The 56,495-nt window shown below is 70.1% G+C and carries 53 protein-coding genes and 1 pseudogene (2 of these 54 only partly in view); 30 read left to right on the plus strand and 24 right to left on the minus strand.

Going from position 1 to position 56,495, the window contains the following annotated elements; all coding sequences use genetic code 11:
- The 3 genes in view from M3Q35_RS22800 to M3Q35_RS22810 are tightly spaced (at most 14 nt apart) and all read right to left on the minus strand, a layout consistent with a single transcriptional unit that may run on beyond the window.
- Positions 1-352 carry the 5' end (the start) of a bactofilin family protein gene (locus M3Q35_RS22800; protein WP_273944033.1) on the minus strand. It extends 1,067 nt beyond the left edge of the window, so 352 of the gene's 1,419 nt are visible here — the first part of the coding sequence; it begins with the start codon at positions 350-352; its stop codon lies off the left edge, out of view.
- A complete protein-coding gene (locus M3Q35_RS22805) occupies positions 349-1,386 on the minus strand; it encodes a WXG100 family type VII secretion target (protein WP_273944034.1) in 1,038 nt (345 codons plus the stop codon). The genes M3Q35_RS22800 and M3Q35_RS22805 overlap by 4 nt, the downstream gene beginning before the upstream one ends.
- A gap of 14 nt (positions 1,387-1,400) precedes the next feature.
- The gene (locus M3Q35_RS22810) at positions 1,401-2,141 is read right to left on the minus strand and encodes a WXG100 family type VII secretion target (protein WP_273944035.1); all 741 of its coding nucleotides are present in this window, start codon (positions 2,139-2,141) and stop codon (positions 1,401-1,403) included.
- Between the two features lie 144 nt (positions 2,142-2,285).
- On the opposite strand from M3Q35_RS22810, the pseudogene eccCa reads away from it, so the two are divergent.
- From eccCa to M3Q35_RS22845, 7 genes and pseudogenes are all read left to right on the plus strand, one after another.
- Positions 2,286-6,208 (plus strand): annotated as a pseudogene (gene eccCa, locus M3Q35_RS22815) (type VII secretion protein EccCa).
- Positions 6,209-6,367: 159 nt separating this feature from the next.
- Positions 6,368-6,862, plus strand: a complete 495-nt coding sequence (locus tag M3Q35_RS22820) for a hypothetical protein (protein WP_273944036.1) — start codon at positions 6,368-6,370, stop codon at positions 6,860-6,862.
- Positions 6,863-6,981: 119 nt separating this feature from the next.
- On the plus strand, positions 6,982-7,341 hold the full coding sequence (locus M3Q35_RS22825) for a WXG100 family type VII secretion target (RefSeq protein ID WP_273944038.1): 360 nt from the start codon (positions 6,982-6,984) through the stop codon (positions 7,339-7,341).
- A 16-nt stretch (positions 7,342-7,357) separates the two neighbouring features.
- The gene (locus M3Q35_RS22830) at positions 7,358-7,660 is read left to right on the plus strand and encodes a hypothetical protein (RefSeq protein ID WP_273944046.1); all 303 of its coding nucleotides are present in this window, start codon (positions 7,358-7,360) and stop codon (positions 7,658-7,660) included.
- Between the two features lie 75 nt (positions 7,661-7,735).
- Positions 7,736-8,086, plus strand: a complete 351-nt coding sequence (locus M3Q35_RS22835) for a hypothetical protein (protein ID WP_273944049.1) — start codon at positions 7,736-7,738, stop codon at positions 8,084-8,086.
- Complete coding sequence (locus M3Q35_RS22840) at positions 8,077-9,303, plus strand: WXG100 family type VII secretion target (RefSeq protein WP_273944050.1); 1,227 nt, start codon at positions 8,077-8,079, stop codon at positions 9,301-9,303. Before M3Q35_RS22835 ends, M3Q35_RS22840 begins: the two co-directional genes overlap by 10 nt.
- Before the next feature lie 3 nt (positions 9,304-9,306).
- Positions 9,307-10,026, plus strand: coding sequence for a transglycosylase SLT domain-containing protein (locus M3Q35_RS22845; RefSeq protein WP_273944051.1), 720 nt, complete (start codon positions 9,307-9,309; stop codon positions 10,024-10,026).
- Positions 10,027-10,109: 83 nt separating this feature from the next.
- Here M3Q35_RS22845 and M3Q35_RS22850 read toward each other — a convergent pair whose 3' ends face one another.
- On the minus strand, positions 10,110-10,553 hold the full coding sequence (locus M3Q35_RS22850) for a VOC family protein (protein ID WP_273944053.1): 444 nt from the start codon (positions 10,551-10,553) through the stop codon (positions 10,110-10,112).
- A 56-nt stretch (positions 10,554-10,609) separates the two neighbouring features.
- Here M3Q35_RS22850 and M3Q35_RS22855 point away from each other — a divergent pair, with 56 nt between their 5' ends.
- The gene (locus tag M3Q35_RS22855; RefSeq protein ID WP_273944054.1) at positions 10,610-11,248 is read left to right on the plus strand and encodes a TetR/AcrR family transcriptional regulator; all 639 of its coding nucleotides are present in this window, start codon (positions 10,610-10,612) and stop codon (positions 11,246-11,248) included.
- On the opposite strand, the gene M3Q35_RS22860 is transcribed toward M3Q35_RS22855, so the two are convergent.
- From M3Q35_RS22860 to pnuC, 5 genes are all read right to left on the minus strand, one after another.
- On the minus strand, positions 11,238-12,392 hold the full coding sequence (locus M3Q35_RS22860; protein ID WP_273944055.1) for a S8 family serine peptidase: 1,155 nt from the start codon (positions 12,390-12,392) through the stop codon (positions 11,238-11,240). The two genes, M3Q35_RS22855 and M3Q35_RS22860, sit on opposite strands and share 11 nt — an antisense overlap.
- Positions 12,389-13,669, minus strand: coding sequence for a sensor histidine kinase (locus tag M3Q35_RS22865; RefSeq protein ID WP_273944056.1), 1,281 nt, complete (start codon positions 13,667-13,669; stop codon positions 12,389-12,391). Before M3Q35_RS22865 ends, M3Q35_RS22860 begins: the two co-directional genes overlap by 4 nt.
- 127 nt (positions 13,670-13,796) lie before the next feature.
- Positions 13,797-16,334, minus strand: coding sequence for a hypothetical protein (locus M3Q35_RS22870; RefSeq protein ID WP_273944057.1), 2,538 nt, complete (start codon positions 16,332-16,334; stop codon positions 13,797-13,799).
- 67 nt (positions 16,335-16,401) lie between these two features.
- Positions 16,402-17,442 carry an AAA family ATPase gene (locus M3Q35_RS22875; protein WP_273944058.1) on the minus strand — a complete coding sequence of 347 codons (1,041 nt, stop codon included), beginning with the start codon at positions 17,440-17,442 and terminating at the stop codon, positions 16,402-16,404.
- Positions 17,439-18,044 (minus strand): nicotinamide riboside transporter PnuC, encoded by a 606-nt coding sequence (gene pnuC, locus M3Q35_RS22880; protein WP_273944059.1) that lies wholly within the window; start codon positions 18,042-18,044, stop codon positions 17,439-17,441. The genes M3Q35_RS22875 and pnuC overlap by 4 nt, the downstream gene beginning before the upstream one ends.
- 45 nt (positions 18,045-18,089) lie before the next feature.
- On the opposite strand from pnuC, the gene M3Q35_RS22885 reads away from it, so the two are divergent.
- The 3 genes from M3Q35_RS22885 to M3Q35_RS22895 are packed head-to-tail and all read left to right on the plus strand — an operon-like array spanning position 18,090 to position 20,697.
- The gene (locus M3Q35_RS22885) at positions 18,090-18,806 is read left to right on the plus strand and encodes an ImmA/IrrE family metallo-endopeptidase (protein ID WP_273944060.1); all 717 of its coding nucleotides are present in this window, start codon (positions 18,090-18,092) and stop codon (positions 18,804-18,806) included.
- A gap of 35 nt (positions 18,807-18,841) precedes the next feature.
- Positions 18,842-20,287, plus strand: coding sequence for an MFS transporter (locus M3Q35_RS22890; RefSeq protein ID WP_273944061.1), 1,446 nt, complete (start codon positions 18,842-18,844; stop codon positions 20,285-20,287).
- Positions 20,284-20,697, plus strand: a complete 414-nt coding sequence (locus M3Q35_RS22895) for a MarR family transcriptional regulator (protein ID WP_273944062.1) — start codon at positions 20,284-20,286, stop codon at positions 20,695-20,697. Before M3Q35_RS22890 ends, M3Q35_RS22895 begins: the two co-directional genes overlap by 4 nt.
- 111 nt (positions 20,698-20,808) lie before the next feature.
- Here M3Q35_RS22895 and M3Q35_RS22900 read toward each other — a convergent pair whose 3' ends face one another.
- Entirely contained in the window at positions 20,809-21,156 is a 348-nt protein-coding gene (locus M3Q35_RS22900) for a hypothetical protein (protein ID WP_273944063.1), read from the minus strand.
- Positions 21,157-21,172: 16 nt separating this feature from the next.
- Here M3Q35_RS22900 and M3Q35_RS22905 point away from each other — a divergent pair, with 16 nt between their 5' ends.
- Complete coding sequence (locus M3Q35_RS22905) at positions 21,173-23,506, plus strand: DEAD/DEAH box helicase (protein WP_273944064.1); 2,334 nt, start codon at positions 21,173-21,175, stop codon at positions 23,504-23,506.
- Complete coding sequence (locus tag M3Q35_RS22910) at positions 23,499-24,200, plus strand: SWIM zinc finger family protein (RefSeq protein WP_273944065.1); 702 nt, start codon at positions 23,499-23,501, stop codon at positions 24,198-24,200. Before M3Q35_RS22905 ends, M3Q35_RS22910 begins: the two co-directional genes overlap by 8 nt.
- Here M3Q35_RS22910 and M3Q35_RS48540 read toward each other — a convergent pair.
- Both M3Q35_RS48540 and M3Q35_RS48545 read right to left on the minus strand, forming a co-directional pair.
- On the minus strand, positions 24,169-24,777 hold the full coding sequence (locus tag M3Q35_RS48540; RefSeq protein ID WP_337960620.1) for a nuclease-related domain-containing protein: 609 nt from the start codon (positions 24,775-24,777) through the stop codon (positions 24,169-24,171). The genes M3Q35_RS22910 and M3Q35_RS48540 overlap by 32 nt on opposite strands.
- A 56-nt stretch (positions 24,778-24,833) precedes the next feature.
- Positions 24,834-25,244 (minus strand): J domain-containing protein, encoded by a 411-nt coding sequence (locus tag M3Q35_RS48545; protein ID WP_337960621.1) that lies wholly within the window; start codon positions 25,242-25,244, stop codon positions 24,834-24,836.
- Between the two features lie 82 nt (positions 25,245-25,326).
- On the opposite strand from M3Q35_RS48545, the gene M3Q35_RS22920 reads away from it, so the two are divergent.
- Positions 25,327-25,764 (plus strand): hypothetical protein, encoded by a 438-nt coding sequence (locus M3Q35_RS22920; protein ID WP_273944067.1) that lies wholly within the window; start codon positions 25,327-25,329, stop codon positions 25,762-25,764.
- Between the two features lie 25 nt (positions 25,765-25,789).
- Here M3Q35_RS22920 and M3Q35_RS22925 read toward each other — a convergent pair whose 3' ends face one another.
- The gene (locus M3Q35_RS22925; RefSeq protein WP_273944068.1) at positions 25,790-26,275 is read right to left on the minus strand and encodes a ClpX C4-type zinc finger protein; all 486 of its coding nucleotides are present in this window, start codon (positions 26,273-26,275) and stop codon (positions 25,790-25,792) included.
- Between the two features lie 47 nt (positions 26,276-26,322).
- Here M3Q35_RS22925 and M3Q35_RS22930 point away from each other — a divergent pair, with 47 nt between their 5' ends.
- On the plus strand, positions 26,323-26,787 hold the full coding sequence (locus M3Q35_RS22930) for a DUF3995 domain-containing protein (protein ID WP_273944070.1): 465 nt from the start codon (positions 26,323-26,325) through the stop codon (positions 26,785-26,787).
- Here the strand turns inward: M3Q35_RS22930 and M3Q35_RS22935 are convergent.
- From M3Q35_RS22935 to M3Q35_RS22945, 3 genes are read right to left on the minus strand one after another with little or no spacing between them, the layout of a single operon-like run.
- Entirely contained in the window at positions 26,696-27,565 is an 870-nt protein-coding gene (locus M3Q35_RS22935; RefSeq protein ID WP_273944071.1) for an HpcH/HpaI aldolase/citrate lyase family protein, read from the minus strand. The genes M3Q35_RS22930 and M3Q35_RS22935 overlap by 92 nt on opposite strands.
- On the minus strand, positions 27,558-28,619 hold the full coding sequence (locus tag M3Q35_RS22940) for an HpcH/HpaI aldolase/citrate lyase family protein (RefSeq protein WP_273944072.1): 1,062 nt from the start codon (positions 28,617-28,619) through the stop codon (positions 27,558-27,560). Before M3Q35_RS22940 ends, M3Q35_RS22935 begins: the two co-directional genes overlap by 8 nt.
- A 6-nt stretch (positions 28,620-28,625) precedes the next feature.
- Positions 28,626-29,810 (minus strand): citrate synthase, encoded by a 1,185-nt coding sequence (locus tag M3Q35_RS22945; protein ID WP_273944073.1) that lies wholly within the window; start codon positions 29,808-29,810, stop codon positions 28,626-28,628.
- Positions 29,811-29,903: 93 nt separating this feature from the next.
- On the opposite strand from M3Q35_RS22945, the gene M3Q35_RS22950 reads away from it, so the two are divergent.
- Entirely contained in the window at positions 29,904-31,052 is a 1,149-nt protein-coding gene (locus M3Q35_RS22950; protein ID WP_273944074.1) for a citrate/2-methylcitrate synthase, read from the plus strand.
- Between the two features lie 15 nt (positions 31,053-31,067).
- On the opposite strand, the gene M3Q35_RS22955 is transcribed toward M3Q35_RS22950, so the two are convergent.
- Positions 31,068-32,066 (minus strand): DMT family transporter, encoded by a 999-nt coding sequence (locus tag M3Q35_RS22955; protein ID WP_273944075.1) that lies wholly within the window; start codon positions 32,064-32,066, stop codon positions 31,068-31,070.
- Here M3Q35_RS22955 and M3Q35_RS22960 point away from each other — a divergent pair.
- The 4 genes from M3Q35_RS22960 to M3Q35_RS22975 all read left to right on the plus strand — a co-directional run bounded on the left by M3Q35_RS22960 (position 32,065) and on the right by M3Q35_RS22975 (position 39,602).
- Positions 32,065-33,474 (plus strand): aminotransferase-like domain-containing protein, encoded by a 1,410-nt coding sequence (locus M3Q35_RS22960; protein WP_273944076.1) that lies wholly within the window; start codon positions 32,065-32,067, stop codon positions 33,472-33,474. The genes M3Q35_RS22955 and M3Q35_RS22960 overlap by 2 nt on opposite strands.
- Positions 33,475-33,834: 360 nt before the next feature.
- A complete protein-coding gene (locus M3Q35_RS22965; protein WP_273944079.1) occupies positions 33,835-34,317 on the plus strand; it encodes an SET domain-containing protein-lysine N-methyltransferase in 483 nt (160 codons plus the stop codon).
- Complete coding sequence (locus M3Q35_RS22970) at positions 34,301-38,362, plus strand: non-ribosomal peptide synthetase (RefSeq protein ID WP_273944080.1); 4,062 nt, start codon at positions 34,301-34,303, stop codon at positions 38,360-38,362. Before M3Q35_RS22965 ends, M3Q35_RS22970 begins: the two co-directional genes overlap by 17 nt.
- Before the next feature lie 40 nt (positions 38,363-38,402).
- Positions 38,403-39,602 (plus strand): MFS transporter, encoded by a 1,200-nt coding sequence (locus M3Q35_RS22975; RefSeq protein WP_273944082.1) that lies wholly within the window; start codon positions 38,403-38,405, stop codon positions 39,600-39,602.
- Here M3Q35_RS22975 and M3Q35_RS22980 read toward each other — a convergent pair.
- Complete coding sequence (locus M3Q35_RS22980) at positions 39,572-40,063, minus strand: NlpC/P60 family protein (protein WP_273944083.1); 492 nt, start codon at positions 40,061-40,063, stop codon at positions 39,572-39,574. The genes M3Q35_RS22975 and M3Q35_RS22980 overlap by 31 nt on opposite strands.
- A 3-nt stretch (positions 40,064-40,066) precedes the next feature.
- A complete protein-coding gene (locus M3Q35_RS22985; protein ID WP_273944084.1) occupies positions 40,067-40,732 on the minus strand; it encodes a peptidoglycan recognition protein family protein in 666 nt (221 codons plus the stop codon).
- A gap of 223 nt (positions 40,733-40,955) precedes the next feature.
- Between M3Q35_RS22985 and M3Q35_RS22990 the strand changes: the two genes are divergently transcribed.
- Both M3Q35_RS22990 and M3Q35_RS22995 read left to right on the plus strand, forming a co-directional pair.
- The gene (locus M3Q35_RS22990) at positions 40,956-42,224 is read left to right on the plus strand and encodes an MFS transporter (RefSeq protein WP_273944085.1); all 1,269 of its coding nucleotides are present in this window, start codon (positions 40,956-40,958) and stop codon (positions 42,222-42,224) included.
- A 398-nt stretch (positions 42,225-42,622) separates the two neighbouring features.
- Positions 42,623-43,123, plus strand: coding sequence for a Uma2 family endonuclease (locus tag M3Q35_RS22995; RefSeq protein WP_273944086.1), 501 nt, complete (start codon positions 42,623-42,625; stop codon positions 43,121-43,123).
- On the opposite strand, the gene M3Q35_RS23000 is transcribed toward M3Q35_RS22995, so the two are convergent.
- The gene (locus M3Q35_RS23000) at positions 43,086-43,331 is read right to left on the minus strand and encodes a hypothetical protein (protein ID WP_273944087.1); all 246 of its coding nucleotides are present in this window, start codon (positions 43,329-43,331) and stop codon (positions 43,086-43,088) included. The two genes, M3Q35_RS22995 and M3Q35_RS23000, sit on opposite strands and share 38 nt — an antisense overlap.
- Before the next feature lie 210 nt (positions 43,332-43,541).
- Between M3Q35_RS23000 and M3Q35_RS23005 the strand changes: the two genes are divergently transcribed.
- Positions 43,542-46,484 carry a S53 family peptidase gene (locus M3Q35_RS23005; protein ID WP_273944088.1) on the plus strand — a complete coding sequence of 981 codons (2,943 nt, stop codon included), beginning with the start codon at positions 43,542-43,544 and terminating at the stop codon, positions 46,482-46,484.
- Positions 46,485-46,531: 47 nt separating this feature from the next.
- Here the strand turns inward: M3Q35_RS23005 and M3Q35_RS23010 are convergent, their stop codons facing one another.
- Complete coding sequence (locus tag M3Q35_RS23010; RefSeq protein ID WP_273944090.1) at positions 46,532-46,972, minus strand: L,D-transpeptidase; 441 nt, start codon at positions 46,970-46,972, stop codon at positions 46,532-46,534.
- A gap of 341 nt (positions 46,973-47,313) precedes the next feature.
- Here M3Q35_RS23010 and M3Q35_RS23015 point away from each other — a divergent pair, with 341 nt between their 5' ends.
- A complete protein-coding gene (locus M3Q35_RS23015) occupies positions 47,314-47,607 on the plus strand; it encodes a hypothetical protein (protein WP_273944091.1) in 294 nt (97 codons plus the stop codon).
- A 73-nt stretch (positions 47,608-47,680) separates the two neighbouring features.
- Here M3Q35_RS23015 and M3Q35_RS23020 read toward each other — a convergent pair whose 3' ends face one another.
- Positions 47,681-48,103 carry a DUF4383 domain-containing protein gene (locus M3Q35_RS23020; protein ID WP_273944092.1) on the minus strand — a complete coding sequence of 141 codons (423 nt, stop codon included), beginning with the start codon at positions 48,101-48,103 and terminating at the stop codon, positions 47,681-47,683.
- A 134-nt stretch (positions 48,104-48,237) separates the two neighbouring features.
- Here M3Q35_RS23020 and M3Q35_RS23025 point away from each other — a divergent pair, with 134 nt between their 5' ends.
- The 6 genes from M3Q35_RS23025 (at position 48,238) to M3Q35_RS23050 (ending at position 52,490) form a co-directional block, all read left to right on the plus strand.
- Positions 48,238-49,140, plus strand: coding sequence for an ABC transporter ATP-binding protein (locus tag M3Q35_RS23025; protein WP_273944093.1), 903 nt, complete (start codon positions 48,238-48,240; stop codon positions 49,138-49,140).
- A complete protein-coding gene (locus M3Q35_RS23030; RefSeq protein ID WP_273944095.1) occupies positions 49,140-49,856 on the plus strand; it encodes an ABC transporter permease in 717 nt (238 codons plus the stop codon). Before M3Q35_RS23025 ends, M3Q35_RS23030 begins: the two co-directional genes overlap by 1 nt.
- A gap of 6 nt (positions 49,857-49,862) precedes the next feature.
- A complete protein-coding gene (locus M3Q35_RS23035) occupies positions 49,863-50,978 on the plus strand; it encodes a sensor histidine kinase (RefSeq protein ID WP_273944097.1) in 1,116 nt (371 codons plus the stop codon).
- Positions 50,975-51,604, plus strand: a complete 630-nt coding sequence (locus tag M3Q35_RS23040) for a response regulator (protein ID WP_273944098.1) — start codon at positions 50,975-50,977, stop codon at positions 51,602-51,604. The genes M3Q35_RS23035 and M3Q35_RS23040 overlap by 4 nt, the downstream gene beginning before the upstream one ends.
- A 64-nt stretch (positions 51,605-51,668) precedes the next feature.
- Positions 51,669-52,070 carry a hypothetical protein gene (locus M3Q35_RS23045; protein ID WP_273944100.1) on the plus strand — a complete coding sequence of 134 codons (402 nt, stop codon included), beginning with the start codon at positions 51,669-51,671 and terminating at the stop codon, positions 52,068-52,070.
- A gap of 45 nt (positions 52,071-52,115) precedes the next feature.
- Entirely contained in the window at positions 52,116-52,490 is a 375-nt protein-coding gene (locus M3Q35_RS23050) for an FKBP-type peptidyl-prolyl cis-trans isomerase (RefSeq protein ID WP_273944101.1), read from the plus strand.
- Between the two features lie 66 nt (positions 52,491-52,556).
- On the opposite strand, the gene M3Q35_RS23055 is transcribed toward M3Q35_RS23050, so the two are convergent.
- Complete coding sequence (locus tag M3Q35_RS23055) at positions 52,557-53,087, minus strand: hypothetical protein (RefSeq protein ID WP_273944102.1); 531 nt, start codon at positions 53,085-53,087, stop codon at positions 52,557-52,559.
- A gap of 31 nt (positions 53,088-53,118) precedes the next feature.
- A protein-coding gene (locus M3Q35_RS23060) for a HAMP domain-containing protein (RefSeq protein ID WP_476408946.1) crosses the window boundary here: on the minus strand, positions 53,119-56,495 show its 3' portion. 133 nt of this gene lie beyond the right edge of the window; only the last 3,377 of its 3,510 coding nucleotides appear in the window; its start codon lies off the right edge, out of view; the stop codon is at positions 53,119-53,121.

Consider the following 56,495-nt stretch of genomic DNA (forward strand, 5'->3'; position numbering starts at 1 on the left):
CGGCCCGGACAGTGTCCATTGCGGACATGGTCGTCTGAATCGCGTTGGCAGTCATGGACAACCGCTGCGACTCGATCTTGAGCTGCTGGACGACGTCGTCGATGTCCTTGGTCAGCACGCCGGCGGCCGACTTGAACGCCAGCTGCGCGGCCCCCTGCCAGCCGGCGTCGGACTTTCCGGCGCAGCTGGTCATGTCCGACGACACCGCAGCGAGCTTCGTCGCGTCGTCCGCCTGCCGCTGCGCTTGCTGTTGCAGCGCAACGGGATCGCCGGTCACCTGCTTGGCGCACTCGTCGAGCACGCTCAGGTAGCGGGTGAGGACCGAGGCGACCACCCCGGAGATGTCGGTCACGACACCGAGACCTTGCCGGTGCCGGTCACCGAGATGTGCTCGGTCACGTGCTCGCCGTTGACCGGGATGTCCACGTCGACCTGGGCGTCATGGCCGGTCGGGATCTCCACGGTCGTCGACTCGCTGCCGATCGTCGTGGTCACCTTGATCACGCCCGGGTCGGCCGGCGTCGCGGGCGTGCTGACCGGCGGCGGGGTGGGAGTGGTCCCGGCCGGCGGGTCGACCGGGATCCACGAATCGGACGTGCTCGGAGTCGTCCCCGTCCCACCGAGCGCGGGCGGCGTGTAGCTGTACGGATTCGGTTGTGCCCCATTGGGATTCGACACGGTCGACGTCGTCGGCGTCGAGCCCACCTGCTGGCCGGAAGCCGAAGCCACCGCGGGCGGCGTCACCGGCGCGGTGACCGGGTTGCTCGTCACCGTCGTGGTCGACGGCGTGGTCCCGCCCGGGGTCGAGGCCGAGGCGGACTTGTTGCCGCTGAACAGCTTCTCCAGCTCCTGGATGATCTGGACCAGCGTCGTCAGCTCGGTGGCCAGCTTGGTCAGCCCCAACGTCTTGAGCAGGCCGCCGATCGCCTCGATGAAACCACGCAGCGAAGCCGAAGTCGCGGTGGACAGCGCGACCGCGGCCGCATGCGTCCACGGATTGGACATCAGCGCCGCGACCGTCGGGTTCACCGCCGAGACCACCGAGGTGTAGGCGGTCTGCGCGGTCTTGACCAGCGTGCCGGCCACGCCGAGCAGCTGCGCGCCGTCCTGCACCACCTTGATGATCTTCTCGAAGGACTGCAGCGAGTCGGTGATCTTCTTCAGCGCCGTCTCCGACGCCGCGCCCGACCACACCTGGGCCAGCTGCTTCTCCGCCTTGGCGAAGTCGTCCATCAGCGTGACGAACTGCTTGGCCTTGTCCAGCACATGGGCCACGTGCGCGGCGATCTGCTCGGGCTGGCCGGTGACGATGCGCGGCAGGAACGTGATCGGCCCGCCGGAGCCCGCCGTCGCGTCCATCGCGCTGGAGTTCGGGAACGTGAACACGGTGGTCTCTCCTGTCAGGCCGGCATCGGACGGTAGACGCGGACCATCGCGAGGCCGCCGAAGTCCGGGGTGAGCAGGCCGTGGTTGTAGAGCTGGCCGCCGGCCCCGGCCACGCCGATGGCCGAGTTGACCACCACCACGTCGCCCGCGTGCACACCGCCGGGGATGTCGCCGAGGTTGCGGGCCACGCCCGAGTACACGCCGATCACGCCCACCTGGGCCTGGTGATCGGGACTCGCGTCCAGCCAGTTGGCGAAACCCGTGCTGTCGTGGGCGAACTGCCCGGCCGACGAGTCGTGACCCAGGCCCGCATGGCCCAGGTAGTCCAGCACGTTGGCCACCGAATGCGGATCGCCCGCGCCGCCGACGCTGTCGTTGAACGCCTGCGCCGCCACCAGGCCGGCCGCCGGGCTCGACCACAGGCTGGCCGTGTTCGCCGTGCCGGCCGACGGGTTGCCGCCGAAGCCCTTGGCCACCGCGCGGTCGGCGTCGTCGTAGGCGTCCGCGCTCTTGCGGATCAGGTCGTTGACGGCTTGCAGGCCCTTCAGCAGCGACTGCAACGCGGCCACCTGCTGCGCCTGCATCGCGACGTTGCCCGAGGCCACCGCGTCGCCGATCATCGCGAACGAGGTCGGCGCCAACACCAGTGCCTCCAGGTCGAGCACGGCGTTGACGGTCTGCATGATGATGCCGCCGATGTTGCCGACCGCGGACCGCATGGCCTCCGGACGCACCTCGTACTGACCGGTGTCCATCCCACTCCCTCCCTGGTCGGCGACCTTGTGAGACGGAGAGTAGAGCGGACACCAGAGCAATCCAGACGGCAGAATTACCCACTAGCCACCATGACGGCAGAAATACCCACAAGCCCGACTCGGTTCTCTGGGCAGAATGCCGTGGTGAGCGCGGTACAGACCAGGCGGGCGCCGCTGGAGCCGCCGACCGGCGAGATCATGCTGCAGTCGCCGCCGATGCTGCCCAAGGGCTCCAACCAGGGCGCGGTGCAGCTGCTGTTCTTCCTGCCGATGATGCTCGGCATGGGGGCGATGTCGTTCGTCTACATCGGACGCAGCGGCGGCGTGATGACCTACGTCTTCGGCGCGCTGTTCGCGGTGTCCATGGCCGGCATGGTGATCATGTCGCTGGCCCGGGGCGGGGCGGCCAAGAAGGCGCAGATCAACGAGGAGCGGCGGGACTACCAGCGCTACCTGACCGGGCTGCGCGGCCAGGTGCGGGAAGTCGCCGAACGGCAGCGGATCGCGCTGACCGCCGCCCAGCCGGAACCGGCCGATCTGTGGGCGTTCGTGGAACGCGGCCGGCTGTGGGAGCGGCGGCGGACGGACCCGGCGTTCGGCCGGGTGCGGGTCGGCGCCGGCCCACAGCGGCTGGCCACACCCTGCGCGCGCCGCAGACCGTGCCGCTGGAGGACCTCGATCCGGTGTCCTCCACGGCATTGCGGCACTTCATCCGGGCCTACGCCACCGTGCAGGATCTGCCGGTGGCGATCTCGCTGCGGTCGTTCGCGCGGATCACGGTGACCGGCGACCGGCGTCAGGTGCTGGACCTGGTCCGGTCGATGCTGGCGCAGCTGGCGGCCTTCCACTCGCCGACCGACCTGCGGATCGCGTTCTGCCTGCCCGGCGAACGGATCCGCGACTGGGAGTGGGCGAAGTGGTTGCCGCACAACCAGGGCACCACCGGTGATCCCACCGGGCCGACCCGGCTGGTGGCCGAACGGGTCGGCGTGCTGGCCGACCTGCTCGGCGCGGAACTCGGCGAACGACTGCCGTTCAGCAAGGCGACTTCGCCCGAGTACCAACACATTGTCGTCGTCCTGGACGGCGGCCGGACGACCGACGACAGCCGGCTGACCGCGGCCGGCGGCCGCCAGGCCGTCACGGTGATCGACGTCAGCGGCGGCATCCCGGACGAGTCCGACGACACCGATCTGTTCCTGCACGTGGCCGGCGAGCGGCTGGGCATGGTCGTAGGCGAGGACAGCGACCGGCGGATCGCGCTGCTGGGCCGTCCGGACCGATTCGATCACGCGTCGGCCGAGGCTCTCGCCCGCCAGCTCACCCCGCTCTACCAGGGAAAACCGGTGGTCGCGGAGTCGCCGATGGCGGCCAGCTTCGGACTGCCGGGGCTGCTCGGCATCGGCGATCCCCGTGATCTCGACACGGCCGTCACGTGGCGTCGGCGGACGGCCCGGGAGCGGCTGCGGCTGCCGATCGGCGTCGACCCCGACGGCCGGCCGGTCGACCTCGACCTGAAGGAGTCGGCCGAGGGCGGCATGGGCCCGCACGGCCTGGTGATCGGCGCGACCGGCTCCGGCAAGTCGGAACTGCTGCGCACACTGGTGATCGGCCTGGCCGCGACGCACTCGTCCGAGCAGCTGAACCTGGCGCTGATCGACTTCAAGGGCGGCGCGACCTTCGCCGGCATGACCGGCCTGCCGCACACCTGCGCCGTGATCACCAACCTGGCCGAGGACCTGTCCATGGTCGACCGCATGGGCGACGCGATCAAGGGCGAGCTGGTCCGCCGCCAGGAGTTGTTGAAGGCAGCGGGAAACTACGCCTCCGTGCGGGACTACGAGCGGGCCCGGATGGACGGCGCGTCGCTCGAACCGCTGCCCTCGCTGCTGGTGATCATCGACGAGTTCTCCGAGCTGCTGTCCAGCCAGCCCGATTTCATCGATCTGTTCGTCATGATCGGCCGACTGGGCCGCAGCCTCGGCATCCATCTTCTCCTGGCCTCCCAACGACTTGAGGAAGGCCGCCTGCGCGGCCTCGACTCGCACCTGTCCTACCGGGTCGGTCTGCGCACGTTTTCCGCCTCGGAGAGCCGTTCCGTGCTGGGCGTGGCCGACGCGCACCAGCTGCCGCCGGTGCCGGGCTCGGGTTATCTGCGCGTAGACACGGAAACGCTGATCAGGTTCAAGGCCGCGTTCGTGTCCGGGGAACTGCCGGCGCGCGGAGTCGTCGAGGCCGGCCCGGCCCAGATGCGCGCCGTGGTGCCGTTCACGCTGGCCCCGACGCCGATCCCCGAGATCGTCGCGGAGCCCGTTGCCTCGGAGTTGCCGACGACCGGTGAGACGATCATGGGCACGATGGTGGATCGGTTGCAGGGCAAGGGACCTGACGCGCACCAGATCTGGCTGCCGCCGCTGGGCGAACCGCCGACGCTGGACCAGCTGATGCCGCCGCTCGGCGTGAACGACGAGCGCGGGCTGTGCCCGGTCGGCTGGGGTGGCAACGGCCGGCTGATCGTGCCGATCGCCATCGTGGACAAGCCGTTCGAGCAGCGGCGGGACCTGCTGTGGGCCGACCTGTCCGGCGCCGCCGGCAACGCGATGGTGGTCGGTGCACCGCAGAGCGGCAAGAGCACGTTGCTGCGTACGCTGATCGGCGCTCTCGCGCTCACCCACACGCCGGCCGAGGCGCAGTTCTTCGTGCTGGACATGAGTGGCGGCGCGCTGCGCCCGATCGCCGGCCTGCCCCACACCAGCGGTTACGCCACCCGACGCGAACCCGAGCGGCTGCGGCGGATCGTCGCCGAGGTGACGACGCTGCTGGCCGAGCGGGAATTGTTCTTCGCCGCCAACGGGATCGACTCGATCAACACGTTCCGGCAGCGCCGGTCCGAGTTCACCGAGAGCACCGACGGCCGCGAGTTCGGCGACGTGTTCCTGGTCGTGGACGGCTGGGCGACGCTGCGCGAGGAGCAGGAACCGTTGGAGCAGGCCGTGATCGGGCTCGCCGCCCGCGGGCTGGGCTTCGGCATCCACGTGATCGTCTCGGCCAACTGGTGGATGGGTGTGCGGCCGCAGTTGCGCGACGCCGCCGGTACTCGTTTCGAGTTGCGGCTCGGTGATCCCGCCGACTCGTCGATCGACCGCCGCGCCGCCCAGAACGTGCCGGCCGGCGCGCCCGGTCGCGGGCTCACCAAGGACAAGCTGCACTTCCTCACCGCACTGCCCAGAGTGGACAGTGACCAGCGGCCGGGTTCCCTTGCCGCCGGCACGACCGCGTTCGTCGAGGCCGTGGCCAAGGCGTGGACCCGCCCGCCCGCTCCGCCCGTTCGCCTGCTGCCACGGGAAGTCCCGCTGGCCGAGGTCTCGGGCGGCGACGGCAAGATCGTCCCGCTCGGTCTCGACGAGGCCGATCTCAAGCCCGTGCACCTCGATTTCGCCGCGGAGCCGCACTTCCTGGCCTTCGGCGACGTCGAGTCCGGCAAGTCGAACCTGCTGCGCGTGATCGCCCGGGGAATCACCTCGCGCTATTCCCCCGCTGAGGCCGCCATCATCGTCGTCGACTACCGACGCGGCCTGCTCGACGCCGTCACCGGCGCCCACCTACTCGGCTACGCCGGCGCGGAGAACGCCGTCACCGGACTCGTTTCCGAAGCCGCCGCCGCCATGCGGACCCGCCTGCCCGGGCCCGAGGTCACCGTCGAGCAGCTCAGGGAACGCAGCTGGTGGACCGGCCCCGAGCTGTTCGTGCTCGTCGACGACTACGAGCTCGTCGCCAACCCGGGCCGCAACCCCTTGTCCCCCTTGCTGGACTTCCTCCCCCAGGCTCGGGACGTAGGGTTGCACCTGATCATCGCAAGGGCCAGCGGCGGCGCGTCCCGTGCCCTGTTCGAGCCGTTGATCCAACGCGTGCGTGAACTCGGTTCCCCCGGCATCGTGCTGTCCGGCTCCAAGGAGGAGGGAATCCTGTTGGGCGACGCCAAACCCTCGGCCCAACCGCCCGGCCGTGGCCAGCTGGTCCGCCGCCGTGCCCGAACTTCCCTTGTGCAGGTGGCAATCGCGGAGTAGTTGCCGCGCGAACAACCGGCAAATCGGGTGTCCGAACTCGTTCGGCGGAACCGACCCGAGGGTGGCGCGGAGGACCGTGGTGGGGCACCAGTCGCGTGTCGGGGAGGGCGCGCAACTGTTCCGCAGTGTCCTCCGCGACCACATCAGGGGAGGACCTCCGTGTCTTTGATCAGTTGTGCCCGGCGAACGGGACTCATCGCGGCGGCCGCGTTGGCCGCCGCGGTGGCCCTGGCCGTGCCGGCGTCCGCCGCCGGAGCGGTCCCCGCCGAGCAGGCTCAACAACTTCAGGCCCGCGCCGACCACTACGTGGCGATGGGTGGCGTGCAGGTGGCGCCCGATCGCGTCACCATCCGCGGCACCGAGGTGCGGCTGCTGGCACCGAACAGCCCGGCCTATACCTGCCGCTACCTGCACTTCTGCGCGTACCGCTACCAGAACTACGTCGGCGAGGGATCCGACGTCGTCGACATGCTCCAGTGCCACGAGTACTTCATCCCGTGGGCCGACCGCGGTTCGTGGATCAACAACCAGACCCGGGGCACCAACGCGGTGTTCGAGGACAGCGAGCACGGCGAGTACGACGACTCCGGGCCCGCGCCCAACCAGACCGTCGACTACCCGTGGCGGCCGATCTACTGGGTCACGCCCTGCTGAACCGCACCTGTGGGTAATAGTGCCGTCACTGCACCTGGCAGTTGTGCCGTTTGCTCGAACCACTGCTTTTTCTAGCGTTAGCGGTGACCAGCAGGCAGTCGAGCGAGAGGAGGTGGCCCGTGAGCAGCCCCGGCTTCAAGGCCGACGCAGCGGCGATGACGCGAGCGGTCCAGGGTTTCGAGGAGTGCGCGGCGAACGCCAAGAAGACCATGTCGGACTTGGAGAACGACCTGGTCTCGGCGCTGAGCCACTACCAGGGCAGCCAGGCCACCGCGTTCTGGCAGCTGCACACGCAGCTTCAGGACAAGATGCGGGTTGCCAGTTCCGAGCTCGACACCATGTCCAACCTGGTGAACCAGAGCTTCCACAACTACGGCAGCGGTGACAGCACGGTCGCCCAGAGCCTGACCAGCCTGTCCAACAACGTGGACGCCGGTGGCGCGGTCTTCGGCCGCCTGACCGGCGGCACGCTGGCCTGAGCAGAGGGAGCACACGATGACCGCCGACCAGATCAGCGTCGACTTCGCGGCGCTCCAGGTCAGCTCGCAGACGCTGGCCGCCAAGGCGAAGGCGTTGCAGGAGTACCTGGACCAGCTGCACACCGCGCTCCAGCCGATCAAGGCCACGTGGTACGCCTCGGGCAGTGCCGCGGGCCAGGCGGCCGAGCAGGCCGAGACGCGGCTGCGCAATGCCACCAACGACATCGCCACCATCGTCGGCCAGTTCGGCGGCAAGGTGCTGGAGGCGCACGACCTCCAGCTGGCGTTGGAGAACAAGAACACGCAGTACTTCGCGTGACATCAGGCGGCGGTCCGGCGTGCTGCCGGCCCGCCGCCGTCGGCGTTGAACACGATTCTGGGGAGCTGACCAGGGATGTGGGACCAGTCGTTCTCCGTCCACCTCCAGTCGCTGACCGACTTCGCCCGCGAGCTGCAGACCCAGCTGGACGGCATGGGCGGTCCGATGGACCAGCTCACGCAGCTGGCCGGCGCGCCGGTGCTGCTGGGCGAGTTCGGCGAGGCGAATTCGCTCGAGGCGCGGACGAAGGCCGCGGTCGCGGAGATGCACGGCCTGCTCGATCAGGTGCGGCAGGCGATCGAGTTCGCCGAGAACGTGACGAAGACCGTCGCCACCGGCTACGAGCGGCTCGACGACGATCTCGCCAGCGGCATGCAGGTCACGACCGGTTACGCGGACAGCCAGGGTGACTCGACATGGACATGAGCCCACACACGAACTTCGCCCAGTACAGCCATGAACAGCTCTACACCATGCTGTTCGCCAGCGACCCTGACACCGTCGGCGAGGCCGCCGACATCTGGGACACGACCGGCAAGGGCTTGCACGACAAGGCGAACGACCTCCAGTCGCAGCTGTCCGGGTTCTCCGACAAGTGGCAGGGCGGCGCGGCGCAGCAGTACCAGTCGATGATCGGCGATCTGGCCGAGGGCATCCGCAAGGTCGCCGACACCGCGTTCGCGATGCGGGACCTGACCCACGATGCCGGTGAGGCGCTGACCACCGCGCGGGCCAAGATGCCCAAGCCGGTGAACGTGCCGCAGGTGTCGCCGTCGGTCGTTTCCCTTGCCACCACGCAGATCCAGGTGCAGGCCGACACGCCGCCCCAGGTCGTCGCGCAGATGCAGCAACAGCAGTCGGCCGCGATCGCACAGGTTCGGGACCAGCAGTCGGCCGTGGCCGCGTCCAACGCCGCGCATGCCGAGGCCGTAATGGTGATGCAGGCCCTGGCCGGCGACTACACGACTGCGCAGCAGTCGATTCCGCCGTCGCCCAACGCCGAGCAGGTGCCGTCGGGGACCACGCCGACCACCACCCAGTCCGACAGCGGCGTGAGCGCGCCGATCGTGTCGTCGTCGTGGGTGAACACCGCCACCGGCACCACGACCACCCTGCCGGCCGGCGGCGGCGTGCCGACCGGCCAGCCGCAGGGCGGTTCTCCCTTGTTCGGCGGCATGTTCACCGCCGGCCTCGCGGCCGCGTCGGCGGCGGCGTTCGGCCGGTTCGGCTCGATCATGCCCAAGATCCCCGGTTTCGCGAAGCCCAAGTCCGACGAGAAGTCCACCACGCCCGCGGGCGCCAAGCTTGGCGACGGCGCGTCGTTCACACTTCCCGTCGGTGGTGGTGGCGCAGGCGGCGGTATCGGCGGTGGCGGCGGTGTTTCCGGTTCCGTGCCGACCAGCATGGTCTCCAGCCCCGGCAGTCCCACCGCCGATCTCGCCGGCGGCGCGCTCGGCGCTGCCGTCGCCGATGCCGCTGGTAGCAAGGCAATGGGGCCGATGATGCCCATGATGCCGATGAACGGGGCCGGGGCCAACGACATGGGTGGTGGGCGGCGGATCCCGCCGTGGCTGGTCGAGACCGAGGACGTGTGGGGCGAGTCGTCCGCCGTCGCGCCGTCCGTGATCGGTGAGGACTTCTGACCCGTGCCGACCATCAGCGCCCAGCAGATCGCCCAGCACGCCTACAACGCCGGTTTCCGGGGCGACGCCCTGACCACCGCCGTCGCCGTCGCATTGGCCGAATCCCATGGCGACACCGGCATCCACGGCGACGTCAACCTTCAGACCGGCACGTGGGGGCCTTCCGTCGGCCTGTGGCAGATCCGCTCCCTCAACCCCGGTCACGGCACCGCCGCCGAGCAGGCCCTTCGCAACGCCGCCGCCAACGCCGATCCCGCGACCAACGCCCGGCATGCTTACGCGATTTCCCACCACGGCAGCAATTTCCGGCCGTGGTCCACGTACACCAACGGCGCCTACCGGAGTTACCTCTCCCAGGCGCGGACCGCCAGTCGCGGGGTGACCGGCGGTGCTCCCTCCGGCGGCGCCACCCCCACCTCGTTCCGGGCCGCTCCTCGCGCCTTGGACCTGGTGGCCGCCGAGCTCGCCGCCCAGGCCCAGCGGTTGCGGTCCCTTGAGGGCGAGGTCCGCTCCCCCGGGCCGACCCCGTCCGCCTTCGGCGGCCTGCCGCAGTCGCAGCAGGCCGCCGAAGTGCACGCCTCGCTCCTCGAGTCCCTCGCCGCTCGCATCGCCGCCCAGCAGTCCCGCGCTTCCGCGCTGTCCACCGGCGTTCGGTCCAGCTCCGCCAACTACCAGCAGGGCGACGACCAGGCCGCCCGCGCGTACCTGTCGCTCATGCCCTGACGCCCCACCCGTCACATTCGAATGTCACATGCGCGTCGTTGTTGCCTCTATTCGGCACATCCGGACCGCATGTGCCAGGGAAATCAGGCTGGGGTGGTGGTGCGGCCGTAGCCCTTGCGGCCGGTCTGGTCGGTGCCGTGGGCGGCGAAGCTGTAGAGGTGGATCTCGGTGCCGTCGGGGTCGTGGAAGACCAGGATCCAGCCGATGGTGGCGTCGATGACGGGCGAGTGGTCGATGCCGAGCGTGTCGAGGTGGGCGGCCCACTGCTCGGCGGCGGCCTTGTCCGCGATGCCGAAGCTGACCGGGTCGAAGCCCTGGATGCCGGCGGCTGCGGCGGGGTTCTCGCGCAGGGCGAGGCCGACGTCGCCGAGACCGGGGGCGAAGCCGGCGAGGCCGCGGACGACGCCCTGCTCGTCGGGGAACTCCATGGTGACCTCGAATCCGAACACCTGCTCGTACCAGGCGCGGCTGGCCGCCAGGTCGCTGACCGGGAACTTCACGTGGTGGATGCCGGTGAGCTGTGGCATGGCCCCCTCCATTTCAGTGCAGTGGTACTGCATTCACAGCTGATAGAGTGCGCTCGATGAGTGACGACGTCAAGCGCCCCTACCGGTCCCGCCGCCGCGCGGAGTCGGCCGAACAGACGAGGGGCCTGATCCGAGCGGCCGCGGCGCGCCTGTTCGTGGCGCGCGGCGTGAGTGCGACGACCATGCGCCAGGTCGCGGCGGAGGCGGGCGTCGCGGAACGGACGGTCTACACGGCCTTTCCGACCAAAACGGCGCTGTTCAACGAGGTGGTGAACATTGCGACGGTCGGCGACGACCTGCCGGTGCCGGTGGCCGAGCGCACGTCCTTCACCGACCTGTTCACGGAGACCGACCCCCGCCGCGCGGCCACGCTCTGCGTCACGTACGGCACGGCGCTGTTCGAACGGGCCGGTGACCTGATCATGGCGGCCATCGAGTCGGCCGGCGCGGACGCCGACATGCGTGAGTTCTGTGACCGCAGCGCCGCGGCCAACCGGGCCAACATGGGCGCGCTGGCCCAGGCCTGGTCGGAGAACGGCCTGCTACGGCAGGATGCCGACACCGCCGCCGACCTGCTGCACACCCTCTGTTCGCCGCATGTGCACCACCTGCTCTGCCGGCAACAGGGCTGGTCGGCCGAGCGTTACCGCGACTGGCTCATCGACACCTTGCTGACCACGGTGTTCAGGGACTGACCCGCCAGCCCCGCGCCCGGCCGCGCCGGATGGTCACGGTGATCAACCCGGCCAGAGCCGCCAATCCCACTCCGCCCAGGGCCAATCCACCGACGAGGACGTTGATCGGAGCCTCCGCCGGGGCGGCAGCCGGGACCAAGGCCGGTGGCGTGGCGGCGGTCGGCGAAGCGCCGGGACCGGCGGCGGTGAGAGGCAGCTGCGAGGTCACGGCGGTGTAGGCATCGACCACACCCCAGCCGAGACGGGGATCGCGGCCGCCGCCGGCGGCACGCGAAGCGGTGAGCGTCAACCGGTTCACGATCTGCGCGGGCGTGGCGGACGGCTGATGTGCGCGCAGCAGAGCGACCGTGGCGGCGACGTAGGCGGCGGCAGCGGAAGGATCCTTGATGGGCCAAGAATGTCCGTAGCCGCCGGCCGAGGTGCCGACAAGGTCGGCACCGGGTGCGGCGATGTCGATGTAGTCGCCGGATTCGGTAGTAACGGCATTGCCGTTACGGTCGACAGCACCCACTGAGAGCACGCCGGGCAGGGCCGTGGGATAGCTGATCGCGCCCTGTTGGCTGCCGACGGCCGGTGACACGATGACGGCACCGTCGGAGATCGCGGAGCGGACGGCGTCGTCGAGGGCCGGACTGTCCACAGTGGTCGGAACATCGACGAGAATGGTGCCGACACCGGCATGTGCGGCTGCGGTGATCGCGGCGGCGAGACGGCCGGGATCACCGGGATTGGTCTCGCCGGAGCCGGCGGTGTAGCGGATGGGCAGCAGCCGAACGCCAGGTGCCAGGCCGACGAACGTGGTCTGGTCACTGGCCTGAGCACCGATGATGCCGGCGGCGAAGGTGCCACGGCCGTCGCAGTCGGCGACACCGCCGGGCGCCGGCACGAGGTCGCTCGACGCCAACACCTGACCGCGACCGAACTGCGGATTGCCACCGTCGACCCCGGCACCGACGATGGCGACGGTCTGCCCAGTGCCCTTGCTGAGCAGCCAGATCCGCGCGGGATCGAGCAGCTTCTGGGCCCACGGCGGCGAATCCTGGTACACCTCGGTCGATTTGGCGCAGCCGGCGGCGTATCCATCAGGCACGTCGACGAGCAGGGCCAGCACGAGCGCCACGAACAGCGCGGCGGCAACCCTCACCGCGGCACCCACAGCGTCACCCGTGTTCCCCGGCCCGGCTGGGAATCGACGTGCGAGTGCCCGCCGACCTCGGCCAGCCGCGCGGCGATCGACTCGCTGATACCGAACCCGGCCGGCCGATCGGCGTCGCTGAAGCCGCTGCCGTGATCACGGGCGATCACGGCGATGCCGCCGTCCCGCTCCTCGACCCGCAGCACGGCTTCATTGGTGCCGGAATGCTTCATGGTGTTACGCAAGGCTTCCCGCGCCGCTTCACGCACGGCTCGCCGCCGTGCCTCCGGCATCGCGCTGTCGTCGATCTCCGCGAACACCAGCTGCGCCCGCAGCCCCTCCCGGGCCATTTCCGTGGCCAGCAGGGTGAGGTCCTCGCCGATGGTGGTCGGATGCGGCAGGTCGAGCTCCCCCGCGAGGCCGCGGCGGAGCTCCATGGCCTGGGCACGGGCGATGCCACGCAGCTCGGCCAGCCGCTCAGCGGCGTGCCGGTCGTCGCCGGGCGCAGGCAAGGCCATGACCTCCAACGCCTGCAACACGGTGTCGTGCAGCTCGCGCCGAACCTTGGCCGCCTCGGCCTCGCGTCCCCGCCGGATTCCCAGCCCCAGAGCCAACCTCGTGCCAAGGCCCACCATCAACAGCGCGCCGGTCGAGGTCACGATGGTGACGCCGAGCAGCAAGGTGTTGCCGGCCAAGGTGATCGCGTTCACCGACAGTGCCAGCTGCAACGGCACGCTCAGCGCGGCCAACAACAGTCCAAAGGGGATGCCCCATGCGACCGTCCACAATGCCACCGAGCCGGTCAGGTGGGTCCAGGTCAACGCCGAGGCGGACGGATCAAGGTAGCCAACGACGAGATTGGCCACGAAGGCGACGGACGCATCGGTGATCAGCAGGCCGCGCATGGAATCGCTCAGCACACCGGGAACCCGCAACGCCCACACGATCGTCGCCGCGTTCAGCACGAAAAGCAGCAGTCCCACCGCGACGCCGACGCCGACGTGACCGGCGGCGAGCACCGGCAGCAGCATCGCCGGCAGCACGACGAAGCGGTACACCATCGGCACCAGCACCACGTACTTGCAGGCCCGGACCATCAGCGAATCGGGCTCGGACTGGCTCTCGGCCGAGCACATCGCCGAGATCCGCTGCCAGCCCGGCACCGGCGCCGGATCCACCACCTGGTCGGGCACGTCCCGCGGGGTCAACGCGATCACCGGCGCACCCCGGCGCAGCAGCTGCCCCAGGAAACTCGGCACCCGCGCCGGGTATCCGGCCAACGACATCAGGACCCCTCCGATGCGCCTCGGCTACCCCAGCACCGTACCGGGGCCGGGCCGGGCCTTCGAGGGGCTCAAGGAAGTCGCCCTGGTGCGCGAAGGCACTTCCCTTGAGCCGATCAGAGCAGGATGATCAGGTCACGCGCACCGCGCCGGCCAGCTCTCGGATGTCGATGTCCTCGTGCGCCCGCAACTCGGCCAGCCGCTCCCGCCACGGCGGCGTCCACTCGCTTTGCCGGCCGCCGAATCCCACCAGCCACACCTCGAGGCGTGCGCCGACATAGCCGCCGATTCCGGCCAGCTCGGCCAGGATCTCGACGGCGGCCGTCTCGTTCCAGCCGCTGGATGACAGGAAAACCGGGCCGGGCAAGCGATCCGGTCGATCGCCGACGACCGTGACCAGTTCACGCCACCAGGACACGTCGAGGGTCTGGACCGCTTGGGAGAACAGGAGATCCGCCGCCGCCCTCGGCATGCCGACCCGCAGGTAGGCATCCACGAGCCTTCGGCACAACAACGCCGAGCCAACGGCGATCTGGTGGTGGTCGGCGAGCCACTGCCGCACGTCGACACCGACCCCGACAACCCGTTCCAGCAGGGACAATGCCACCCGTTCGCCGATCTCCGTGTCCGCGACACGCGCTATCGCGTTGGTGACGGCCGCCGAAATCGCGGCGTCGTAAGGGCCGCCGGCTCGCTCGACCACGCGATCGAAGCCCTCGGGGGCGAGCCGCCAGCACAGCGCATAGGTATCGATGACGTCCCGCTGCCCGCTTCGAATCGCTTCGACGATCAGCCGTGCCCTCGTCACGAGCTGGTCCCGGGTCAAGGTGGATGGCCTCTTCCACACCGCTTGTCGAACCGTCGAATCCTCATCGGACATGGCCTCGGCGACGGCGACGGCCGCCCGCGGATCCTCGCCGAGGAAAGTCAGCAGCGAGGCGGCGGCAACGGCTTTGATGTCACGGTGATGACTGCGCCACAGGCCCAGCAGCCTGTCCACGGCGTCCGGCGGTCGGATCTCGGCCAGCAGGCGGGCCTGTTCCTTCAACCCGCCAACGGATGCGGCGGTCCAGCGGCCGTCGTCAAGATCCGCGAGCACGCGACTGGCCGCCTGGGCAACGGGACCGGGCCGGGACTCGATGCAGCGCACCAGCACCGATTGCGTGCGCGTACCACGGATCGCCGCCACGGCAAGCGATTGCGGCGCGGTGTCGACCAGGGTGGCCAGCACCTGCTGATCACGGATCATGGTCACCGCCCTGGCCCGCACACCGATCTCGGCCATCTCGTCCATCGCCAGCCTGATCGCCTGGGCCTCGTATCGGGCCTGCTGGGCCGCGTTCCAACGGCCGGTCCGGCGAGTCGGCCCGGGCCAGCCGGCGTCCAGCACGGCGTCGACAAGATCGGTCCTGCTGCCGGCGATGTGTTCCCACACCTCGGGTTTGAGGCCGTTACGACGATCGCGCGTCACCAGTTCGACCGCCCGAGTGGCGGTCATCGGCCGGATGCGGTCCACCAGCCGGCGCAGCGCCCGCCGCGACGCCCGCGAGTTGTCGAGCTGGGCGGAAATCGTGTCGATCATTCGCTGCCACAACGCTTCCGGGACCGCATCGAGCAGCCGTCGCGGTGCCGACGCCAGCTGGTTGAGCACCACCGTCCGCACGTAGTGCGCGTCCCGCCACGCTCGATCCGTGTACGCCACTGCGCCGGCGAACACCGAGGCGTCACTGCTTCGCGCGGCGCAGGCTAGAAAGTCGTGCCAGGCCCGCGCGCGAAGGCGGAGCTGGGGACGCATCGTGGCCGGCAGCAGCTGCTCGGACACTTCCTCGAACGGCAACGCCGCGAGCAGGTATTTCCGTTCGGCGGCATGGATTCGACGGTCCTCGATCGGGAGTGTGGCGACCTCATCGACCGAGCTGTGCTGGTCGACAAGACGCCGCCGCTGCGGCAACGGAAGTGCCGCCAGCACCTGGACCCGCTCGGCGCCCCTCAGCCGCGCGATCAGTGGCTCGATGTCCGATGTGGACGGCAGCGCGGCCAGCGCCAGCCGCGCCGACCGACACAGTTCGGGGTGTCGCGCCACAAGTTGGCCGACGGCCTCGGGTTCTCGTGCCACCAACGCTTCCAACAGGATCGGGCGGGACTCGTCGGAGATCAACCCCAGCACGACCTTGGGTACCGTCTTGACCAGTTGCCGCTGCACCGACAGGTCAGCACCGGTTCGTGGCAGCCATTCCGCCACCACAGCCGGCGAGCACGCCGGCAGCAGCCGCGATGCCTCCACCCGTCCTCGAAGCGAGAACACCTTGGGCAGCAAGGAATCGGCCAGCTCGCGCCGCCGGGATCGTTTCAGCAGACCGTAGACCAGCAGCCGGTCCCGGCGTGGCACAACATCGATCAACGAGGCCAACGCCTCGTCCGGCACGGGCACCCGCATCGCCGCCGACAGCGCGCGGCGTCTCAACACGGGGTCGTGCAGCGCCCGGACGAGCTCGGGAATGTCCCGCCGAACCGTTGCATAGTGCAACGCGAGGTGGCGGTGATAGCTGGAGCCGGCGTCCAGTTCCCGGTGCACGGAACGGTACTCGGCTTCGGACAACAACAGTGCGTGCTCCGCCAGCGCGCGCATCCGCGCCGCAAAGGGGAGCCGGTCGACAGGCGCGCTCACCGGATGGCGGTGGCGTCGTCCTTCCTGGAGATCATGGATGCATGATGCCCCGCCGCCGGGACGAGCGTCAACCGAGCGGCTCGGCGAAGGTCGCCCGCTGCCGCAGGGTCTGCTCGGCGATCTTCAGCGCCAGCTCCACCCGCTGCTCCAAGCTGCCGGTCAACAACGCCCAGGCGTGCCCGGACTCCTGGAGGGCCGAGGTGAACCACGCGGTCATCGAGGCCCGGACGGCAAGATCGCCTTCACGGAGGCCGTCGTCCAGCCACGGCACGCCGACATGGTCGGTGAGCAGGTAGAAATCGCCGACGCCCGCTCGCGGCCGCCACGACCCGATGTACCGGCGCTCCCACACGGCCGTCGCGAACGCGTCGGTGTCGCACACCAGCAACGGCGAACCGGAGGCAGCCGCGGTGTCTTCGCGGCGACGCTGTTCGACGGCGATGCGGTCGAAGTCGTCCTGCACCCACACCAGATCGTCCAGTTCACCACCCTCGGCGCGCCACTTCACGTGCGTGTACTCGCGGCCGTATTCCTCGACCCACCGCGTGCGCCCCCACACGCCGCCCCGCGCCTGAAACGCCTCCGCGACCAGCCGGGACACGGTGGTCGTGCCGGTCGACTCTGCGCCGACGAACACCAGCCGGGTGGCCAGCCCGGCCCGGACCACCGGATCCAGGAAGTCCCACTGCCCAGCCAGATCCGCCCGGATCGCGGTGGCCGACACCGGCACGGCCAAGCGGGTCGGATCCACCAGCACGTGCTCGGCCCCGAAGCGACGGGCCAGCTCGTCGCCGTACTTCTCGGACGTGAACACCGCGTCGATCGAGGTGTCGCCGAGGGCCGCGCGCATCACCGCGACCTGGGCCGCCCAGATCGGCTCGTCGGCCATGTCCACCGGCACGTCGCAGCGGGTGCCGACCACCTGTACTCCGGGGTGCACTTGACGCAGCCACGAGACCCGATCGGCCAGCGGGATGGACTCCACGCTCGCCGCCTCGACCAGCACCGTCAGCCGGCGGCAACGGGCGGCCGCGGTCCGTACGAGATGGTGGTGCCCGAGATGCGGCGGATAGAACTTGCCCAGCACCAGGCCGTGGTCGTAGGTCATGCCGGCACCAGCGTTCGCCGCCACTGGCGCAGCCCCAGCACGCACAGCCCGAGGAACAGCACGTACACGATTGCCGTCAGATCGAGCCGTTTGACCAGGTAGAACGGCACATAGATGACGTCGGCGGCGATCCAGAACCACCAGCTCTCGATCTTCTTGGCGTTCAGCAGGAACTGCGCGGCGAGCGAGATCGCGGTGGTCAGGGCGTCCCAGAAGGGCGCGGCGTCGTCCACGGCGGTCAGCAGGACGGTCAGACCGGCGGTGCCGACCACCACGAAGGCGACGCAGCCCGCAAGCAACGTAGGAGTTGCTTGCGTCGGCTCAAGGGCCGTTCGCCGCGGCCCGCCGCGCACCCACTGCCACCAGCCGATGAAGCCCAGCACGATGTAGATCACCTGGAGCCCGGCGTCGGCGTAGAACTGGGCCGACACGAACAACACAAGAAAGAAGGCGCTGTTGGCGATGCCGACCGGGAAGTTGGCCACGTGGGCCAGCACGGTCAGCAGCACGCAGGCGCCGCCGGTGACGAAGCCGAGCAGCTCGGCCACCGACACCTGGTCGTCGCCGAGCACGAAGAGCACCTGGTTGAGCCAGTCGATCATGGTCGTTCCCCTCCCCCGCGAGCCGGCTCACGCTACCTTTTTCCGGTGCCGCTGTTCACCGCAACCTGCCCGGTGAATCCCCGGGAACAGCAGTGGATCGAGGAGTCGCTGGCCTGGCTCCGCACCGCCTTCGGCCCACCACGCGCCGTGATCACCGAGCTGGGCGACGAGGTCTTCGGTCGGCTCTGCCAGCTCATGGACATCGACCCGAAGACGATCACCGTGGAGCTGTACGGCGACTCGAACGAGGACGACCTGGCCCGCGCCGCCGGGCTCACCGTTCGGTCGAAGGGCGCCGCCGGGCACTACCGGCGCGAGAACGGCCGCCCGGTGATCGCCCTCGACCGCACGCTCACCTCGAACCGGCTGGTCGCCACGGTCGCGCACGAACTCGGCCACGTCCTCCTTGACGGCCGCTACGACCACGACGACCACGAGCCGCTCACCGACCTGCTGACGGTCCACTTCGGACTGGGCATCTTCGCCGCCAACGCCTGCTTCGACGTCAGCCAGGACCACCAGCGCCGCCAGGTCCGCCGCCTCGGCTACCTGACCGAGCCGATGTACGGCTACGCCCTCGCGTGCCACGCCCACAGCCGCGGCGAGCACCGCCCGGACTGGGCCGCCCACCTTGACGTGAACCCCCGGGTCTACCTGAAGCGGGGCTGCGCCACCTGCGCCGGACGCCATGAAAGCGACGTTGCTTGCGGACGTGAACGGCCTCACTGTTCCACTTCCGCCGGGATAGTTGTACGCTCATAACTATTACAGTCGTAGAACTACCCCGAGGGGGACGTGTGCCGGAGCTCAGCCGTCGCCGGCGGCAGCTCGTGTTGGCGATCTGCTGCATGAGCCTGTTCATCGTGGGCCTGGACAACACGATCGTGAACCTGGCCCTGCCGGCCATCCAGCGCGACCTACAGGCCTCGGTGTCCAGCCTGCAGTGGACCATCGACGCCTACGTGCTCGTGCTGGCCAGCCTGCTGATGCTGGCCGGCTCGACCGGCGACCGGATCGGCCGCCGCCGCACCTTCCAGACCGGTCTCACCCTGTTCGGCCTCGGCTCGCTGCTGTGCAGCGTGGCCCCGAACGCCGGCCTGCTGATCGCCTTCCGGATGGTCCAGGCGGTCGGCGGCTCGATGCTCAACCCGGTGGCGATGTCGATCATCACCAACACCTTCACCGAGCCCCGCGAGCGGGCCAGGGCCATCGGCGTCTGGGGCGGCGTGGTCGGCCTGAGCATGGCGCTGGGCCCGCTGGTCGGCGGCGCGCTGGTCGAGTCCGCCGGCTGGCAGTCCATCTTCTGGATCAACGTGCCGGTCTGCCTGCTGGCGATCGTCCTGGCCGCCAGGTTCGTGCCGGAGTCCCGCGCGGCGAAGGCCCGCAAACTGGACCCGGTAGGACAGTTGCTGGTGATCATCCTGTTCGCCGGACTGACCTACGGCATCATCGAGGGCCCGGGCCACGGCTGGGGCTCGCCCGAGATCATCTCCTGCTTCGCGCTGGCCGCACTGGCCGTGATCGGCCTGGCCGTGTACGAGCCGCGCCGCCAGGAACCCCTGCTCGACCTGCGGTTCTTCCGCAGCATCCCGTTCTCCGGCACCACCCTGATCGCGATCAGCGGCTTCGCCGCGCTGGCCGGCTACCTGTTCCTCAACGCGCTCTACCTCCAGCAGGTCCGCGGCCTGACGGCGATGGAAGCCGGCCTGTTCTCGCTGCCGTCCGCCGCCATCACCGCGGTGCTGGCCCCGATCACCGGCCGGGTGGTTGCCCAGCGCGGCGCCCGATTGCCGCTGGTCATCGCCGGTATCGGCTTCATCGTCAGCGGGCTGCTGCTCACCCAGCTCACGGCCGACTGGCCGCTGCCGCTGCTGTTCCTGCCGTACGTGGCGTTCGGCATCGCCTTCGGCACGCTGAACGCGCCGATCACCAACACGGCGGTGTCCGGCATGCCCCGCGCCCAGGCCGGCGTGGCCGCGGCGGTGGCGTCGACCAGCCGACAGCTCGGCGTGGCGCTGGGCGTGGCGATCATCGGCTCGGTGGTGACCTCGCACGTGACCGGCCCGTTTGCAACCGGTTTCACGCCGGCCAGCCACCTCGGCTGGTGGATCATGGTCGGCTGCGGCGTGATCGTTCTGGCCATGGGTATCCTGACCACGAGCCGATGGGCTCGGCGCACCGCCGACACCGCGGCGGCGACCTTCGAGACCGACGAGCCCAGGATTCCGGTGACCACCTCATGACCACAGAGACCGCCGGCCGGGCCTGGCAGGCGATGCGGTCGCTGGTGCTCGAGCAGCACGACCGCCGGGCCGAGGTCTGCCAGGTGCTGGACATGAGTTTCATCAAGATCAAGGCGCTGTACAAGGTGGCCCGCGGCCCGATGACCATGCGCGAGCTGACCGACGCGCTGGCCACCGACAAGCCGTACACCACACTGGTGGTCGACTTCCTCGAGGATCGCGGCCTGGTCGAGCGCACGCGGCACCCCGAGGACCGCCGCTGCAAGATCGTCACCGTGACCGAGAAGGGCGCGGCCGAGGCGGCCAAGGCCACCGCCATCCTCAACGCGCCGCCGGAGCCCTTCCTGGCGCTGCCGGCCGACGATCTCGCCGAGCTGGACCGGATCCTGGCCAAGCTGGCGGTCGACTGACTTGCTGCTGCACGGTTTGTGCGGCCCGGACGGCCGGATGGCGTTGTGGGCGGAGGATCCTGACCTGCCCCGCGCCGCCGACAGCGACACGCACCCGTTCGCCGTCGCGCCCTACGGCACGACCGAGGTTCGCACGATCACGTTGCCATCGACCGAATCCGGGCCGCTGGCCTCGACCGATCCGTCGGACGGGCAGCGACTCCGGCCGTGGCAGGTGCCGGTGAGCGTGGTGGATTCCACGGTGATCGCCACGTTGCCGGACGACAGCGACACCGTGCGGTTCCTGGCCGACGTCGCCGCGTTCGCCGAGGACCTCGTGTCGCGCGGGCGTGTCGTGCCGGACGAGGAATCCCGTTGGCGGGCCGTACTGTCCGGTGTGGACTCAGCGCGATTCGTGGCACTGGCGGGGGCGATGCCGCCGGCTTGCCGGGCGGAGTCGCTCGACACCGACACCGGCACGATCCTGCACTCTACAGTGGACACTGTCGTCGATGCCACGGTCCGGCAACGGCTTGACGGCATGCGGCTGAGCCGCGGGCGGTCGGAGCTGGACCGGTGGCTCGCGGCGCTGACCGGCGAGCCGAAGTCTTTCCCTGGCCTGGAAAAGCCCCTGGAGGCGTGGCGGGCGGGCGCGGCGTCGGACAGCCCGGTGCGCACGTGTTTCCGGCTCAGCTCGCCCGATCTGGAGGACGACGACTTCTGGCTGCTGGAAGTGCTGTTGCAGTCGGTCGACGACCCGAGCGTGCTGGTGCCGGCCAAGCAGATCTGGCACGGCAACGACGACGTGCTGTACCGGTGGATCGACGATCCGCAGGGGCAGCTGCTGGCCGATCTCGGTCGGGCCAGCCGGCTGCATCGCGGCCTGGAGAAGCTGCTGCGCGAGGCCCGTCCGGCCGAGTTGCGGACCGATGCCGATGGCGCGCATGCCTTTCTGCTCGACGCGGCGCTGCTCACGCAGGCCGGCTTCGCCGTGTTGCTGCCGGCCAAGTGGGGCTATCTCGGCCTGCGGCTGTCGGCCCGCAGTCCGCAGGCCATCGCGACGGTCGGCCGCGAGCGCGGCATGGGCCTCGACCTGCTCGTGGACTACAAGTGGCAGCTGGCCCTGGGCGGCGAGCCACTCACGGAGGCCGAGATGGCCACGCTGGCCGCGGCCAAGGTGCCCCTGGTTCGGCTGCGCGGCCGGTGGCTTCACCTGGACCGCAAACGTTTGGCAGCCGGTCTCGACTACCTGAGCCGGTCGGGTCACGGTCGCATGACCGCCGGCGAGGTGCTGTGGGCCGAGCAGGCCGACCTGCCGCTGCCCGTGACCGATGTGCACGCCGAGGGCTGGCTCGGGTCGCTACTGTCCGAACATGCCGACAAGCGGCTCGAACCCGTGGAGACGCCGGCCGAGTTCGCCGCGACGCTGCGGCCGTACCAGCAGCGTGGGTTGGCGTGGCTGAGCCTGATGGACCGGGTCGGGCTCGGTGCCTGCCTGGCCGACGACATGGGCCTGGGCAAGACAGTTCAGCTGCTGGCGCTGGCCGTGTCGACCGCCGGGCGCGGGCCGACGCTGGTCGTGTGCCCGATGTCGGTGGTCGGCAACTGGCAGCGGGAGGCTGAGCGCTTCGCGCCGACGCTGTCCGTGCACATCCATCACGGCGACGACCGGCTCGACGGCCGTGAGCTGGCCCGGCACGATCTCGTGATCACGACGTACGGCGTGGTCGCCAGGGACGTGGCCACTCTGTCCGAAGTGGACTGGGACCGGGTCGTGCTCGACGAGGCCCAGTACGTCAAGAACAGCTCTTCCGTGCAGGCCAAGGCAGTTCGGGCGCTGCCGGCCCGGCACCGGGTCGCGCTCACCGGCACGCCGGTGGAGAACCGGCTGGCCGAGTTGTGGTCGGTGATGGACTTCCTCAACCCGGGACTGCTGCGCACCGAGAACACGTTCCGCGCGCGGTTCGCCGTGCCGGTGGAGCGCTTCGGCGATCAGGACGCCGCCGCCAAACTGCGCCGGATCACCGGGCCGTTCCTGTTGCGGCGCTTGAAGACCGATCGCACGGTGATCGACGACCTGCCGGAGAAGTTCGAGGTGCGCCAGCTGTGCAACCTCACCGCCGAGCAGGCCACGCTGTACCAGGCCGTGGTGGACGACATGCTCGGCCGGATCCGCGAAAGCCGTGGCATCAAACGCAAGGGCCTCGTGCTGGCGGCGATGACCAAGCTCAAGCAGGTGTGCAACCATCCGGCCCAGCTGCTCGGCGACGGCTCGCCGGTGGCCGACCGCTCCGGCAAGGTGGCACGGCTGGAGGAGATCGTCGAGCAGGTGCTGGCCGACGGGGACAAGGTGCTGTGCTTCACCCAGTTCGTCGCGTTCGGACGGATGCTGGTCGGGCACCTGTCCGGCCGTTTCGGCATCGAGGTTCCGTTCCTCCACGGCGGCACCCCGCAGCGGGCCCGTGACGAGCTCGTCGCCCGTTTCCAGGAGCCCGACGGGCCTTCCGTGCTGCTGGTGTCGCTGAAGGCCGGCGGCACCGGGCTGAATCTCACTGCCGCCAACCATGTCGTGCACCTCGATCGCTGGTGGAATCCGGCGGTCGAGGACCAGGCCACCGACCGGGCGTTCCGGATCGGCCAGCGGCGGGATGTCCAGGTGCGCAAGTTCGTCTGCGTCGGCACGCTCGAGGAACGCATCGACAAGTTGATCGCCGAGAAGCGGGCGCTGGCGCACCTAGTCGTCGGGGCCGGCGAAAGCTGGCTGACCGAGATGTCCACCAGCGAGCTCCGCGAGCTCATCACCCTTGCCCCGGAGGCCGTCGGTGAGTAGCGGCCTCGGCGGCCAGTTCGTCGCCGTCCTCGAATCCCTGGGCATGGCTTCGCGCCTGCGCCAAGGACGTCTGGCCGCCCGCGCCGGGCAGGTGCTCAGCATGTCCTTGTCCACCAGCGTGGTGGTGGCCCAGGTCCAGGACGGGTCGAAGACGCACCGGTGCCGTATCGGCATCAAGGCGTTCACCAAGCCCGAGTGGAACTCCGTCGAGAAAGCCCTTGCCGCCCAAGCGCTCTACACCGCGCGGCTGCTGGCCGGCGAGGTGCCGTACGAGATGTTCGCCGACCTCGGTCTGCGGCTGTTCCCGGACGATCTGCGTGAGCTGGCCATGGACTGCACCTGCGACACGTGGGACATGCCGTGCACGCATCTCGCCGCGGTCTGCCACCTGCTGGCCGAGATGTTCGACCAGGATCCCTTCCAGGCGCTGGCCTGGCGTGGCCGCGGCCGGGACGAACTCCTGTCCCGGCTGGGCGAACTCCGCCGCACCACCCGGGAAACCGCCCCGGTCAAGGGTTTCTGGCGACGGCAGCAGCCCGTCACGGTCGCGGCGGCCGAGCCCGTCGAGCGGCCCGACGCCGTACTGGAAGAGCTCCCCCCGCTGCCACTGGAGCTGCGCGGCGACCGGATCGCCGACCTGCTGCGCCCGGCCTATCGCCGACTCAGGACACCACCCGGTCCAGCACAGTCCTGAACACGTCACGGTCCACAGTGGACGGATCGGCGGCCAGCCACTGGCCCAGTTCGGCGACGAAGCGCTGCGGGCTCATCGGCGGCGCAAGGGCGTCATCCGGGTCGCCGGTGGAGATTTCGCCGGCCCGGCTGGGATAGATCAGCACGGCGCCGCGAACCTCGACGCCCGGCAGCAGCTCCTCGAAGGCGTCGATCGAGTCCTCCAGCCGGACCGCGCCGCCCCGGAACGGGTGGCCGTTGCGCCACATCGCGCCGACCTCGTCGACCTCGTAGTGCCCGGGCAGCCACAGCTTCGACTCGATCAACACGAGCCGGTGCCCGCACAGCACGGCGTGGTCGACATCGGCGAACACGGAGTCGGGCAGACCGAGGCCGTGGAAGATACGCACGCCGGGCAGCCGGGTGAGGTACTTGGCCAGCAGCTCGGCGGTCAGCTTCTCGGCCCGGTCCCCCGGCAGGCCGAACGACTTGCTGGTGCCGATCTCGGCGGTGAACGACTGGTGCTCGCGCTTGGCGGCCAGTAAACCCCGGCCCATGCGGACCAGCACGACCACGGCGGCGGCCAGCAGGAGCAGCACGACGGCCAGTAAAAAGGGGCTCAGGTTGATCGCCAACAGGATGGACAGCAACAGGATCAGGCTGGCCAGCGCCACCACGACGGGGGCGTGACCGGGTCCGACCTGCGGCACGAAGCGCACCCGCTCGCGCACGTCGACCAGCTGCCACCAGGGGATGCCCCGCGGATCGAGCCGCGGCAGTTTCGGCACGTAGTCCGGGTCGTCGCCGAAATCCGCCGCGGCGCCGGTCTTCTGGTCCGCGGCGCGGCGGCCGGCGCGGGCTCGGGCTGGTCGCCGAGGTCGTAGCGGGCCCGCCGGGTGGGGTCGGTCAGCGTCTCGTACGCGAGCTGGAGCAGCCGGAACGTGCCGGCGGTGCCGCCCGCGTCGGGGTGCATGACCTTGGCCAGCGCACGGTAGGCCGACTTCACCTCGGCGGCCGACGCGCCGCGCGGGACTCCGAGCAGTTCGTAGTAGTCGACCTCGGCCACGGCGCACACCCTAGTGCAGCCCGGAAAATGTTGATCATGCAGGCTTCAGGCCAGGTTCAGCCTGATGCCACACAGTGGTGTCATGACACCCAGAACCAGGACGGCACTGATCACCGGCGCCGCGGTGGTGGCCCTGGTGGCGAGCGGCGGCGTGGCCTACGCCGTGAGCAGCACACCGACCAGCAGCCCGACCGCGTCGTCCTCCTCCGCACCCGCGAAGGCCAAGGCCAAGCACCGGCCGCTGCTCGGCCACGTCGCGCACGGCGAGGTCACGCTGAACGGCAAGGACCACAAGGTCGTGGACGTGCAGCGCGGCGAGGTGCAGGCGGTCAGCGCCACGTCGATCAGCGTGAAGAGCGACGACGGCTTCACCGCCACGTACACGATCACCAGCGACACCAAGGTCCGCAAGGGCGGCAAGCAGTCCGCGATCGGCGACGTGCACACCGGCGACAAGGTCGGCATCGTCGCCACCAAGGCCAACGGAACGAGCACGGCGACCCGCGTGGCCGAGAAGTAGTCAACCCGTCCCGGCGGGCCGGACCTCAGCCCTGGGTCGCCAGGACCTCGTCGCAGAACTCCAGGCAGCGGTCGCAGATTCGCACGCCCGCCTGCTCGGCCAGCCAGCCGTCCTCAGCGGCCGGCCGGTCGCAGAACGAGCACTCGGCCGTGCTGGACGTCAGCGGCGGCTGCGCGCGGAACCGCCGCACGCAGCCGTCGCAGACGAAGACGCCCGGGCCGGCGATGAGCCGGTCGACCTCGTCGGCGGTCGAGGCGCAGAACGAGCAGTCGCCGACCTTGAGCCGCGGCTTCCAGCCCTCGGTGCCGCCGGCCTCGTCGATCATCTGGTGCACCCGCTGGTGGCTGATGTCCAGCGCGTCGGCGATCTCGCGCAGCGAGGCGCCGGCCAGGTGCAGCCGCCGCACCGCATGGTGGTAGTCGGCCTTGGCGAGTTCGGTACGATCCTGCGCCTCGGCCCACGCGTCGGCGGCGGCGCGGGCATCGCGCAGCAGGTCACGGTCAACCGGCATCCGTCTACCGTACCTAGACACCTCAGATCCGTCTAGTATCACTGGACATGTGGGGGAAGTTGGCGGCGTGCTGGTGCGCGCTGTTCGCGGCATTGCACGTCTACTGGGCAGTCGGCGGGGGCATCGGCCTCGCCGCCTCGGCCGGCGCTTCGCTGGCCGCCGAGCGGCCGACCTGGTTCGTCCTGTTCGGACTGTGGGGCGTGGCCGCGGTGTTGGTTGCCGGCGCGGCGTTCTGCCTGCTCCGGCACCCGTGGCAGCGGGTCGGCCAGTTCGCCGGGGCCATCCTGGTGGCCCGCGGCGTGCTGGTCGAAGTCACGCTGCTGACCGGGATTTCCGAGGTCAGTGCGGACGAGCGATTCTGGAGCCTGGTGCTGTGGAACCCGTGGTTCGTGCTCGGCGGCGGTTTGTGGCTGGCGGCCTTCAACCAATCGCCTCGACGGCGTCGGCGAGCGCGAGCAGCCGGCGGGCGTCGTCGACGTGCAGGTTCTCGATCATCCGCCCGTCAACGGTGACCACGCCGTCGCCTCGCCCGGTCGCCTCCTCGAAGGCGGCGATGATCCGCCGGGAGCGGTCGACCTCCTGCTCGGACGGCGCGAACGCCTGGTTGCACGGCGCGAGCTGGCTCGGGTGGATCAGCGTCTTGCCGTCGAAGCCGAACTCGCGGCCCTGCCGGCACTCCGCCGCGAAACCGTCGAGATCCTGCACGTCGTTGTAGACGCCGTCGAGGATCTGCTTGCCGTACGCCCGCGCGGCCAGCAGGCACAGCGACAGGCCGGTCAGCAGCGGCGCACGGCCGGGAACGTGCTGCGCGTGCAGCTCCTTGGCCAGGTCGTTGGTGCCCATGACCAGCACCGTCAGCCGGCTGCTGGCGGCGGCGATCTCCTTGACGTGCAGGATCGCCACCGGCGTCTCCACCATGGCCCAGATCTTGGTCCGCTCCGGGGCGCCGGCCTGCTCCAGCATCCGTTCGACGGCATGCACGTCGGCGGCGGAGTTGACCTTCGGCACGACCACGGCATCCGGGCCGGCCTTGGCCGCGGCCCGCACGTCCTCCTCGTGCCAGACCGTGTCGCAGGCGTTGACCCGGACCGTCAGCTCGCGCCGCCCGTACTCCCCGGACGCGACGGCGGCGCAAACCCGCTCGCGCGCGGCCGGCTTGGCGTCGGGGGCGACGGCGTCCTCCAGGTCGAGGATCAGCGCGTCGGCCGGCAGCGTCTTGGCCTTCTCCAGGGCACGCTCGTTGGCACCCGGCATGTACAGCGCCGACCGGCGCGGCCGCAGGTCACTCATGGGACGCCTCCGCGTACGCCTTGGCGAGTTCGGGATCACGCGCCGCAAGGGCGTCGGCCAGCTCGGCGACGACGCGGCACTGCTTGACCGTGGCGTCGTCCTGCATCTTGCCGTCGATCATGACCGCGCCGGTGCCGTCGCCCATCGCGGCGATCACCTTTCGCGCCCACGCCACGTCTTCCGGCGACGGCGAGAACACCCGGCGGGCGATGTCGACCTGCACGGGGTGCAGGCTCCACGCGCCGACGCAGCCGAGCAGGAAGGCGTTGCGGAACTGGTCCTCGCAGGCCACGACGTCACGGATGTCGCCGAACGGCCCGTAGTACGGCAGGATCCCGTGCGCCGCGCAGGCGTCGACCATGCGCGCGACGGTGTAGTGCCACAGGTCCTGCTGGTAGGTCTGCCGGCCGGCGGTCAGGTCGTCGCCAACCGGATCCGTGCGCACGAGGTAGCCGGGGTGGCCGCCGCCGACCCGCGTGGTCTTCATGCGGCGGCTGGCCGCGAGGTCGGCCGGGCCCAGCGACAGGCCCTGCATGCGGGGACTCGCGCCGGCGATCTCCTCGACGTTGGCCACGCCGCGGGCCGTCTCCAGGATGGCGTGCACCAGGATCGGCCTGGTCAGGCCGGCCTTGGCCTCCAGCTGGGCCAGCAACCGGTCGACGTAGTGGATGTCCTCGGCGCCCTCCACCTTCGGCACCATGATCACGTCCAGCTTGTCGCCGACCTCGGTGACCAGCGTGAGCAGGTCGTCGAGACCCCACGGCGAGTCAAGGCTGTTCACCCTGGTCCACAGCTGCGTGTCGCCGAAGTCGGTGGCCTTGGCCACGGCCACCAGCCCGGCCCGGGAGGCCTCCTTGCGGTCCGCCCGCACGGCGTCCTCGAGGTTGCCGAGCAGCACGTCCACCTTGGGCACGAGGTCGGGCACCTTGGCGGCCATCTTCTCGTTGCCCGGGTCGAAGAAGTGGATCATCCGGGACGGCCGGAACGGGATCTCCCGCAGCGGCTGCGGCGCGCCGACCGCGAGCGGCCGGAAGAAGTCCTTGGCGGAACGCATGGCCGATCATCGCTCCGGGCGGACGCCGCTGTACACGCCGAGTGGCCGAAACCTCAGTCCCGGCTCGCCGTACTCCTCGACGGCGTGGGCCAGCCAGCCGGCCGTGCGGGCCAGGGCGAAGATCGTCTCGCCGGCGTCGGGACGCATGCCGTAGGCGTGCATCAAGGCGGCCAACGCCAGGTCGACGTTGGGAAAGGTGTCGGCGGCGACGATCACCGCGTCGACGGTGCCCATCACGTCGGCGGCGTCCGGATGGTTGCGGAGCAGGCCGAGCAGCACGTCGGCGCGGGGGTCGTGGGCGCGGTAGATGCGGTGTCCGAAGCCGGGGATGCCGCCGGCGCGCTGCCGCTCGGCGACGGCGCGCAGCGGGTTGTCCATCGCCTCGGCGAGGAACCGGTAGGCGAGGGTGCTCTGCACGCCGTGGTAGCGGCCGTCCACCGCGCCGAGCCCGGCGGACACCACGGCGTACGGGTGCGCGCGGGCGCTGGCCGCGACGCGGGCGGCGACCGTCGAGACGGCGAGGTCGTGGTCGGCGAGCAGCACCAGGGCGATGTTGAGCAGGCCGATGTCGACCGGGCGGCCGCCGAGTTTGTTGACGAGACGCTGGGCGATCAACGTGCCGGTGGCTTCGCCGTCGCCCGGGAGGGCGTCGGCCAGCACGCCGATGATCTTCTGCCCGGCCCGGACGACGGCCGGCGTGGACAGGTCGAGCCGGAGCGGGTCGACCGCGCCGAGCACCGCGACGGCGACCTTCATCGCGTCGACCGTGCCGGTCCTGGCCGGCAGCGCGGCCAGTGCCGTTCGTACGACCTGGACCAGTGAGTCATATCGGGGGAAATTTCGAGTTTGGTCGAGTTCGCCGGTCCAGAGCAGTCCGGCAACCGCCTCGAAACTGACGGTCAGGGCGAGTTCGCCGGCGTTGCGGCCGCGGTAGAAGAGCAGGTCGTCGTCGAGCAGCGTGAGTTCGGTGCGGATCCGCTCTACCGCGCCGGACGCCTGCCGGGTGTCACGGCCCTTCGCGACGAAATCGTCGATCTCGTCCTGTCGGAAGAAGCTACCGCGACGACCGTCCAGCCTGTGGCTGCGCAGCAGGCCACGGCTGGCGTAGGCGTAGACCGTCGTCTCCTTCACGCCCAACCGGTGCGCCACCTGGGCAGTGGTCAGGTAACGCTCGTCACTCGCGCCGGCCATGACCTGCGACTCCTCATTTTATGTTGACTGTATCAACATTGACAATAGTGGATTGTCAAATCAACAGTGGATCCAGTCGAGATGGAGGTCGAGATGGACGTACCGGCTGGTCTGCGCGACGTCGTGGTCACCACCACCGAGCTGGGTGACGTGCGCGGCGCCGAGGGCTTCTACCACTACCGCGGCTACCCCGCGATCGAGCTGGCCCGGACCAGGACGCTGGAGGACGTCTGGTTCCTGTTCGTGGAGGGCCGACTGCCCGAGGCCGACGAACGAGTCGACTTTGCAAAAAAGGTCGCCGCGCTACGACCGCTGCCGGACGAGGTGCGTGAGGTGTTGCCGGCGATTGCCAAAGCCGGCGAGAAGTTCAATCCACTGGCCGGACTGCGCACGGCGTTGTCGCTGATCGGCGCGGCTCGTGACCTGCCACCGGTGTGGGACGCGACGCCCGCGCGCCGACGGGCCGACGCACTGCTGGTCAGCGCCGTGACGCCGACCATCCTGGCCGCGCTGTACCGACTGCGGTCCGGTTTGCCGGCGCTGGAGCCTCGTGCGGATTTGTCCGCGGCGGCGAACTGGCTCTATCTCGTCACCGGCGAGGTCCCGGACGAAAACCAGGAATCGGCAATTCAGAGCTATCTCGTCTCGACCGTGGACCACGGCTTCAACGCGTCCACGTTCACCGCCCGGGTCGTGGCGTCGACCGGCTCGGACGTCGTCTCCGCGGTGTCCGCCGCGATCGGCGCGTTCGTCGGTCCGCTGCACGGCGGCGCCCCGGACCGCGCGCTGGACAGCCTCGACGAGATCGGCACCCCGGACAAGATCGACGCGTGGGCCCGTGACAAGGTGGCGGCCGACGACCGGATCATGGGCTTCGGCCATGCCGTCTACCGCACCGAGGACCCGCGGGCCCGGATGCTGCGGGAGATCGCGCTGAACCTGGCGGCCCGGGGCTTCGCGCCCGAGCTGGCCGACTTCGCCGTCACCGTCGAGCGGCGGATCGTCGAGATCCTGGCCGAGTTGAAACCCGGCCGGCAGTTGTACGCCAACGTCGAGTTCTACGCCGGCGTCGTGATGGAGCAGTGCGGTCTGCCGCGCTCCATGTTCACGCCGACGTTCGCCGCCAGCCGGGTCATCGGCTGGTCCGCGAACGTGCTCGAGCAGGCCGGCGGCGGCAAGGTCATCCGACCCGCCGCCCGCTACGTCGGCCCGCCGGCACCCCAACCGGTGCCGGCGGCCTAGTCGACACCGGCTGACTCATCTGGCCCGCTGGGTCAGGATCACGCAGCCGAGCACGACGAGCGCCACCACCACCGTGACGACGTCGATGTGCTCGCCCAGCAACAAGGCCGACCAGGCCAGGGTCAGCACCGGCTGGATGGCCTGGATCTGGCCGATCCGGGCCACGCCACCGCGGCCCAGGCCCGCGTACCAGGCGAAGAAGCCCAGGAACTGGGAGATCACCGCCACGTAGGCGAAGCCGGCCCAGGCCAGGGCCGGGGCGGCGGCCAGGCCGTGGGCGCTGACGACGGCGACCGGAATCGTCACCGGCAGCGCCAGAACCAGCGCCCACGAGATCGTCCGAGCGCCACCGAGGTCACGGGAGAGGACGCCGCCCTCGGCGTAGCCCAGTGCGCACACCACTACGGCGGCAAGGAACCACAGGTCGGCGGCCCGAAAGCCGCCGGCCATGCCGCCGGAGACGGCGACGAACGTCAGCACCGCCGCGAAGCCCGCGCCGGCGGCCAGCCAGAACTTCGGCGACGGCCGCTCGCCGCCACGCACCACGGCGAACACGGCGGTGGCCGCCGGCAGCAACGCGATGACCACGGCCCCGTGGGCAGCGGTCGCCTGGGTCAGGGCAATGGAAGTCAACGTCGGGAAGCCGATCACCACGCCGAACGCCACCACGACCAGTCGCCGCAGCTGGGCGGCGGTCGGCCACTGAAAGCCGACCGCTGGCCGCCTGACCAGCACGGATACCGACTGACCGGCAGCCGACCGGGACGCGGGGAAGGCTGCTCGAGCACCGGACCGGGTCCACGCGAGGCGCGGCACGCCGGATAACACCAGGTAGCCGATAGCCAACCCACCGGCGACCGCGGCCCGGCCGAACGACATGAACCACGGGTCGAGGAAGGCAACGGAGTACCTGGTGACGGGCAGGGTGAGGCTGAAGGCCAGCACCCCGAGCGCGCCGAGCGCGATGCCGGACGTTACCCGACCGGGGGCAGTAACGTTATCCTTGGCTCTCATGAATGAGGATAACGCAGAGCAGGGTGTTATCCGACTCCTGCGCACCGCCGTCCACCAGGTGGGACCGGGCGGACGGCTGCCGTCGGTCCGGAAGATCATGGCTGAGCTGCGGGTGTCGCCGGTGACCGTGCAGCACGCGATGCGCCGGCTGACCGCCGAGGGTGTTATCGAGGTCCGGGCCAGCAAGGGGGCCTACGCGGCGGCCAGGCGGCCGACGGCGGTGGTGCCGGACCTGGAGTGGCAGTCGGTGGCGCTGGGGGCGAAGCCGCCGGGCGACGAGTCGTTGCGTGACCTGCTGGCCCTGCCGGAGCTCGACAAGGTGCCGATGTCGGGCGGTTATCTCGATCCGGAGCTGCAACCGGTAGCAGCGCTAGGGGCTGCATTGGGCCGGGTGTCGAGGCGGCCCGAAGCCTGGGCGCGCGGTCCGGTCGAGGGCCGGGAAGAGCTGCGGGCGTGGTTCGCCCGTGAGGCCGGCGGCGCGTTCCGGGCCGGCGACATGGTCGTGTGCCCCGGCGGCCAGGCGGCGTTGTCGACGGCCTTCCGGGCGTTGACCGGTCCCGGCGACCCGGTCCTGGTCGAGGCTCCGACCTATCTCGGCGCAATCGCGACAGCCCGAAGCGCCGGCCTTCGCGTAGTGCCGGTGCCGGCCGACGCCGACGGTGTCCGGCCGGATCTGCTGGCCGCGACGTTCGAGCGCACCGGCGCGAAGGTCTTCTACTGCCAGCCGCTGTACGCCAATCCGCACGGGGCCGTGCTGTCCCGTGAGCGGCGACCGGAGGTGCTAGCGGTGCTAGCGAAGTTCGGGGCGTTCCTCATCGAGGACGACTATGCCCGCGACCTGGTCATCGACGGCACCGCGCCGCCCCCGCTGGCCGCCGACGACGTGCACGGACACGTCATCTACCTGCGCTCGCTGACCAAGACCGCCGCCCCCGGACTACGGGTGGCCGCCATCGGCGCCCGCGGCGCCGCCGGCGCCCGGTTGCGCTCGGCCCGAGTCATGGACGACTTCTTCGTCGCCGGACCCCTACAGCTAGCAGCACTAGAATTCCTGTCATCGCCAGCGTGGCAGCGCCACCTGACCTCCCTGCGCCCCGCCCTCAAAGCCCGGCGCGACGCCCTCCTCACCGCCGTCGCCACCGAGCTCCCCCAGTTTCACCCCGTCACCGTTCCTCGGGGCGGCATGCAGGCGTGGCTTCGCCTCCCCGACGGCGTCGACGACCTCGCCCTGACCACCGCCGCTGCTGCCCAGGGCGTCGTCGTCTCCGCCGGCCGTCCTTGGTACGCCGCCGACCCACCCGCCCCACACCTGCGCCTCACCTTCGCCGGCGCACCCCCCGAGGTGCTCACCGACGGCATCCGTCGCCTGGCCCACGCCGCCCGCGCGATCGGCATACCTCCCGGCTAGCCGCCCCGTCACCTCTCCGCGGGCGAGCCACCAGCGGCGCTGACCAACCCGGTACGCCGGCCGGCCCACGTCACCTGGCTGCCGGCACACCCCTGGGTGGCCGGTCTTGGCCGACCGCGGCGGCCGCCGCGAAAGTCGCGGTCGGCCGCCCCGGTACGCCGCCGGCCCGCCACGCCGGCGCGCTCACCAGGTGCTGATCGACAGCTTCGACCGACGGCGGCCCGGCCACCGCGGCTGTCGGGATACCGGCCGAATAGTCAATCTGCCGCCGATTTCCGGATGTAACACCTGCTCACCGGTGAACCGGCGGGCCGAGCCGACACGTACTCATCACCGGAAACGAGCAGGGAGGACCCGGTGATGACAGCCACGGACGGATTTGCGGTCGTACGGGCGGACAGCGAATTCAAACTTGTCGCGCTCCGCGATTTCCCGGCCGGCAGCCGGCTATTCGCGGTGGAGGGGCAGATCACCGAGGAGCCGACCCGCTATTCGGTGCAGGTGGGCGCGGGCATCCACCTCGACCTGCCCGGCGGGCACGCCCCCGAGGAGCTGATGGACCGCTTCTTCTGGCGGTTCACCAACCACAGCTGCGCGCCCAACGCCCAGCTGCGCGGCCGGGACTTCTTCGCGCTGCGGCCGATCGAGCCGTGGCAGGAGATCACGTTCCACTACGAGAGCACCGAGTACGAGATGGCCGAGCCGTTCGACTGCCACTGCGGGGAAAGCGCCTGCCGCGGCCGGATCGAGGGCTTCCGGTACCGCACCGAGGACGAGCGCGAGCAGCTGCGCCCGATGCTGGCGGACCACCTGCTGTCCATGCTCAATGTCGTCCACCGCTGAGCGCCCGACCGTCCTGCACGAGTTCTTCGCGCAGGCAGCGGTGCGCTGGGGAGACGCCGTCGCGGTGGACGTGCCGCCGGCGGCGTCCCGACCGGCCCGCGACACGCTGACCTACGCGGAGCTCAAGCACGAGTCGGAGCTGCTGGCCGGCGTGGTGCACCTGGCGGTCGGCCGCGGCGCGGTCGCGGCGATCATGCTGGGGCGCACCACGCCGCGCCTGTACGTGGCCCAGCTGGCGGTGCTGCGCTCGGCCGCCGCCTACGTGTGCATCGACCCGGCGTTCCCGGACGACCAGGTCACGCACATCCTCAGCGACTCGAGGGCCCGGGCGCTGCTGACCGACGCGGCCGGCGCGGAGCGGGCGAGCCAGATCGGCTATCCCGGCCCGATCATCCGCGTCGACCTGCCGCTGACCACGCCGGCGCTGCCGCTGCCCGAACCGCCGTCGCCCGACGACGTCGCGTACATCATCTACACCTCGGGCAGCACCGGCCGCCCCAAGGGCGTGATGATCCAGCACCGGGGCGCCGCCAACCTGGTCGGCGGGGACGTCGAGGAGTTCGACCTCGGGCCGGGAGACCGTGTGGCGCAAGGGTCTTCGCCGGCCTACGACTCCTCGATCGAGGAGATCTGGATGGCGCTGGCCACCGGCGCCACGGTGGTCTCGATGGACGACGAGACGGCCCGCCTTGGCCCGGATCTGGTGCCCTGGCTGCGCAATGAGCGGATCACCGTGCTCTGCCCGCCGCCGACCCTGTTGCGCGCCACCGGTTGTGCCGATCCGCGCACGGAGTTGTTGCACCTGCGACTGTTGTACGTCGGCGGCGAGGCGCTGCCGGATGATGTGGCGGAACGCTGGTCGCGCGGCCGCCGGATGGTCAACGGCTACGGCCCGACCGAGTGCACGGTCACGTGCATGCGGCAGGACATCGCGCCCGGTGAGGCGGTGGCGATCGGCCGTCCGGTGCCGGGCATGCGCGCCCACGCCCTCGACGAACAGCTGAAACCCGTTGCCCCGGGCGACAAGGGCGAGCTGTGCATGAGCGGCCCCGGGCTGGCGCTCGGCTATCTCAACCAGCCGGAGCTGACCAAGACGAAGTTCGTCGACCACCCGGAGCTGGGCCGGATCTACCGCACCGGCGACCTCGTGCACGCCGACCCGGACGGCACCTTCTTCTATCACGGCCGCATCGACTCGCAGGTCAAGCTGCGGGGTTACCGGATCGAGCTGGAAGCCATCGAGGCCGTGCTGGCCCAGTGCCCCGGCATCCGCGAAGCGGCCTGCCGCGTGCAGGGCGAAGGTGCCACGGAAATGCTTGCCGCGCACGTGGTTCCGGACGATCCGCGCAAGCCGCCGCATGTCGAGACGCTCAAGGCCGAACTGCGCAAGGCACTTCCGACCTACATGATGCCGGGCGCATTCGGCATCATCGACGACCTTCCCCGCACGGCCGGCGGAAAGCTCCGCCGCACCGAGCTGCCCGTGCTCAAATCGCAGCGCACGACCAGCACGCAACCGGCGCCGACCGATCCGATTGCCTTGTTCATCGCGGAATCCGTGCAGGCCGTGCTACAACTTCCCGGACTGCCCGGCACCAACGACGACTTCTTCACCGACCTCGGCGGCAGCTCGCTCAACGGCGCCATGCTGATCACCAAGCTGCGCACCAATTCCGCCACCGCGTCGATCACCGTGCGCGACCTGTACGAGACGCGCACGATCGGCCAGCTGATCGGCCGGGCCGTGCCGGACACGGAAATCGTTGGCAATCAACGGGAACGACACACCGTCGACGTGATCGGCGCGACCATCGCGCAGGCGCTGTGGCTGCTGCTCGAGCTCGCCTTCGGCTCGATCATCGCCTACTTCGTCACGTTCCAGGCGCTGCCGTGGGTGGCCACGCAGATCACGCTGACCGGCATGATCTTCCTCGCGCCGGTGGTGCTCAGCGTGGTGCGGCTGGCCATCACGCCGCTGTCCATCGAGATCGCGGTGCGGGCCAAGAAGGTCCTGATCGGACAGTACAAAGCGGTGCGCACGCCGGTGTGGAGCCCGTTCCACGTCCGGATCTGGCTGGTCCGGCAGTTCATGCGGTTCATCCCGTGGGGCACCATCGCCGGCACCGAGTACACGTCGGTCGTGCTGCGCAAGCTGGGCGCCAAGATCGGCGAGCGGGTGCACATCCACCGCGGCGTCAACCTCCAGCAGGGCGGCTGGGACCTGCTGGAGATCGGCGACGACGTCACGATCAGCCAGGACGCCTCGCTCGGCCTCGTGCATCTGGAACAGGGCCAGGTGGTGATCGGCCCGGTGACGGTCGACAGCGGCGCGGTGATCGACATCCGGGCCGGCGTCGACCCGCACACCCGGGTCGGCCGCAACGCCTGGCTGTCACCGTTGTCCCATCTGTCAAAGGGAAGCACCGTGCCCGATGGCGAACGCTGGGACGGCGCACCGGCCAGGCCGGCCGGCCTGGCCGGCGAACCGCCGACCGTGAGCGGTCGCACGCTCTCGCCGCGCGGCCACGGCCTGGCGATGATCCTCTGCCGCAACCTGCTCGGTCTGGCGCTGTCGATCCCGTTCGTCTTCGTCGCCGGCTTCCTCGTGGCCAAACTGGGCCTGACCTACGACAGTCTCCTTACGGCGCTGAAGAATCCGCTCGATCACATCGCGCTGCTCGCCATACTCGGCGTCTGCGCGTGCCTCTCGCTGGTGTACGAAGTCGCGCTGGAGGCCATCGCCGCCCGGGCGCTCGGACCCGTCCTGCCCGGCGCGATCAGCCGGTACAGCCTCGGCTACATCCGCGTGTGGCTGAAGACCGGCCTGGTCGACTCGGCCGGGAAATGGCTGTCCGGCGGCATCTTCTGGCCGGTGTGGCTGCGCGCCGCCGGCATGAGGGTCGGCTCCGGCTGCGAGATCAGCACGATCATCGACGTGGTCCCGGAGCTGGTCACCATCGGCCCCGACACGTTCTTCGCCGACGGCATCTACCTGTGCGGGCCGCGGATCCAGCGCGGCACGGTCGTGCTGGACGAGGTCGAGCTGGGCGCCAACACCTTCCTCGGCAACCACGCCGTGATCGCCGCCGGCCAGCAGCTGCCGTCGGACATCCTGATCGGCATCTCCACGGTGGCCGACGACCGGCTCATCCGGCCCGGCACCTCCTGGTTCGGCCATCCGCCGTTCGAGCTGCCGCAGCGCGAGATCGTCAGCGTCGACCGGTCGCTGACCCACGAGCCGTCACTGATCCGCGTGATCAACCGGAACTTCTGGGAGTGGCTCCGGTTCACCCTGCCGCTGGTCCCGCTGGCCGCCGTGGCACTGTGGACGGCCGGCATCGACAAGGCCGACGAACTCCTTGACACGCCGGCGTTTCTGCTGCTCGGTGTGCCGGCGGTCAGCTTCCTGACCGGCGCCTTCCTGTGCCTGACCGTGCTGGTGATGAAGTGGGCCCTGCTCGGCCGGGTCAAGGAGGGCATCCACCCGCTGTGGTCGTGCTGGTGCAGCCGCTGGGACTTCCTCTATGTGGCTTGGGGTTTCATCGCCGGCAAGCCGCTGTCGGCGATGGAGGGCACACTGCTGCTGCCGATCTACCTGCGGTGGATCGGCGTGAAGATCGGCAAGAAGGTGGCGCTGGGCGAGGGTTTCGCCCAGATCGTCGACCCGGACATGCTGGAGTTCGGCGACGGCGCGACGGTGAACGCCATGTTCCAGGCGCACACCTTCGAGGACCGCGTGCTCAAGATCGGTCACGTCAAGGTCGGCGCACATTCCACCCTCGGCGACGCCACGGTTCCGTTGTACGGGGCGGTGGTCGGCGAGCACACCACGGTCGCCCCGCACAGCGTGATCATGAAGCATGAGCACCTGCTGCCCGGACTGCGTTACGAGGGCGCGCCGACCCGGCGACGCGGCGACGACGACGTCGAACCGGTCGACATCGGCCGCCAGGAGCTCGAAGGTCCACTGTGGAGCGTGCAGCCGGTGGTGGTCGGCGTGGCCCGGCACCGGATCCCGCGGCCGAAGGCACGCAAGTCCGGGTAATGGCGAGACGGGTGGCCGACCGACGATCTAAGGTCACCCTGTGTCGCAACGGAGAACGCTCGCTGTGCTGGTGGCCGCGCAGATCACCGGCAGCATCGGGATCGGCGCGTCGGTGTCGGTCGGCGCGGTGCTGGCCGCCGACCTGTCCGGCTCCGCCGCGTGGTCGGGCAGCGCGTCCACCATGACCACGCTCGGCGCGGCCGTGTGGGCATTACCCCTGGCCAGGGTGGCCGCCGCGCGCGGACGGCGGCTCGCGCTCAGCCTCGGCTGGGCGGTGTCCATGCTCGGCGCGCTGCTGGTCATCCTGGCGGCCTCCATCCACTCGTTTCCGTTGACGCTGCCGGCAATGCTGTTGATGGGCGCCGGCACCGCGGCCAATCTCCAGTCCCGGTTCGCCGCCACAGACCTGGCCGATCCCCGCCACCGCGGCCGGTCGCTGGCGCTGGTCGTGTGGTCGTCCACCATCGGCGCGGTCGGCGGCCCCAACCTGACCAAGCCCGGCGCGTCGGTCGCCGAGGTGCTCGGTATTCCCCCGCTGGCCGGCCCGTTCGTCTTCTCCGCGGTCGCGGCCGCCGGCGCCGTGATCGTACTTTTTGTCCTGCTACGGCCCGATCCGTTGGCCCGCAACGGCTCCGCCGGCCGCAACCTCCGTGTCGGCTGGGAGGTCATCAAATCCTCGCCCCAGGCCCGATTCGGCGTCGCCACATTGGCCTTCTCGCACACCACCATGGTGTCGCTGATGGCCATGACCCCGGTTCACATGCAGGAGCACGGTTCCACGCTGACCATCATCGGCCTGACCATCAGCCTGCACATCGCCGGCATGTACGCGCTGTCACCGGTCATGGGCTGGATCGCCGACCGTTGGGGCCGCGTCCGCACCGTCCTGGCCGGCCAGGCCGTCCTCGTGCTCGCCGTGGTCCTGGCCGCCACCGCCGGCGACTCCATGACCATGGTCACCGTCGCCCTGATCACCCTCGGCCTCGGCTGGTCCATGTCCACCGTGGCCGGCTCCACCCTCGTCGCCGACTCCGTCGAACTGGCCCGCCGGCCCGCCGTGCAGGGCGTCTCCGATCTGCTCATGAGCCTCGTCGGCGCGACCGGAGCCGCCCTGGCCGGCGTCGTCCTGTCCGTACTGACCTACAGCGGCCTGAGCCTGGCCGCCGGCCTGCTGGTGCTGCCGGTGATCCTGTTCGGCGTCGCCGCCCGTCAGAACCAGGGGTTGGACCAGCCGAGGTAGTGGCCGCCCCACTTGCTCTCGATGGTGGCGATGGTGGTCTCGCTGAGCTTGCCGGCGGCCACGATGTCGTTGGAGACGAACTTGCCGTTGCCGATGGAGATCATCACGTGGCCGGCGGTGCTGTTGGGGATGCTGAAGAAGGCCAGGCCGCCGGCCGGCACCGTGGTGCCGGAGTGCTTGTACCGGCTGGGCGTGGCCGACCAGTGCGCGGCAGCGCTGTTGTGGCCGCTGGCCGAGCGACCGTAGGCCAGGGCGACGACGTGGTCACAGCGGTGGTCGTAGTCGGAACTGGTGACACCGACATGGTTCTTGGCCCACGTGACGGCCTGGGCGCAGGTGTGCGGATTGCTGGTGGCGGGGCTGCCGCAGGTCGCCGCGGCCGGGGCGGCAACGGCGGGCGCGGCGATGGCGACCGGGGCGGTCAGCAGCGCGGCGGCCAGCAGTAAGGCCTTGACCTTCATGGATCATCCTCCCAGGTGGCTGGCGACGTCCCGGCGCAGCTGCGGCAGCATGCGGTACAGCACGTCGCCCGGACAGTCGGTGGCGACGTAGTCGCGGTGGCCCTGAATGGCGTTGGGCGAGATCGAGTACTGGTCGCAGACGTAGGCGCACAGCGTCACCAGCGAGTTCCACAGCTTGGCCGGCGGCTGGGTGGCCATGTAGTTGCCCTCGTTCTCGATCCCGATGGCGATGTCGTTCTGGCCGGGGCAGTGCGCCGCCCGCACGATCTCCGTGCCGCCGCGCAGCGTGGACAGGCTGTTGTGCCGGCCCTCCATCACGATGCCGCCGCGGGTGTTGGTGAAGTGCTGGCCGGTGTCGCTCCAGTGGTTGTCGTCCATGTGGTGGTTCTGGATGGACCGGGCCAGCGCGAAGGCGTGGGCCTGCGAGTAGTCGGTGCTGTTCGGCGTGTCGGTGTGGTGGATGAGGATCCGCACCGCCTTGTGCGGCAGCACCGTCAGCGGGTCGGCCGGCGGCCGCGCGCCCCAGGCCGAGCAGCCGTAGATCGTCGGCGCGGTCGCCGCCGACGCCGTGCCCATGCCCAGGGCCGCACCGCCCAGCGCGATGCCGGTGAGGGCGGCCGACCGCAGCAGGGTCCGCCGGTCAAGGAAGTCGCGCTCCGAGTTCTCCATTCCGTCAGGTCACCACAGCCTTCCGCCGCTTCGACCGGGATTCGGCGAAAGGTCACGCAAAGGCCCGCCTCGACATGTTTGGCCGCGGGTGGACAGGCCGGGCGTCCATCCGGCGGTCACCGACCGGACGTTCGGGCAGGTCTGCGGTCACGCCGCCGAGCGGCGCTTCGCACGGCGGCCTCGATCGGACATGCTTGACGGAAAGCGACCGGAAGGACACGCGATGGCAACGGTGGAACAGCGGCATCGGCTGCCGGTGCGGGTGCTGGTCGCGGCCAGTGTCGGCAACGCGATCGAGTGGTACGACTGGACGATCTACGCGACGTTCAGCATCTACTTCGCGAAGGTGTTCTTCCCGGCCGGCAACGACGTGCTGGCCCAGCTGAACACGGCGGCGACGTACGCGCTGGCGTTCTTCTTCCGGCCGCTGGGCGGGTACCTGCTGGGCCGGTGGGCCGACAGCCGGGGCCGCAAGCCGGCGATGATCGGCACGATCCTGCTGATGGCCGGCGGCTCGCTGGTGATCGCGGTGCTGCCGGGCTTCGAGCAGGCGGGCTGGCTGGCGCCGATACTGCTGCTGCTGGCACGAATCGCCCAAGGGCTGTCCCTGGGCGGTGAAGTGTCGAACGCCTCGGCCTACCTGGGTGAGATAGCCCCGCCGGAGCGCCGCGGCAGGTACTCGGCTTTCTTCTACATCTCAACGGGTTCGGCGGTGCTGCTGGCCTCGATCCTGGGCTTCACGTTGGCCCACACCATGTCGGCGGCGACGCTGACCGCCTACGGCTGGCGCATACCGTTCGTCGTGGGCGGCGTGCTCGGCCTGGTGGGGCTGGTGCTGCGTAGCACGCTGAAGGAGACGGAACCGTTCGCGCAGAACAAGGTCCGGGTGAAGGACCCGCTGCGCACGACGCTGCGCGAACACCCGAAGGCGGTGGGCTGGCTGGTCGGCACGACGGCGGTGTCGACGCTGGTCTACTACACGTACTTCAGCGCCCTGACGCCGTTCGCGGTGAACAGCCGGCACGCGGCGGCGCAAGACGTCTTCCTGGCGCTGTCGATCGGCACGGCGCTGTTCGTCGCGCTCCAGTACCCGTTGGGCGCACTGGCTGATCGGTTCGGCCGTAGGCCGCAGATGCTCGTCTTCACCGGGGCGACGGCGGTGCTGAGCGTGCCGCTGTCCACGCTGATCGGCCCGGGCCTGGCCGGCCTGACGCTGGTGTTCTGCGTCGGCCTCGGCCTGTACACGGCGCAGACCTCGATCGCGCCGGCGCTGCTGAGCGAGCTGTTCCCGACGAAGGTCCGGGCCGCCGGCATCGGCGCCTGGTACAACATCACGGTCGCGGTGCTCGGCGGCACGGCGCCGCTGGTGATCAACGCGCTGGCCGCGGCCGGGCTGTCCACGCTGTTCTTCTGGTATCTGACGGCGATCGCGGTGATCGGCTTCCTCGTGGTGCTCACGCTGCCGGAGACCAAGGGCAAGACCCTGACCTAGATTTCACCCTGGCGTCGGCGGTCGATATGCGCACGGTAGCCGGTCGTCTCGGCGCGATAACGGCGTCAGCCAGCGCAGACGCCGCACAGTGGGCCGTTCGGGCTATTGCCGACAAAATCACCCGGACAGCCAAGAGACCCCCTGCCGGCCCAACGGTTGCCGCCGAACCGACTACCGTGCGCAGCGCCCGGCGGCGATCACCGTGGCAACCGGACCGGCGCTGTGCCAATCGAAGTCGCCGAACTCCGTCGGTTCAACAGGATTTCGCGTGAAAGTCGCGTCTTCCTGGCCCGGGTACGCTGCCGGGCGGGTGGATCGTCGGCACGAGGAGGCTCACCATGGGAGATGTTCCTGCATTTCCCCACGGTAGGCCGCTGACGCGGGCGGACCTGGAGGCGATGCCAGATGATGGGCACCGCTACGAACTCGTGGACGGGACGCTCGTCATGAGCCCGTCGCCCCGTCCACTGCACCAGCGCATCGTCGCGCGGCTGCTGATCGCGCTGACGATGAACTGCCCGGCGCACCTGGAGGTGCTGCCGGCCCCCGTCGATGTCGTGCTGGCCGACGACACCGTGTTCATCCCGGACGTGGTGGTCGGCCGGCGCGAGGACTTCACCCCGACGCATCTGGCCGGCGTGCCCGAGCTGGTGGTCGAGGTGCTGTCGCCGAGCACGCGGCTGGTCGACCTGAAACTCAAGCGGGCCAAGTACCAGGAGGCCGGCTGCCCGAACTACTGGCTGGTCGATCCGGGCCTGCCGGAGCTGCGCTGCCTCGCCCTGCGCGACGGGGTGTACACCCAGATCCTGACCGCGGTCGGCGACGAGATCGTCGAGGTGACCGAGCCGTTCACCGCCCTGCTCAGTCCCGCCCAGTTGGTCGCGCCGCACGGTCGGTGACGGCCTCGTCGTCGACGCGACGCTGTTCCCGTTGCGCCGCATCGGTTTTGCGGTCGAACAGGCGGTGAAGGTGGATGATCTTGCGCGCCGGTTTCTCGGCGTCGCGCTGTGCTGGCATGGCCTCCATGATGCCAATGACGATCTTCGATTCCGGCCGGTTCGGCCCCCGGCGCGACGACCGGCGGTCGACGGTCGCCGAATGGCCCATGCCCGGTTAGGCCGGACCGATCACCCCGGTCACGTGCGTGAATTGGTCTGAACATCGGATGTCGACGCCCGGTTTGCCCGGTGTGGTGGTGACCTACGGCCACCTTCCCTTGACGCATCGACGCTGCCTCTCGTAGAAGTGAGAGCGGCTCGCCAGCGGCTTCCGCCCCGCCCGAGCGGTCATGACACCGCCCCAGGACGGAGTTCACGCGTGCGCTCTACCGGACGCCGGCTGACTGCCGGCTTCGCCGTCGCCCCATTGGTTCTCGCGGCCGCCGCCGTGATCACACCGGCCGCGCAGGCCGCGACGCCGTCGGTTCGGCCGGGCGTCTACGCCCTGCCCACCGGTGATCACGTGCGGATTCACGGCGGCCGCGCCGACTTCCTACCCGCGCCGGGCCACGGCGCGGCCGCGATCACGACGTGGCTGGACGGCCGGCCGACGGTCGTGCCGGCGGCCGCGCTCAAGCACCTCAGCTCGTTGGACGCCTTCGAGATCGGCGGCACTGCGCCGGCCGCTCATCCGAACTACGTGATGGCCCCGCTGCACATCACCGCCACCGATCACGAGGGCAAGCCGGTGCAGGCGGCCGAGGTCGTCGTGATCAACACCGACGACCCGGGCCGGGCCACCTGGGACGGCATCATGCTGACCGGCGACTCGCGGATCGCCGTGCCGGCCGGGCACTACAGCGTCGCCGTCGCCGCGTTCGAGACCGACGCGCAGGACAACCCGACCGAGACGGAACTGCTGACCGCCACCGACGTCACCGTGCCGACGGCCGGCAGCACGGTGGCCATCGACGGCCGCAAGGCGTCCCCGGTGTCGTTCACGACGCCGCTGCCCAGCGTGGACGGCGCGACCGTCGTCGGCTGGAGCCGTGGCGTCGGAAACAAGCTGGCCACCCTGGACATCGGGGCGCTGGCCGGCACCCGCTTCTACGTCGGCCAGGCGGCCAAGGCGCAGTACGGCACGCTCCAGTACTCGGTTGCCGGCCGCCGCAACTCCCCCGTCGGCACCGTTGCGCCGTACACCTACGCGTTAGCCACGCCGAAGACGGATTCCATTGGCGCGAACCAGACCTACGCGGTGAAGGCGTCATCGCTGGCCACGATCGACAACACCTACGTGACCGATCAGCCCAGCCAGCGCGCCATCATGTTCGACGACTTCGCGCTGCACTCCCAGGGGCCCGGCAACCCGGCGCTGCCCGTCGTCCCGTACCTCGACGTGACGGCCCCCGCTGCCGACCGGCACTACGTGTCCACGGACCCGTCCTTCGACTACGAGGGCACGTTCAACCCCAACGGCAGCCCGTTCACCAACCTTGACCGCATACTGCCGCTCAAGGGCGGCCAGCACACGGCGCTGACCTGGCGGGGCGGCGTGATCACGCCGTCACCGTCGACTGTGGACGGTCCGTGCTTCCTGTGCCGTGACGGCGACACCCTGCACGGCGTCGGCGTGATGGACACCGACTTCGCCGGCAACATCGGGCAGTGGAGCGACGGCCCGACCACGCTGGCCGAGGACGGCAAGCAGATCTACAGCGGCGGCACCGAGGGCTACCAGTTCGACCAGAAGCTGGCCGCCGGCAAGCACCACTACCTCTACAAGATCGACGCCACGCACGACACCAACACCACCGCGCTGTCCACGCACACTCAGATCGCCTGGGGCTTCGACTCCACGACGTCGAACGGTCCGGTGCCGATCCTGTACGCCGGCGCGGGTTTCAACCAGGACAGCCACGACAACATCGCGCCCGGCAAGGCGACCGTGTCGCTGGCGTTCCACCACCAGACCGGCGCGGCCGACCCGGACGTCAGCGCCGCGACGGCCGATATCTCCTTTGATGACGGCAAAACATGGCAGCCGACGACCGTCACGCTCAAGGACGGCCATCACGCGACCGGCGCCTTCACCGTGCCGGCCGGCAAGCCCGGCTACCTGGCGCTGCGTTTCCACGCCGTTGACAAGTCCGGCAGCACGCTGGACGAGACCGTGCACAATGCCGCCCTGGTCAACGCCCCGAACGGCATCGCCACTGCACCGTCCAATGAGGACGCACAGCCGACTGTCGACGCGCATCCGGTGTGCGCCAAGGCCGTGAGCGGCCACGCCCGGTGCCTCGCGCTGTCGGCCACGGCCAAGTGGCAGCCGAGCGCGGCCAAGCTGCCGGACGGCCTGGCGCCGGCCGACATCAAGTCCGCGTACAGCATTCCGTCCGATGCCAAGGGCGGCACCGTCGCGATCGTGGACGCCAACGGCGATGCCACCGCCGAGCAGGATCTGGCCGTCTACCGCAAGACGTTCGGCCTGCCGGCGTGCACCACGGCCAATGGCTGCCTGACCATCCTCAACCAGGACGGCAAGACCGCGCCACTGCCGCCGGTCAACCCGGACGACGACTGGACCGACGAGATCTCGCTCGACCTGGACATGGTCAGCGCGGTCTGCCCGGCGTGCCGCATCGTGCTGGTCGAGTCGAACAGCTCCAGCACCGCCGATCTGTCGAAGGCCGAGACGGCCGCCACCGGCTCCGGCGCGGTGGCCGTGTCGAACAGCTTCGGCGGCGACGAGAACACCGAGTCCATGGCCCACGCCAAGGACTTCACCAAGCCCGGGGTGGCGATCACCGCGTCCAGCGGCGACGCCGGCTTCCTCGAGGCCAGCTGGCCGGCCTCGCTGAGCACGGTGATCGCGGTCGGCGGCACCACGCTGACCAAGGACAGCAGCGCCCGCGGCTGGACCGAGTCGGCGTGGAAGAAGGCCGGCTCGGGCTGTTCCGGTTACGTGACCAAGCCTTCGTGGCAGACCGACAAGAACTGTCCCAACCGGACGATCGCCGACATCTCCGCGGTCGCCGACCCGGCGACCGGTCCGGCCGTGTACTCGGCCGGCGACTGGTTCGTGGTCGGCGGCACCAGCGCGTCGTCGCCGATCATCGCGGCCATGATCGCACTGGCCGGCAACTCGGCCAAGCTGGGCAACGCCAAGTACATCTACCAGCACACGAGCGCGCTGCACGACGTCACGACGGGCAGCAACAAGCAGCACTGGGACTGCGGCGGCGACTACCTGTGCACCGCCGGCAAGGGCTACGACGGCCCGACCGGCCTCGGCACACCCAACGGACTCGGTGCCCTGTAACGAAAAACGCGGGTGACGCCGGTTCGGCGTCACCCGCGTTCTTGTCGTTATCGGACCACCTGGACCACGTCGCCCGGCTTCAGGCTGGTGTAGAACGTGGCAGCCGCGGCGTGCGCGAGGTGCACGCAGCCGTGCGAGGGGTCGGTCAGGCTGCCCTCGTGGAACGCGTCACCGCCGTTGAAGAACACCGAGTACGGCATCGGCGCGTTGTTGAAGATGGTGCTGCGGTGGTGCAGATCCTTGAACGTCACGCGGAATGTCCCCGGATCCGTCGGCGCACTCGCCATGCCGGGCATCGCCGGCACCGGTCCGTAGGTCACGACTCCGCCGCGCATCAGCCACGCCTGGTGCGTCGACAGGTCGACGCAGGCCCGCGCGGCCGCGGAACACGGGCTCGACGGCGCGGCCTGTGCCGGCGTCGCCAAAGCCCAGACGGCACACCCAGCGGCGATCGCCGCCCCGGCAGCCAATTTCACTGTGCTGGTCATCAGTCATCGCCTCCGTCCTCGATGGAGGGCGTACCCGTGATCAGCGGAGGCAAACCACAAAACTCCGATCCACCAAGGCAAGCACGGCGGCATGGGCGCGCACCCCCGACTCTGTGCGCGTCCACACCGCCGTGCTCTTCCCTGTTCCTCTTCCCGCACCCGCAACCAGTGTTCCCACCGCATCACGTCGTCAAACCAGAAAAATTTCCGAGCGCGGTCAAGTGCTTTGACCACCAGGGTTCAGAGGTCCACAAAGGACACTCACGGCCGACGGCCTGCGACGACGGTGAGACCGGGCTAGCGTGGCCACTTCAACGCGAACGACGTCGAACGGAGAACACATGCTCACGCTCACGCCGACCGCTGTTGCGGTCGTGCGCGATCTGACCAGCGACGACGGCGTGCCCGACGGCACCGGCCTGCGGATCGCCAACCAAGACGGCCGACTCGCGCTCGCACTGGCGCCCCAGCCGGACGAGGCGGACCGGGTGATCGCGGGCGACGGGGCGCGGCTGTTCCTCGACGATGCCGCGGCGACCTACCTTGACGACAAGATCCTGGACGCCAACGTGGACGACCAGGGCAACCCGACTTTCACGCTGGCCACGCAGCAGCCGCCGACCGCGGCGGTGTGACCCGCTGAACGTGGAAACGCCACGTGCGCGGCCAACGAGAGCCGCCGCACGTGGCGTTTCCACAGGTCGGAAATCAGTGCCGGTCGGAGCCCATGAACGGGGCGGCCACCAGCAGCGCGCAGACGGCGCTGACGGTCAGCACCACCAGGTGCAGGATGTGGTCGGCCAGGTTCAGGCCGAGCGAGTCCGGCACGGCGACGCCGTAGGCGAAGAAGCCGGAGAACACCGCGAACTGGAGCATCGCCCACGGCGCGGTCAGCCGGCGCACGAACGACGACAGCGCGCCGATCACACCGAAGATCACCAGCAGCAGGCTGTGCAGGGGGCTCAGCGCCAGGCCGATGACGTGCGCGGTCGGCGTGACATCGCCGAGCGAGCCGCCGCCCCCGGAAACCAGCCCTACGACGCCGATGACGGCGACGAGCACGCCCACCACCGCGAAGATCAGTCGCGGCACGCGCGAGTGGTCGACCATCTCCTCCGCCTTTCGGGACACCTGTGGATCTCAGGCGGGATCCTCGCACAGTCGGCTCGGCCGCTCGTGCCGACCCCGCCATCCACCGATCGGTTGACCCCGGGCTGATCGCCCGGTCGATGCCGGCGAAGTGCCTGGACGGCGACGCTGGGGCCATGGCGGTCATCGAGGTGGAGCACCTCCACAAACGTTATCGGGATCACGTCGCCGTGCACGACGTGTCGTTCACCGTCGAACGAGGCGAGATCTTCGGCGTGCTCGGCCCGAACGGGGCCGGCAAGACCACGACGGTGGAATGCGTCGAGGGCCTGCGGACGCCGGACGCCGGCGCCGTACGGGTCCTCGGTTTGGACCCGCGCCGCGACCACGACACCCTGCGCACCCGCATCGGCGTGCAGTTCCAGGAGAGCCAGCTGCCCGAGAAGATGCGCGTTCGGGAAGCGCTGCGGCTCTACAGCTCCTTCTACGCCGACCCGATGGACTGGCGGACACTGCTGGACGACTGGGGCCTGGCCGACAAGGCGAACACGCCGTTCGGCAAGCTGTCCGGCGGCCAGAAGCAGCGCCTGTTCATCGCGCTGGCGCTGGTCGGCAAGCCCGAGATCGCGGTGCTGGACGAGCTGACCACCGGACTGGATCCGCAGGCCCGCCGGGACACCTGGGGCCTGGTCGAGGACATCCGCGGCCGGGGAGTCACCGTGTTGCTCGTCACGCATTTCATGGCCGAGGCCGAGCGGCTGTGCGACCGGATCGCGGTGATCGACCGCGGCCGCGTTGTCGCCCTGGACACGCCGGCCGGGCTGGTCTCCAAGGTGGCCGCCGAGCAGCGCATCCGATTCCGGCCGAGCGTGCCCGTGCCGGACGGTCTGCTCACCGATCTGCCGGAAGTCACGTCGATGCGTCAGGTCGGCCCGCAGCTGGAGATCACCGGCACCGGCGACCTGTTGCAGGCGGTCACGTCCGTGCTGGCCCGGCACCGAATCGTCGCCGCCGACCTGCGGGTCGAGCAGGCCAGTCTGGACGACGCCTTCGTGGCGCTGACCGGAAAGGACGCATGATGAGCGCCCAGCTTCGTATCGCCGGCTCGGAACTGCGCCTGTACCTGCGGGAGCCCGCGGCGGTCGCGGCCACGCTCGGCCTGCCGCTGCTGATCATGGTCTCGTTCGGACTGATCATCACCCCGGACGGCGACCCGATCTTCACCTACTTCCCCGGCCTGGCCGTCTCGTTCTCGCTGGCCATCCTGTCGTTGAACCTGCTGCCGACGATCCTGGCCGGCTACCGGGAGAAGGGCATCCTGCGCCGCCTCTACACCACGCCGGTGCACCCGTCGAAGGTCCTGATCGGACAGCTGCTGGTCAGCTGTGCCGTGGCGGCGGCGATGGCGGTCGTGGTGGTGGTCGCGGGCGCGATCATCGGCTTCCCGCTGCCGGCTCAGCCGTTGGGTTTCGTGCTGGCGTTCGTGCTCGGCGCGCTGGCCCTGTTCGCGGTCGGCCTGCTGGTGGCGGCGATCGCGCCGACGGCCCGGATGGCCACGGCCATCGGCATGCTGCTGTTCTTCGTCAACATGTTCACCGGCGGCGTGTTCACGCCGCGCGAGGCGCTGCCCGGATTCCTGACCCGTATCGGCGACTTCATGCCGCTGGGCGCGACCATGCAGGCGGTGCGCGACGCCTGGGACGGTCACTTCCCGCAGCTGCTGCACCTGGGCGTGCTGGCTACCATCACGGTGGTGTTCGGGCTGGCCGCGGCCCGGCTGTTCCGCTGGGAGTAGCGCGCCATGACCGACAAGGACCGGCACATCTTCTGGGTGAGCGGCTACGGGCTGCTGATCCTGTCCACCGTGCTGGCGCTGACGGTCCCGGTCGAGGGCCAGCCGCCTTGGGTGGTGCTGGCATTGGCCGGGGCCACGGCGATCGCCCTGGCCTTCGCCCGGCAAGGTGTGGCCCGGTGGCCGGTCCCGTACTACGTGCTGATGATCGCGTTGATCGTCGCGATGCAGTGGGCCAGTTCGCTGCTCGCGGTGTTCGGGGCGATCGGCTACGGCCTGGCCTTTGCGTTGCTGCCGCCCCGGTGGATCGCGGTCGGCGTGGCGGCCCAGACCACGCTCAGCGTGGTCGTGCAGGGGCCGGACGCGCAGCCGTGGACGGTGCTGACCAGCGTGGTCGTGCCGATGGTGTACGCCGGTTTCATGGTCGGCCGGCAGATGGAGAAGTACCGCCGGACCAGCGAGGAGCTGACCGCCGCGTTGGCCGAGAACACCGGCCTGCACGAGCAGCTCCTGGTGCAGGCGCGGGAGGCCGGTGTGCTGGACGAGCGGCAGCGGATGGCCCGCGAGATCCACGACACGCTGGCCCAGGGCCTGGCCGGCATCATCACGCAGTTGCAGGCGGCCGAGCAGACCCGGGATCCGTCCCATGTGGAGCGGGCCACCCGGCTGGCTCGGGAGAGCCTCACCCAGGCCCGCCGGTCGGTGCAGGCGCTGCGGCCGGAACCGTTGGAGGACAACAGATTGGTCGACGCGGTGGCGGAACTGGCGGAGGGCTGGTCGCGGGACAGCGGCGTGCCGGCGACGATGTCCACGGAGGGGCAGCCGCGGCCCGTGACGCCGGATCGGGAGGTAGCACTGTTCCGGGTGGCCCAGGAAGCGTTGGCCAACGTGGCCAAGCACGCCAAGGCTTCCCGGGTCGGCGTCACCCTGTCCTATTTGGACGACCAGGTGGTGTTGGACGTCCGTGACGACGGCCGCGGGTTCAGCGGCGGGCGGGCAGGCGGCTTCGGACTAACCGTGATGCGGCAGCGGATGGACGGCGTCGGCGGCACGCTGGCCGTCGAATCGGAGCCCGGTGCCGGCACCGCGATCTCGGCGAGCGTGCCCAGTGAGTGTGCGCGGTGAGTGACGCGATCCGGCTGCTCATCGTCGACGATCACCCGGTCGTGCGGAACGGGCTGCACGGCATGTTCGCCGGCGACCCCGAGTTCGACGTGGTCGGCGAGGCCGCCGACGGCGCCGAGGCCGTGGCCTACGCCCAGGCGCTCGACCCCGACGTGGTGCTGATGGACCTGCGCATGCCCGGTATGGACGGCGTAGCAGCGATACGAAAGCTAGCAACGCTAGCGATCAGGGCGAAGGTGCTGGTTCTGACCACGTACGACACCGACAGCGACGTGCTGCCGGCCATCGAGGCCGGCGCCACCGGCTACCTGCTCAAGGACACACCACGAGCGGAGCTCCTCCGCGCCGTCCGGGCCGCCGCCCGCGGCGAGGCGGTGCTGTCTCCCACCGTGGCGACCAAGCTGCTCGGCCAGGTCCGCGCCCCGGCCAAGGACGACCTCAGCAAGCGGGAGCTGGAAGTCCTAGCACTGATAGCGAAGGGCGCGACCAACCGCGAGGCCGCGGCGAAGCTGTTCATCAGCGAGGCCACGGTCAAGACCCACCTGCTCCACCTCTACGCCAAGCTCGGCGTCTCGGACCGGGCCGCCGCCGTGGCAACGGCCTTCGAACGGGGGCTGCTGCGCTGACCCCTTGTCGCGCTGAGTGACCGCCCTCTCGCCGGGCGTATAGTCGCGAGCAGGGGAGGGCGCCATGCCTACGTTGGTCTTCATGCTCACCATCGCCACCGTCGTCCTCTGGGGCGGGGCGGCGATCCGGGTCTGGCTGAAGCTGCCGCCGCCCAAGCAGCCGCTGGCCGTGGTCTATCTCGCCGTGCCGGTCGCCGGCCTGGCCTTCGTGGCCTTCGGCGGGGCCGTTGGCGACCTGGTGATGGGGCTGGCCACGATCATGGGCGTGCTGTTCTGGCTGCACACCGGGTTCAAGCCGGAGCAGGCCATGGAGTGGCCCGAGGAGGAGCCCGACCGCATCACGCACCGCGGCGGCCAGCTGCTGATGCGCCGCCAGCTCAGCACCGTCGGCGCGATGGTGCTACTGATGGTGATCCTGCTCATCACGCTGCCGTGGCTGCGGGACGTGCAGTGGCTGACCCCCTGACCGATAGGGTGGGGCGAACCTGAAACACGTGAGGAGAGCTCCGCCATGGCGTTGGAAAAGCCCGTAGTAGAGCCGCATGACGGCGGCGCCCCGGCCGACCTGGTCATCGAGGACATCACCGTCGGCGATGGCCCCGAGGCCGTCGCGGGCCAGCTGGTCAACGTGCACTACGTGGGCGTGGCGCACTCCACCGGCGAGGAGTTCGACGCCTCGTGGAACCGCGGCCAGGCGTTCCAGTTCCCGCTCGGCGGCGGCCGGGTCATCCAGGGCTGGGACCGCGGCGTGGCCGGCATGAAGGTCGGCGGCCGCCGCAAGCTGGTCATCCCGCCGCACCTGGGCTACGGCGACCGCGGCGCCGGCGGCGTCATCAAGCCCGGCGAGACCCTGATCTTCGTGGTCGACCTGCTCGGCGTGAACTGACCCCAGCTTTATGCAGGGAAGGACGCCTTACCTGCGTTGAACGCAGGTAAGGCGTCCTTCCCTGCATCAGCTGGCCCACTTGGCCAGTGCGGCGAAGTCCTCGTCGCGGAGGCCGTGGCGCGGATCCACCCAGTGCAGCAGGGCCGGCCCGGCGTGGTGGTCGGCGACCCAGGCCCGGTCGGCCGGGGTGAGCTCGTCGTCGACCCAGGCGAACGGCCGCCCGGCGGCCCAGTCGACGATGTGCCGGGTCTTCCAGTGGATGCCGTCGGGATCGGCGGCGTGCTCGTGCGGCCAGTCCAGCCACGGCAGCTCGGGCAGGTGCAGCGGCGGCCCGATCCAGTCGTTGGCCTCGTCCTTCCAGGTCGTGGCCCACACCAGGTCGTAGGGCAGGGCCAGCAGCCGGGCCCCGTGGTCGACGTTGAGCCACACCCGCAGCGGCCGCACGAAGGCGGCGGGTCGCTGCGGATTGGCGGCGATCCACGATCTGGGTTTGGTCCGATACGTGCTGTAACCGAGGGGCCGCCGGTGCGGCTTGGCCATGTACGGGTTCAGCGGCCCGTCCACGTCCAGCAGCAAGACCGGCCGGCTGGCGCCCACGCCACGACCCTAGGCACCCCGCCGTCGGGTGTCACGCCTCCTGCGGCCGGTCTTCGGACTCGTCGACGTCGTAGTCCAGATATGCCCCGATCAGGTTGAGCAGCAGGTCGGTGTCGACCGGCTTGGTCACGTAGTCGTTGGCCCCGGAGGCCAGGCTCTTCTCCCGGTCGCCCTTCATCGCCTTGGCCGTCACGGCGATCACCGGCAGGTCGGCGTGCGCGGACATGTCCCGGATCGCCGCCATCGTGGCGTTGCCGTCCAGCTCGGGCATCATGATGTCCATCAGCACCAGCGCCACGTCGTCGTGCTGCTCCAGCGCCCGGATGCCGGCGATGCCGTTGTCGGCGAACACCACGTGCAGGCCGTGCAGCTCCAGCACGGTGCTCAGGGCGAACACGTTGCGCAGGTCGTCGTCGACGATGAGCACCTTCTCGCCGTGGAACCGCGGCGCGGTCGACGACAGCGCCGTGACCATCGGGATCGGGTCGTCGAACAGCACCGACTCCTCGAGCTCGTCCACCTCGGGCAGGTCCGGCGCGGCGGCCAACAGCGCCGGCGGCGGCGCCACCGGCAGGCACAGCACGAAGGCGCTGCCCTGGCCCGGCGTGCTGCGCACCTGGAGCTCGCCGCCGAGCAGGTGGGTGAGCTCGCGGCTGATCGACAGGCCGAGCCCGGTCCCGCCGTACTTGCGGCTGGTGGTGCCGTCGGCCTGCTGGAACGCCTCGAAGATGACGCCGAGCTTGTCGGCCGGGATGCCGATGCCGGTGTCCTCGACGGCGAACGCGATCCGGGCCGGCGCGGCCCGCAGCGTCGACCGGCGGACCTGGCTGGCCGGCATCTGCTTCATGGTCAGCCGGATGCTGCCCTCCTGGGTGAACTTCACCGCGTTGGACAGCAGGTTGCGCAGGATCTGCTGGAGCCGCTGCACGTCGGTGTGCAGCTCGTCGGGCACGTCGGTGTCGACGGCCACCGAGAAGTCCAGGCCCTTCTGCCCGGTCAGCGGCCGGCACAGCTTCTCGACGTAGTCGACGAGGTCGACCACCGACACCGTGGTCTGCTCCAGCTGGAGATGCCCGGCCTCGACCTTGGCCAGGTCGAGGATGTCGTTGATCAGCTGGAGCAGGTCGCTGCCGGCGGCGTGGATGGTGCGGGCGAACTCGACCTGCTTGTCGGACAGGTTGCCGTCCAGGTTGTCGGCCATCAGCTTGGCCAGGATGAGCAGGCTGTTCAGCGGCGTGCGCAGCTCGTGCGACATGTTGGCCATGAACTCGGACTTGTAGCGCGAGGCCAGCGCCAGCTGCTGGGCCCGCTCCTCCAGCTCCTGGCGGCCCTGCTCGATCTCGGTGTTCTTCAGCTCGATGTCGCTGTTCTGCCGGACCAGCAGCGCCGCCTTCTCGGCCAGCTCGGCGTTGGACCGCTGCATCTCCTCCTGCTGGGCCTGTAGCTGCTCGGACCGGGCCCGCAGCTCCTGGGCCAGCCGCTGCGACTCGGCCAGCAGCGCGTCGGTGCGGGAGCTGGCCTGGATGGTGTTGACGGTGACGCCGATCGTCTCCTTGAGCTGCTCGAGCAGGTCGCGGTGCACCTCGGTGAACCGGCCGACCGAGGCCAGCTCGATCACGCCGAGCACCTTGCCCTCGAACAGCACCGGCAGCACGATCACGTCGGACGGCGGCGCGGCGCCGAGGCCCGAGGTGATCTTGATGTAGCTCGGCGGGGCGGCGGCCATCCGGATCGTCTTCTTCTCCACCGCCGCCTGCCCGACCAGCGACTCACCCAGCGCGAACCGCGGCTCACGGCCGCCGGCCGGCACGCCGTAACCGGCCGCCTGGCTCAGCTCGTCGCCGTCGGACAGGAAGAACAGGCCCTGCTGCGCGGAAACCAGCGGCGCTAGCTCGCTCATCATCAGCGAGGCCAGCTCGACGACGTCCCGCTGGCCCTGCATGAGACCGGACAGCCGGGCCAGGTTGGTCTTGAGCCAGTCCTGTTCCCGGTTGGCCGTGGTGGTCTCCATCAGGATGCCGGTCATCCGGTTGATGTTGTCCTTCAGATCGGCCATCTCGCCCCGGGCCTGCACGGTGATCTGCCGGGTCAGGTCGCCGGCGGTCACCGCGGTCGCCACCGCCGCGATGGCCCGCACCTGCGTGGTCAGATTGCCGGCCAGCTCGTTGACGCTCTCGGTGAGCCGCTTCCACGCGCCGGTCACGCCGACGACCTCGGCCTGGCCGCCCAGCTGGCCTTCGGTGCCGACCTCGCGGGCAACACGGGTGACCTCGTCGGCGAAGCCGGACAGCTGGTCCACCATGGTGTTGACGGTGTTCTTCAGCTCCAGGATCTCGCCGCGCGCGTCGACGTCGATCTTCTTCGACAGGTCGCCGCGGGCGACGGCCGTTGTCACCTGGGCGATGTTGCGGACCTGGGACGTCAGGTTGTCGGCCATGAAGTTGACGTTGTCGGTCAGGTCCTTCCACGTGCCGGCGACGCCGGGCACCCGGGCCTGGCCGCCGAGCATCCCTTCCGTGCCGACCTCGCGGGCGACCCGGGTGACCTCGTCGGCGAACGCGCGCAGCGTGTCGACCATGCCGTTGATCGTCGCGGCCAGCGCCGCGACCTCGCCGGCCGCCTCGACGACGATCTTCTTGGACAGGTCGCCGTCGGCCACCGCCGTGGCCACCCGGGCGATCGAGCGCACCTGGCCGGTCAGGTTGTGGGCCATGACGTTGACGTTGTCGGTCAGGTCCTTCCACGTGCCGGCGACGCCGCGCACCGTGGCCTGGCCGCCGAGCTTGCCCTCCGTACCGACCTCTCGGGCGACACGGGTGACTTCGTCGGCGAAGGCGGACAGCTGGTCCACCATCGTGTTGATGGTGTTCTTCAGCTCCAGGATCTCGCCCCGCGCGTCGACGGTGATCTTCTGCGACAGGTCGCCCTTCGCCACCGCGGTCGTCACCTGGGCGATGGACCGCACCTGCGACGTCAGGTTGCCGGCCATGAAGTTCACCGAATCGGTGAGATCTCGCCACGTTCCGGCGACACCCGGCACCGTGGCCTGACCGCCCAGCCGCCCCTCGCCGCCGACCTCCCGGGCCACCCGGGTGACTTCCGCGGCGAAGGAGGAAAGCTGATCGACCATCGTGTTGAGGGTGTTCTTCAGCTCAAGGATCTCGCCCTTGCCGTCCACGGTGATCTTCTGCGACAGATCGCCCTTGGCCACCGCGGTCGTCACCTGGGCGATGGACCGCACCTGCGACGTCAGGTTGGCCGCCATGAAGTTCACGTTCGCGGTGAGGTCGCGCCAGATGCCCGCGACACCGGGAACCGTGGCCTGGCCGCCGAGAATGCCCTCGGTGCCGACCTCGCGCGCGACCCGCGTGACCTCGTCGGCCAGCGCGGAAAGCTGGTCCACCATGG

The sequence above is a fragment of the Kutzneria chonburiensis genome, assembly GCF_028622115.1.
In the GTDB taxonomy this organism is placed as follows: Bacteria; Actinomycetota; Actinomycetes; order Mycobacteriales; family Pseudonocardiaceae; genus Kutzneria; species Kutzneria chonburiensis.

Bases quoted from the DNA above. Each gene is read 5' to 3' on its own strand.
- M3Q35_RS22810 (WP_273944035.1), bottom strand. From the start codon at position 2,141: ATGGACACCGGTCAGTACGAGGTGCGTCCGGAGGCCATGCGGTCCGCG.
- M3Q35_RS22830 (WP_273944046.1), top strand. From the start codon at position 7,358: ATGACCGCCGACCAGATCAGCGTCGACTTCGCGGCGCTCCAGGTCAGC.
- M3Q35_RS22835 (WP_273944049.1), top strand. From the start codon at position 7,736: ATGTGGGACCAGTCGTTCTCCGTCCACCTCCAGTCGCTGACCGACTTC.
- M3Q35_RS22840 (WP_273944050.1), top strand. From the start codon at position 8,077: ATGGACATGAGCCCACACACGAACTTCGCCCAGTACAGCCATGAACAG.
- M3Q35_RS22850 (WP_273944053.1), bottom strand. From the start codon at position 10,553: ATGCCACAGCTCACCGGCATCCACCACGTGAAGTTCCCGGTCAGCGAC.
- M3Q35_RS22855 (WP_273944054.1), top strand. From the start codon at position 10,610: ATGAGTGACGACGTCAAGCGCCCCTACCGGTCCCGCCGCCGCGCGGAG.
- M3Q35_RS22865 (WP_273944056.1), bottom strand. From the start codon at position 13,669: ATGTCGTTGGCCGGATACCCGGCGCGGGTGCCGAGTTTCCTGGGGCAG.
- M3Q35_RS22875 (WP_273944058.1), bottom strand. From the start codon at position 17,442: ATGACCTACGACCACGGCCTGGTGCTGGGCAAGTTCTATCCGCCGCAT.
- pnuC (WP_273944059.1), bottom strand. From the start codon at position 18,044: ATGATCGACTGGCTCAACCAGGTGCTCTTCGTGCTCGGCGACGACCAG.
- M3Q35_RS22895 (WP_273944062.1), top strand. From the start codon at position 20,284: ATGACCACAGAGACCGCCGGCCGGGCCTGGCAGGCGATGCGGTCGCTG.
- M3Q35_RS22920 (WP_273944067.1), top strand. From the start codon at position 25,327: ATGACACCCAGAACCAGGACGGCACTGATCACCGGCGCCGCGGTGGTG.
- M3Q35_RS22925 (WP_273944068.1), bottom strand. From the start codon at position 26,275: ATGCCGGTTGACCGTGACCTGCTGCGCGATGCCCGCGCCGCCGCCGAC.
- M3Q35_RS22930 (WP_273944070.1), top strand. From the start codon at position 26,323: ATGTGGGGGAAGTTGGCGGCGTGCTGGTGCGCGCTGTTCGCGGCATTG.
- M3Q35_RS22935 (WP_273944071.1), bottom strand. From the start codon at position 27,565: ATGAGTGACCTGCGGCCGCGCCGGTCGGCGCTGTACATGCCGGGTGCC.
- M3Q35_RS22940 (WP_273944072.1), bottom strand. From the start codon at position 28,619: ATGCGTTCCGCCAAGGACTTCTTCCGGCCGCTCGCGGTCGGCGCGCCG.
- M3Q35_RS22945 (WP_273944073.1), bottom strand. From the start codon at position 29,810: ATGGCCGGCGCGAGTGACGAGCGTTACCTGACCACTGCCCAGGTGGCG.
- M3Q35_RS22950 (WP_273944074.1), top strand. From the start codon at position 29,904: ATGGACGTACCGGCTGGTCTGCGCGACGTCGTGGTCACCACCACCGAG.
- M3Q35_RS22960 (WP_273944076.1), top strand. From the start codon at position 32,065: ATGAATGAGGATAACGCAGAGCAGGGTGTTATCCGACTCCTGCGCACC.
- M3Q35_RS22955 (WP_273944075.1), bottom strand. From the start codon at position 32,066: ATGAGAGCCAAGGATAACGTTACTGCCCCCGGTCGGGTAACGTCCGGC.
- M3Q35_RS22965 (WP_273944079.1), top strand. From the start codon at position 33,835: ATGACAGCCACGGACGGATTTGCGGTCGTACGGGCGGACAGCGAATTC.
- M3Q35_RS22970 (WP_273944080.1), top strand. From the start codon at position 34,301: ATGTCGTCCACCGCTGAGCGCCCGACCGTCCTGCACGAGTTCTTCGCG.
- M3Q35_RS22980 (WP_273944083.1), bottom strand. From the start codon at position 40,063: ATGAAGGTCAAGGCCTTACTGCTGGCCGCCGCGCTGCTGACCGCCCCG.
- M3Q35_RS22985 (WP_273944084.1), bottom strand. From the start codon at position 40,732: ATGGAGAACTCGGAGCGCGACTTCCTTGACCGGCGGACCCTGCTGCGG.
- M3Q35_RS22990 (WP_273944085.1), top strand. From the start codon at position 40,956: ATGGCAACGGTGGAACAGCGGCATCGGCTGCCGGTGCGGGTGCTGGTC.
- M3Q35_RS22995 (WP_273944086.1), top strand. From the start codon at position 42,623: ATGCCAGATGATGGGCACCGCTACGAACTCGTGGACGGGACGCTCGTC.
- M3Q35_RS23000 (WP_273944087.1), bottom strand. From the start codon at position 43,331: ATGGGCCATTCGGCGACCGTCGACCGCCGGTCGTCGCGCCGGGGGCCG.
- M3Q35_RS23010 (WP_273944090.1), bottom strand. From the start codon at position 46,972: ATGACCAGCACAGTGAAATTGGCTGCCGGGGCGGCGATCGCCGCTGGG.
- M3Q35_RS23015 (WP_273944091.1), top strand. From the start codon at position 47,314: ATGCTCACGCTCACGCCGACCGCTGTTGCGGTCGTGCGCGATCTGACC.
- M3Q35_RS23025 (WP_273944093.1), top strand. From the start codon at position 48,238: ATGGCGGTCATCGAGGTGGAGCACCTCCACAAACGTTATCGGGATCAC.
- M3Q35_RS23030 (WP_273944095.1), top strand. From the start codon at position 49,140: ATGAGCGCCCAGCTTCGTATCGCCGGCTCGGAACTGCGCCTGTACCTG.
- M3Q35_RS23035 (WP_273944097.1), top strand. From the start codon at position 49,863: ATGACCGACAAGGACCGGCACATCTTCTGGGTGAGCGGCTACGGGCTG.
- M3Q35_RS23045 (WP_273944100.1), top strand. From the start codon at position 51,669: ATGCCTACGTTGGTCTTCATGCTCACCATCGCCACCGTCGTCCTCTGG.
- M3Q35_RS23050 (WP_273944101.1), top strand. From the start codon at position 52,116: ATGGCGTTGGAAAAGCCCGTAGTAGAGCCGCATGACGGCGGCGCCCCG.